Raw genomic sequence first — 56659 nt, 5'->3', positions numbered from 1 at the left:
TCACGAGCGGACCTGTCCAGGAACGGAGCATACGTGGATACGATCGACACCGGGCTGCTGATACTTCGCGTGCTGTTGGGATTGACGATGGCAGCACACGGCTACGGAAAGCTTTTCCGGGGTGGCCGCATCCCGGGCACGGCCGGATGGTTCGACAGTATGGGGATGCGACCCGGCAAGGTGCACGCCTGGCTTGCCGCGCTGACGGAAGTCGGTGCCGGTCTCTTACTCGCGGTCGGCCTGCTCACCCCGTTCGCCGCCGCCGGGTTCGTGTCGCTGATGTTCGTCGCTGCGTGGACGGTGCACCGGGGCAGCGGTTTCTTCGTGACCGCGAACGGGTGGGAATACAACCTGGTTCTCGCAGGTGGTGCTGTCGCTGTCGCGGTGATGGGTGCGGGCAGCGCCGGCCTCGATCACCTGATCTTCGGCGACAACCTGCTCGACGGATGGGCCGGTGGAATCATCGCCCTGGTCGGTGGACTCGCCGCCGCCGGAGTCCTCCTCGGCACCTGCTATCGGCCCGCGCCGAAGGCGGACGACGAATCGGTGTCGGTGTCCTGACGCGTCCGCTCGCTCGGACTTTCCCCCGTTTGCACGGGTTTCCGTTGGTCCACGATCAGAGGAAACCCGTGCGACGGGAGGAAAGCTTCCCGTCACCGCAGGTAGAGGCGCACCTTGTCGATTTCGTTGCGCAAGAGGTCGATTTCTCGGGCCGTGGGCGGTTCGGTGATGGTGAGGTCGGCCGAGACCCGCAGATCCCAGCCCGTGGCCGCGCGCACCTCGTCGACGGTGACACCGGCGTGGACGCTGGTGAGTTCGAGTTCGTCGTAAGGGCCGCTGCGGGAGAGGACCCCGAGACTGGTGAACACCTTGGTGACCCCGCGTCCCCGCGGCATGATGCCTGCGCCTGCCTCGCGGGCCCGCACCGGGCTCGGTGACGTGCAGAAGTCGAGTTCTGCAGGGAACGCGCTCGGATCGTGCCTACGCATGACGACGAATACTTCGCCGGCGTTCGGCATGATCTCCACGGCACCGCCCGCTCCGGGAAGCCGCACGGTGGGCTTGTTCCAGTCACCGATGAAGCTCGTGTTCAGGCTGCCGTAGCGGTCGATCTGGCCGGCGCCGAGGAACCCGACGTCGACGTTGCCGCCTTGCAGGACGTATCCGAACAGTGACGCCATGGAGACAACGGATTCGGCGCCGGACACGACGACGGAATCGGCAATGCCTTCGGCCATCGCCTCCGGGTGTGCCCCGCACACACCGGATTCGTAGATGAGTTCGATGTCCGGGTTCGAGGTGCGGCACGCGAGGTCCACCGCGAGGGTCGGCAGGCCGACTCCTGCGAAGACGCGGTCCTTGCCGGCGAGCGCCCGGGCGGCGACCGACACGATCAGTTCTGTCGTGGAAAACTTTTCGGCAGTAGTCACTTTCGGCTCCCGTAGTTGACCGCTTCGGAGTATCTCGGCGCGACCTCGAGATCGCTCCAATAGTCTTCGCCGAGCTTGGCGAGATACTCGTCGTGGTCGGTGATTTCGTACACCCAGTCCTTCAACCACGTGCGGAGGGCTTGTGGGTCCTTGCTGATCTCGGTCCAGCGCCGATAGAACCCGCAGTCGCGGTCGTAGTAGCCCTGCGCGTACGACGGGTGGGCGCCGCGCGGGCACACGACCACTGCGTCGACAGCGTGTGACGGGATGAGCGTGCGGCTGGGGTCGGAGCGCACTGTCTCGTCGTCGACGATCTCCTCGACCACGACGATCGCGTGCTTCGCGGCGTACACGGCTTCCTGCTGGACCCCGGCGATTCCCCAGACCTGGATGTTTCCTGCCCGGTCCGCGCGCTGCGCATGGATGATCGTGACATCCGGGTTGAGCGGCGGAACCACATAGGTACTGCCGTTGCCGTAGGGGTCCTCGACGAGCTTGATCTTCGGGTTCAGGGCGGGCAGGTCGCTCCCGGCGTATGAACGCAGCGGGAAGAACGGCAGGCCTGCTGCGCCTGCCTGGTAGCGGCACACCATGCCGTAGTGGCTGTACTCCTCGACGTCGAGTTTCACGGGATCGTGCTTCTCGATGCGTCGGCGGATCTCGTACAGTGACCCGGCGGATCCACTCGCGAAGAACGATGCGACGAGGGTCGTGACGCAGTCTGCGGCGATGAGTTGGTCGGAGATGATGTCCGGCGTCATCCGGCACAGCGTCAGGTCCTTGCGGCCCTGACGGATGATCTCGTGTGCTGCGGCGAACGGGATGAGATGCGAGAAGCCCTCGAGGGCAATGGTCATCCCGTCCTGGACGTACGTCGCGATGGCATCGCGCATGGTCATGGTTTTGTCTGCTGGCATATCCATCTCCTGCCGCGGTCTGGCGTCACACTGACTGTGACATGCGTAATAGATGTAGTCCAATACAAAGTGTCGATCTCTTTATTGCGTTGTAGGTAATAATGAACGCGTGGAAATCCATCAGATCCGGGCCTTTCTCGCGGTAGCGGAAGAGTTGCATTTCGGCAGGGCCGCGCAGCGGCTGCACCTGGCGCAACCCCCGTTGAGCCGGACGATCAAGCAGCTCGAGAAGCAACTCGGCGCGTCGCTGTTCGAGCGCAGCACGCGCAGCGTGCAGCTGACAGAAGCCGGACGAGCGCTCGTGGAGCCGGCCCGGGCCGTCCTCGACGCAGTGCGGCTCGCGGAGATGGCGGTGACATCGGCGGGCCGCGGACAGACCGGCCGCGTACGCATCGGATTCGCGGGGTCGTCGTCACATCACCTGGTGGGGCAGTGGGCGAAGCTCGTGCGGAGTACCCACCCCGGTATCGAGTTCGTGCTCGCGAGCTCGGCCTACGCGAGCGAAGTTCTGAATCGGTTGTCGGAGAACACGCTCGACATCGGTATCGTGCGGATGCTGTTCTTCCCGCCGGGGATCGCCTCGCGTGTGATCGCTCGTGAGGATCTCGTCATCGGACTGCCGAGGGAACATCGGCTCGCCGAGGAACCGGCAGTGCACCTGGCGGATCTGGCAACCGAGCCGTGGGTGATGCTTCCGTCGGAGCCGGGCTCGATGCTGCGCGACCTGCTGCTGAAGCTTGCGCACGAGGACGGGTTCACACCGAGAATCGTGCAGAGCGCCCCTGATTCGCTGGGCTTGGTGGCGTTGGTCTCGGCCGGAGTGGGGTGCACACTGACGGTGTCGTCGGTGGCCCGGCACGTCGTGAATTCGGAGGTCGTGTTCGTACCCCTCGCCGAGCAGGGCCCGATCGATGTGCGCCTGGTATGGCGGGAGGACGACACCAGTTCGGCACTCGCCGAGGTCCTCAGGCTGTCCGAAGAGGCGCTGCCGACTCGCGAATGAGCGGTGCCGACGGTCGCTGGGACCGTCGGCACCGCTCGGATCGGAGGTTCGAATCAGGTTCCCACACGCACCTGTTCGTGCTTCGCGGCCTGGACGGTCTCGGTGTGGATCGACGATTCGTCGTTGCCCGTGGGTTCGCCGTCGTGGCGGTCGAGCTCGAGCTCGTTCTCGTCGGACTGTTCCGCGTGGGACAGGGCCTTCGGGTCGTAGCCGGTGCGATTGAGCAGCAGCAGCGTGCATACGAGCGACACCGCTGCGTAGCATCCTGCTGCGATCGCGACACCGGTGACATTGCCCGACGAATTGAGGATCCACTGGGCGAGCACCGGAGTGCCGCCGCCGACGATGAGTGAACAGAGCTGGTAGGACGCGGAGAGTCCCGAGTAGCGGATGTTCGCAGGGAATGCCCGGGCGAGTACGCCTGCAATGGCGCCGTAGAACATCGAATGTGGAATCGTCGCAAGGCACATTCCGATGGCCGCGATAGCGAATGTCTCGGTGCGGATCGCGAAGAACATCGCGGGCATCAGGAAGAGCTCGGGCACGATCATCAGGCACATGGCCTTGCGCATATCGATCCTGGAAACCAGGACCGCGCCGAACGGCTGGACGATGAACTGGACGACGAGGGCAATGGCGATGATCGCGAGGAAGGTTCCTCGTTCGTATCCGAGTTCACTTGTCGCCCAGGACAATGCGAAGGTGTTCTTGAAATAGGTCACCTGAGCGAGGGGGAGAGCGCCTGCACCGAGCAGCACCAGAACCCAGTGCTTGCGCAGTACTTCGGCGATGGGGAGCTTGACGACCTTCTTGCTGGCGATGACTGCTTTCATCGCGTCCGACTCTTCGAGCTTGAGGCGGATGATCATACCGACGATGACCAGCAACGCAGAGACGAGGAACGGGATGCGCCAGCCGTAGAGCAGGAACTCGGGGGTGGGCATCGCGGCGAGGAAGAAGAACGCCATGGTCGCGAGGAGGTTCCCGGCGGGGGAGCCCTGCTGCGCGAACGCGGAGTAGAGAATGCCCTTGCCCTTGGGTGCGTTCTCGGAAGCGATGAGAACCGCACCGCCCCATTCACCGCCGACCGCGACACCCTGTAGGACTCTGAGTGCGACGAGCAGGATCGGTGCCCAGATCCCGATCTGGGCGTAGGTGGGGAGCAAGCCGATGCCCACGGTCGCGATGCCCATCATGATGAGGGTGATGACCAGGGTGTTCTTGCGGCCGATGCGGTCGCCCAGGTGCCCGAAGATGATGCCCCCGATGGGCCGGGCAAGGAAGCCGGCCCACAGCGTGACGAATGCGAGCAGGGTTCCGACGCCGGCGGGTAGATCGTCGGAGAAGAAAATTTCTCCGAAGACGAGCGCAGCCGCCGTTCCGTAGATGTAGAAGTCGTACCACTCGATGGTCGTGCCGATGAAGGAGGCAATTCCCGCTTTCCGGGCCTTCTTCGCGACTTCCTGTTCGGTGGGTGCCGAGGGTGTCATGCGACTCCGCTCTCTGGTCGATCCGGTCGCATGAAGCAGCCGGATGTGTCGTACGTCTCATTGAGATTGGCAGCCGGATCTGATCCCGTCCAATACTTGATTCCTGTCGAATTGTTTCGAAAAACGTATCAATAACTAGTCTATTGATGCTCATAGATACTATGTTTTGCGAAATATCGATCAGGAATCGCTGGTAGAACTACAAGCCGACCCAGTTTCGAGGGAGGACGCAATATGACAGCCGAGCAAACCGACAGCGCTACAAGTGCGTACGAGCTGCCGCTCGAGGGCATCACCGTGGTGAGTCTCGAACAGGCAGTTGCTGCACCCCTGGCGACCCGGCATCTGGCCGACCTCGGCGCACGAGTCGTCAAGGTCGAGCGTGTCGGCGATGGTGACTTCGCCCGCGACTACGACAGTGCGGTCCTCGGACTCGCGGCACACTTCGTGTGGCTCAACCGGGGCAAGGAATCGTTCGCGGTGGATCTCAAGGCCACCGAGGGCGTCGAAGCGGTGAAGTCGCTCATCGCGGGCGCCGATGTGTTCCTGCAGAACCTCGCTCCCGGCGCGGTCGATCGCCTCGGTCTGGCTGCCGACGATCTGCGCGCCGACCATCCAGAGCTGATCGTCGTCAATATGTCCGGCTACGGGACGGACGGACCCATGCGTGACCGGAAGGCCTATGACCTGCTGGTTCAGTCGGAATCGGGGCTGTGCTCGATCACCGGTACGCCGGAGACTGCGGTGAAGACGGGTATCCCCACGTCGGACATCGCCGCCGGAATGTATGCGCTGACCTCGATCCAGGCGGCGCTGCTGCGCAGATATCGGACAGGCGTGGGCGCAACCATCGACGTGTCGATGTTCGATGCGACCGCGGAGTGGCTCGGATACCCGATGTACCTGCAGATGTACCAGGATCGGCAGGTGCCGCGGATGGGGCTCGCGCACACGTCGATCACCCCGTACGACAAGTACCCGACCGCCGACGGTGAGATTCTCATCGGTGTGCAGAACGATCGGGGCTGGCGTGCGCTCACCGAGGTGCTGGGGATGCCGGAGTTCGCGAACGACCCGCGGTATGCGACCAACGTCGAACGAGTCGCTCGCCGGGCCGAGGTCGACAAACTGGTCGGTGACGCCACCGCTGCCTATGCGAGCGCAGACTTGGACGAGAAGCTCGCCGCGGCCGGAATCCCCGCGGCGAGATTGCGTGACCTGTCGGGGCTGATCGACCATCCGCAGTTGAGCGAGCGCGATCGATGGCGTGAAGTGAAGACCGAATCGGGAGCGATACGCGCCATCCTGCCGCCGATGAACTTCCGCGATGTCGAACTGCCCATGGGTGCGGTGCCTTCGCTGGGTGAGCACACCGACGCCGTTCTGGGCAGACTCGGCCTGACGGACGAACAGGTTGCCGGCCTGCGAGCGGCCGGGATCGTCGGGTAGGGAATATCCGGCCATATAGGTACGGCAAGCCGTTCGTATCGGCGATTCGGATCATCGGTGCAGCCCCTGCCGATTGACCTCGGTGCGTACATATTCAAAAATGGCCGTACAAATCATTGTTCGCAGAGGAGTGGGTCATGACCCGAGCGGCACTCGTCGCCCCCGTTCGTACCGCCGTCGGCCGCTTCGGAGGGGCCCTGAAAGATGTCTCGGCGGTGACCCTTGCGACCACCGTCATCAAGGAGACCGTCGCACGTTCGGGTATCGACCCCGAACTCATCGAAGAAGTGGCGATGGGTCAGTCGTACGCGAGTTCGGAGGCACCGTGCATCGGCCGGTGGGCTGCGCTCGACGCGGGTCTGCCGATCTCGGTGGCAGGCATTCAGACGGACCGCCGTTGTGGCACCGGCCTCCAGGCGCTCGTGACCGCGGCAATGATGGTGCAGACCGGTGCCGCGAATGTCGTGGTGGCCGGGGGCGTCGAGTCGATGAGCAACATCGAGCACTACACGACCGGTGCCCGCTGGGGCGCTCGCTCAGGTGGCCTGAACCTGTACGACCGCCTCGATCGGGGTCGCGAACGGTCGCAACCCGTATGGCGGTTCGGCAAGATCAGCGGAATGATCGAGACGGCCGAAAACGTCGCGGAACAGTGTGGAATCACACGCGAGGACTCCGACGCGCTTGCCGCAGAGAGTCATCGTCGGGCCCATGCTGCCTGGGAGGCCGGTCGTTTCGACGACGAGGTCGTCGGGGTCGAGGTCAAGGACCGGAAGGGCAACGTCACCGTTGTTGCGCGGGACGAGGGTATCCGTCCGGACAGCACCCCCGAATCCCTTGCGAAGCTGCGATCTGTGACGCCGGGCGGGGTGGTCACCGCGGGTAACGCCAGTCAGCAGAACGATGCGGCCGCAGCGCTTCTCGTGGTCGCGGAGGACAAGCTCGACGAGTACGGTCTCGAGCCGATCGGCTTCCTCGAAGGATGGACCGCAGCCGGATGCGACCCGGCGACCATGGGGCTGGGCCCGGTGGCGGCCACCCGAAAGCTGTTCGATCGCACCGGCCTCGGATTCGACGATGTCGATCTCGTCGAACTCAACGAAGCCTTCGCGTGCCAAGTGCTCGGTGTGCTGTCGCAATGGGGCTGGGACGATCGGGACAAGCTCAACGTCAACGGATCCGGGATCTCCCTGGGTCACCCCATCGGGGCGACGGGTGTCCGGATGGCGACGACGGCTCTGCACGAACTGAAGCGTCGCGGTGGTGGCCGCGCGCTGGTGACGATGTGCATCGGCGGTGGCCAGGGAATGGCCGCGTCGATCACCACGGCTTGAGGGGGAGCGGTATGAGCGGGCTCGCCGACAGGGAATGGATGCTCGCCGCGCGCTGCCGCGGATTCGACACCTCCGTGTTCTTTCCACAGAAGGAATCGGGCCGTGGCCCGGTGGCACGTGCGACGAACGATGCGAAGAAGATCTGCCGCACGTGCCCGGTGATCATCGAGTGTCGAGATCACGCGTTGGCGAACGACGAGCCGCACGGCATCTGGGGTGGGATGACCTACTCCGAGCGCCGCGCGGTCTCGAGGGCCAAGAAGCTGGGCAGGCCCGTACCCGCCTGATCGGGAATTCGCCGCTCCGATGCTCGACCGCCAGTAGTCCTGTGCCCGACAGGCAGAGTCGCCTCAGTTGTGGTCGGCTGCGAGTTCCTCGAGTAGAGCCAGATTGGCCGTCATCCCATCTCGCCATACACCGAGCCGGTAGGCGACGATCTCGCCTTCCCGGTCCGGATGCTGCTCGATGAAATCGGAGAACGGTGACTTGCCGGTACCGACCTTCGCCCACTGCCTGACGACGGCGCCGCCTTCGGCCGGGTCCACCTCGAAACCCCAGAAGGCGATCGGTTCCGCGGCGGTGCCCACTCTCCACACCCAACGGCGACCGTCCTCGACTTCGACGACCTCCGGTTCGGTGTGCCACTCGCCGATCTGTGAACTGTGGTTGTGTCCGCGGAACCGGGCGCCTACCGCGACGCCGTCGGCGCCGTCCAGCCACTCTGCGCGCTGTAGTTCGCCGTCAGTGCGTGTGGGTAACTCGATGTCGGTGACCAGCGCCCAGGCGTGGTCCGGGCTGCAGGGCAATGTTCCGGTGACTTCGATGGTCGGGCAATCGCGCAGACGCACAGATGCTCCTTCTGATCTCGATTCGATCTTCGGCGGTGACGCTGCCGATGCTATTCGAGACCGCGACGTCGCATTTCAGCCGACGTTCGTCACCGGGATCAATCCGCCGGTGATGGGCGACCCGGCGTCGGACAGCAGGAATTCGATCACCTTGGCAACCTCGGCGGGCTGCGACCACCGACTGGTGTCGGCGTCGGGCATCGCCGCGCGGTTAGCCGGGGTGTCGATGACGACGGGGAGCAGAGCATTGACTCGGATGTGGTCGTCGCGGTACTCGACGGCCATGGTCTCGACGAGCGCCGAGACGGCTGCCTTCGAGGCGATGTACGACGCGCCGCCCGAGAACGGATTGTGAGTCGCGGCGGCGGAGATGCAGACGATCGATCCACCGCCGCGACGGATCAGGTGGGGCAGCGCGGCCTGGCTGACGGAGTAGGCCGTGCGTACGTTGAGGTCGAATTGGGAATCGAGCACGCCGATCGGCGTCTCGTGGACTCGCGGACCGGAGGAGAACCCGCCGACCAGATTGACGACACCGAACAGTGGGGCGCCGGGGTCGTCGGCCGCGACCGCTAGGACCTCCTCGAGCTGCTGTTCGTCGGAGAGGTCGGCCTTGACGAGGTGCAGATTCGGATGAGTACCGACGCGTTCGAGTTCTTCGGGCGCCACCCACGGGACCACGACACGCCAGCCGGCGTCGAGAAGGTGTGCGGTCACAGCGGCTCCGAGTCCGCCGGTGCCGCCGCTGACGAGTGCGGTGCGAGTCATGGCCACCGTCCTTCCGGGTGTTGTCGAGGTCTCGCGTGTTGATCCGGTCCTGTCCGGTGCGGGACTGATAACGACCCTATCGCATAGGGAAATGACATTCTCGAAAATCTCATACAGTGGGAACAGGGTGTCCTTTGCTCTGTGATCGGCATGATGGGGCGCAGGTCCATCGTCGAAAGGTGCATCACGTGACCGACATCGAAGCGGAGTTCGTCGAAGCCCGTGGTCTACGGGCGTTTCTCGCCCGCCCCCTCGGCGGAAGCAGCGGCGGGATGCTGCTGCTCCCCATGATCACCGGTATCAACGAGCAGGTCCGCGAGTACGCCGAGGACATCGCAGGCACCGGCGTGACCGCCCTCGTGTGGGACCCGTGGCACGGCCACAGTGCCGAGGACACGCCGCGGGAAAAGCTGGTCGAATGGATGGGCGCACTTCAGGACAACGCCGTCCTCGCCGAGTTGAACACTCTGCTCGAGTACGCCTTCGGTGAACTCGGATTGTCGAAGATGGGGGTGATCGGCTGGTGTCTCGGTGGCCGGCTGGCGCTGATCCTCGGCGGTGGCGATCCCCGGCTGGCGAATGTGATTGCCTACCACCCATCGATCTTCGCGCCCTCGCCCCCGAATCACACCGTCGAGGCGGTCGAGTCCGCATCACGTATCACCGCACCGGTGATGATTCTTCACGCCGGCGCCGACACCGTCATGTCCCCCGAGACGTTCGGCGAACTGCAGAGCGCGCTGCAGAATCGAACCGCGGGCGCGAGCATCATCGCGGTTTTCCCCGGGGCCGAGCACGGATTCAGCAGCCGAGAACGCCACACGAACCCGATCAATGCCGACGCATATGCCGTGTCGTGGCCGCAGGTACTGCGGTTCATCGGCGACACGTTGCCGCGCGTCTAGCCGACGTCCAGCCGGGAAGTTCCACAGAAACTGCTGGAACCGGTTGCATGTACGCGACAGAAGACGACTATGGAGCGCAGGCACCGGACCGCACAGGGGCCGGGGGAAGCGAGACAAGTATGGAGTCGAAGGGCACCCGCACGTCGCACATCGCGAAGCCCGACCAGCACGTGACGAGGCTGGACCAGGTCGTCATCCGCATCGCCGGAGACTCAGGCGACGGCATGCAGCTTGCCGGAGACCGGTTCACTGCCGAAGCCGCAGCCTTCGGGAACGATCTCGCCACGCAACCGAACTTCCCGGCTGAGATCCGTGCACCGCAGGGCACTCTCCCCGGGGTGTCGAGTTTCCAGATCCAGATCGCCGACCACGACATCCTCACCGCGGGTGACCGGCCCGACGTGCTCGTAGCGATGAATCCGGCAGCGCTGAGATCGAACGTCGGCGACCTGCCCGACGGCGGCATCCTCATCGTCAACAGTGACGAGTTCAGCAAGCGGAACCTCTCGAAGGCGGGGTACGACAGCAACCCGCTCGAGTCGGACGACTTCGAGCACCTGCAGGTACACGCCGTCCCCATGAGCACCATGACGCTCGGTGCGGTCGAACCCTCCGGAGTGGGGAAGAAAGAGGCCAACAGAGCGAAGAACATGTTCGCGCTCGGCCTTCTGTCGTGGATGTACGGCCGCGCGATCACTGCGGTCGAGGACTTTCTCGAAGCCAAGTTCGCGTCGCAGCCGGACATCGTCCGCGCCAACATACTTGCGTTGCGCTCGGGTCGGAACTACGGGGAGACGACCGAAGCCTTCGCATCGACCTACGAAGTGGACCGCGCTGATCTGCCGCCGGGTACCTACCGCCAGATCACCGGCAATACTGCGCTCGCCTATGGACTGGTCGCTGCGGGCAAGGCGGCAGGTATGGAAGTTTTCCTCGGCAGCTACCCGATCACGCCCGCGTCGGACATCCTCCACGAGCTGAGCCGACTCAAACGTTTCGGCGTCCACACTTTCCAGGCGGAGGACGAGATCGCCGGTATCGGTGCGGCGGTAGGGGCATCGTACGGTGGCGCGTTGGGGGTCACCAGTACCTCCGGTCCTGGGATCGCATTGAAATCCGAGGCCATCGGACTCGCGGTGATGACCGAACTGCCGCTCGTCGTCGTCGACGTCCAGCGCGGCGGGCCGTCGACCGGTCTTCCGACCAAAACCGAGCAGGCCGACCTGCTGCAGGCGCTGTTCGGTCGCAACGGTGAGTCGCCGGTTGCGATCATTGCGCCGCAGTCGCCTGCCGACTGCTTCGACGCGGCGCTCGAGGCCGCGCGAATCGCCGTGTCGTATCGGACACCGGTGATGCTCCTGTCCGACGGCTCGATCGCCAACGGCTCGGAGCCGTGGCGTATTCCCCAGGTGAGTGCCCTCGCCCCGATCGAACCTCGATTCGCGACACCACCGGATGACGACGACCCGGGCTACCAACCGTATGCCCGCGATCCCGTGACACTCGCACGGGACTGGGCGATTCCCGGCACCGCATCGCGGGAACACCGTATCGGCGGACTGGAGAAGGCGAACGGCACCGGCGACATCTCGTATCACCACACCAATCACGAGTTGATGACCCGCATACGCGCGGCTCGCATCGCAGGTATCGACGTCCCCGACCTCGAGGTGGACGACCCCACGGGCGACGCCGAGATCCTCGTCCTCGGTTGGGGTTCGTCCTACGGTCCGATCGGTGAGGCGGTGTTCCGTGCCCGCCGTGGCGGCCGTGCGGTCGCCAGGGCTCACCTCCGGCACCTCAATCCCATGCCGAAGAACCTCTGCGACGTGCTCGAAGGCTATCGGCGCGTACTGGTTCCGGAGATGAACCTGGGACAGCTGTCGATGTTGCTGAAGGCGCGGTGTTCCGCACAGATCCAGCCCGTCACCAAGGTTTCCGGCATGGCCTTCCGCGCGGATGAACTACACGCAGCACTCCTCGCGGAGTTCGACGGCACACTGAGCGACAGTGAGGACGCCAAGACTCGCTCCGCGATCTCCGCGGCCGCGACGATTCAGCGAGGTGATCGATGATGGGAAGAACCACGAACGGTGCCGTGCGCAACGGTAGCGCACACGTGCCTGTCGGAACCGACCTCGGGATCAGTGCTCTTGCCGATGTGCCACGAACCGACAGTCCGCAGAAGGCGAAGGATTTCACCTCCGACCAGGAAGTCCGGTGGTGTCCGGGATGTGGTGACTACGTCATCCTCGCGACGGTCCGCGCCATGCTGCCGCAGTTGGGTCTGAAGCGGGAGAACATCGTTTTCGTGTCGGGTATCGGGTGCTCGTCGCGGTTCCCGTACTACCTCGACACCTACGGCGTCCATTCGATCCATGGCCGGGCCCCGACCTTCGCTACCGGTCTCGCCGTGACCCGACCGGACCTGTCGGTGTGGGTGGTGACCGGTGATGGCGATGCGCTGTCGATCGGTGGAAATCACCTGATCCACGCCCTGCGACGCAACGTGAACATGCGGATCCTGCTGTTCAACAACCGCATCTACGGGTTGACGAAAGGGCAGTATTCGCCCACCTCGGAATCCGGCAAGATCACCAAATCGACGCCGATGGGGTCGATCGACACCCCTTTCAACACGATGTCACTCGCCCTCGGTGCCGAGGCGACCTTCGTGGCGCGGGTGCTCGATTCCGACCGCGCAGGGCTCACCGAGATCTTGCTGGCGGCGGCCGAACATCGTGGGGCCGCCTTCGTCGAGATCCTTCAGGACTGCCCGATCTTCAACGACGGGTCGTTCGATGCACTCCGCAAGGGGGATGCCGAGGACCATCTCATCCACGTTCGTCACGGCGAACCGATCATCTTCGGGACCGACGACGAGCTCTGCGTCGTACGAAGAGGATTCAGGCTGCGCGTGGAACACATCACCGAGGTGGACCGAGACGAGATCGTGGTGCACGACGCGCACTGTGAGGATCCCGAGTACGCGTATGCGTTGTCGCGGCTGTCTGCGCAGGACCTCACCTACACGGTCACGGGAATCGTACGGTCGGTGTCGCGACCCACCTACGACGACGGGGCGCGCGCCCAGGTCGCGGCCGCCGTGGCCGACGAACCGGCAGATCTGCAGTCGTTGCTCGATGGCTCCAATACCTGGACGGTGTCATGACATCCGTTTCGTCGATCCTGCCCATCCCTTCGATGTCGGAAAGTAATCGATGACAATACAATTCGGTGTGTTCGTTCCGCAGTTCCGGCTCGGTGTCGACGAAGTGAAGGCCCGGGCGTCGGCAGCGGAGCAGGCCGGTTTCGACTCGTTCTGGCTCATGGATCATCTGTATTCACCGGGTGGCAGACCGACGGATTCGCTCGAAAGCTGGACATTGTTGACAGCGCTCGCCGGCGCCACCTCCACCATCCGGCTCGGGCACATGGTGGGCTGTGCGCCGTTCCGGCACCCGGCCCTGCTCTCGAAGATGGCCGCCACCGTAGACCACATCAGCGGCGGTCGGCTCGACCTCGGGCTCGGATGGGGTTCGGTGGAGGCAGAATTCGAGACCTTCGGTGTCGAGGTCGGCTCGCGGCGGCAACGCGCGGAAGCGCTCGACGAAACGCTCGAGATATTCCGTCTGATGTGTACGGGCGAGCAGTTCGACTACGACGGCAGGCATTTCCGGTTGCGCGGGGCGTACGGACTGCCGACACCCGTACAGGATCGAATTCCGGTGCACATCGGTGGCGCGGGGAAGACCTTGACGATGCCGCTTGTCGCACGTCACGCAGACTGGTGGAACTGTGTAGGTCATGCACGGAACCGGCTCGAGGAACTCGCACCGCTCAAGGGTGATGCCCGGATTTCGGTCCAGTACGCGGTGGGATTTGCGGACGAAGCCGAGGACATTCCAGGCGTGACGGCGTCGGTGTTGCGTAGACTACCGGAAAGTGGTTGGGGCGCACCGCTGATCGGTACAGCCGAGGATCTGATCGAACAGATCGCCGTCGAACACAAGCGCGGAGTGGAACTGTTCGTGCTCCGCTTCCACGACTTCTCACCACCGGAAACCCTCGAAAGGTTCGGGCGTGATGTCATCGCGCCACTTCAGGAGCGGGGCCTGTAGTAGATCAGGGGCCGGAGTAGACGCAGCGGCCACCGATCCACGTGGCACGCACCCTCCGCGCATCGGGATCGTCGAGGACTTCCGTGAGCGGCCCGTCGAGCAACACCAGATCGGCCTCGGCGCCGATCGTCACGTGACGCGCCGGTCCGCCCGGGTCGTCGAGGGGCGCAAGGTAGCGGTCGAGCGCCTCGGGCGGCGTGATCCGCTCTACTGCACCGACGACGTCACCGGTCGGGCAGCGCCGGGTGACGGTGGCGACCATGACCTCCCACGGATCCACCGGGCCGTACGGGGCGTCACTCGACAACGCGAGGGGCACTCCGCCGTCGATCAGGCTGCGGCAGCGGTAGAGATCGGGCAGGTCGGTGGGATCGACATCGCGGAGATATGCGTCGCCGCGGTCGGCGAGGAACCCAGGTTGCGTCACCACGTGGATGCCTCGTCGTCGCAGGTCGTCGATCGATTCGGCCGGGACGAGTGCGCCGTGCTCGATCCGGTCGCCGCGGTGCAGACCGGCCTCGTCGAGGGCTGCGAGGAGGATCACGAACGCTTCGCGACTGACACAGTGCACCGCGACGGCACGACCGGCCGCGTGAACGCGGCGAATGGAGCAGACGAGGTCGTCGATGTCGGGGAGAGCCGAGTCGGCGATGACGATCTTGTACGGACCGACAGTGCAGTGCGGTTCGCTGGGACGGAAGCCGCTGGGGGCGCCGAGCAGGTGCAGACGCTGGGGAATCGCGCCGGTGGCGTGCGCATCCATCAGGGCCTCGACCGTGCTCGGTGGGAGATCGGGTGTCGCGTCGGTGACACCGGTGATGCCGTATCGCGCGAGTTCCGCACCGATCGAGTCCAATTCGGGTGCAGTGGTCGCGGGGAGACGTTCGCGCAGCCACGTGTCGGCTCGCCATATCCGTCCGGTGGGGTGGCCGGCGTCGTTGCGTTCGACGCCGGGATGATCGGCCGTGTCGAGTCGCGCGAGTCGAGCGGCCACGGAATTCAGTATCCACAGGGCGCCACTGCGATGCTGGATGCGCACGGGCCGCGTGCTCTGCAGACGATCCAGGATCTCGGAATCGAGCATTCCGGCGACGGATTCGAAGTATCCGACGCCGCGGATCCACCCATCGCCCGGAGCAGAGGCGAGGGTGCGCGCGAGGTCGTCGGACGAGGTGACGTCGGGCGGTCCGCAGCGCACAGAGACGCGATCGGCGGCCAGGGCATGCAGGTGGATGTGATGATCGTGGAGGCCGGGGATCAGTGCGCACCCGTTGCCGTCGACGATCTCGCACCGCTCGGATGCCTCCAGTTCCTTTCCGACCTGCGCGACCGCACCTGCGCGCAGGAGCACGTCGAGTCCGGTACGACCGTCGATCTCGACGTTGCGCAGGATGAAATCGGTCATCGTATACCCAACTCGGACAGTACCTTCGACGTATCTCGGCCGGATTCGGCGATCTCACCCACCGGTTCACGACGTTCCGGTTCCGTCAGCGCGACCGTGCCGGACGGTGCATCGACCCACCAACGCCCGGCCCGCTCGTACACAGGTGGACGCGGGTCGCTGCCGAGCGTGGACGACACCAGCGCCGACATCGAGATGTCCCACAGCACTCCACTGCTGTCAGCGGGATGCGACAACGCGAGCGCTGCGGCGTGGAGGCCGGTGAGGGGGTCGGCCAGGGCGTCGCCGACGAACATGGGGCCGTGCGCGTCGTGAGCGATCAACCCCGCTGAGGCCGCGATGTCGTCGCCGAAACCTATGCGGAAACAATCGCGGCCGTGCGCGGTGATCGACGCCCACGTGCCGCCGTTCGCGACGAAACGGTGGGCGTCGAGGCCGAATCCCGCGAGTGCCCGCGGCCGGGACGCTTCGATGACGATGTCGGCTGCCGCCACCAGGTTCGTGAGTTCCCGGCGCTGGGTTGCGTCGTCGGGGTCGAGCACCACCGACTCGTGACCACCGTGCAGCAGGCGGTAGAACTCGGCGTTGCCGAAGCGCGCTCCGTCCGGCCGTGTCGGAGTCTCGACCTTGATCACGCGGGCACCGGCAAGGCCGAGAATGTGTGCACACAGCGGACCTGCCCACAGTGAGCTGAAATCGACGACCAGCAACCCGTCGACCGAACGCGGAACGAGGGGCCGCGGTGTTGTCGTGGGAACCGCAGAGACCGGTCCTGCAGCGATGCCGAGCGGTTCCGCCAGTTCGAGAAGGTCGTGGCCGGTGTGCTCTGCCAGCCACTCGGTGACCGCGGGCCAGGGATCCTCGCCCACGTCGGTACCGACCAGTGCGCCGAGGAGCAGCGGATCGTCGGGGCGTGCGCAGGAGATTGCGGCCCAACCGTCGGCGGTGGGCAGCAATCTGCACGAGCCGCCGACCGAGATCGCACCTGCCCGCCGGTGTCCGGTGAACGCGGCCCGCTCGGACAACAGCCGCGCTCCGTCGAGCTGTACCGCTCCGCCGGTCGCAGACCGGATCCGAGCCGACAGTTCGTGGGCGACGGTTGCGGCACGTCCGGGTGGGATCAGCGGGGGGCCGTCGGGCCTGCCGGTCAGGCAAGCGATTCCGCTTTCTGCCCAGTCGCGTACCGAGTCCGCGGACGGGGATTCGAACACGCCCGTGATGCTACATTGCCGGAATGAGCAGGCGGCGAGCACGAGGGCAGAACTGATGGGCGCGAACACGATTTCTGCCGTGGAGCTTGCAGACGGGATCGCCGATACGCCGATTCTCGGTGATGGTGGCGCGGTCGCTCACCCGCTCCTGGTGGTCGATCTGGACGACGTGCCCGACTCGGTGATCGAGCGTGCTGCTGAGCAGGCGAGGCGGAGCGAACACCTACTCGTCGGCAGATTCACGGGTGGTTCGATCGATGACACGGCATTGGCGCCCCTACTCGAGTCCCTCGATCTGACCTATTCGGTGGGGCCCGATCCGCGGTCGTCGACTGTCGTCGGCACGGATGATCTCGGCGCGAGCCTGTCGGCGTTCGACACCGCTGTCGCGCAGAATCCGCACGCTTCGCTGGTCGTGCGGCATGTGCTCCGAGCCGCCGACACCGTGGGGGTGGCTGCCGCGATCGACGTCGAGTCGCTCGGGTACTCGACGTTGCAGGGTGGCCCCGAGTTCCTGCGGTGGCTCGACGAGCGTGGACCGCGCCCACTTCCGCCGCCGGCCCCCGCAGATCCGGTCCTCGTCGCGCGCGTCGGCGACACACTGCGGATCACGCTCAACCGGCCCGAGCGTCGCAACGCCTACGGGACCCAGTTGCGTGACGCGCTCGTCGAGGCGTTGCGCCTCGCCGAGCTCGACGACAGCATCGAGCGTGTCGTGGTGGACGGTGCGGGCCCGTCGTTCTGCGCAGGGGGAGACCTCGACGAATTCGGACGCACTCCTGACACCGCCACCGCACATCTGATCCGCACTCGCGGTGGTGCGGGACGCTTGGTCGCGCGGCTTGCGGATCGGATCGAAGTGCGGGTGCACGGGCACTGCGTCGGTGCGGGGATCGAGATCCCGGCTTTCGCGAGCCGGGTGGTTGCGGCTCGGGGAACGGTGTTCCGCCTTCCCGAGGTGTCGATGGGTCTGATCCCGGGAGCCGGGGGGACGGCGAGCATTCCACGACGGATCGGCAGGTGGAGAGCAATGCATCTGTTCGTCACCGCGTGTGCTCTCGATGCCGGGCGCGCGCTCGCATGGGGATTGATCGACGAGGTCTCGGAGCTCGGATGATGTCGATGCAATGGATGAATGCTCAAGAAATCGTTGTCATCGATCGCTTATAGTGTAAAGATTGTCATAGATTTTATCTGGGGTACTCGGACCGGGAACCCGGGGGAGTTCTGACGGCGGAGGTTCATCGATGGGACGGGCAGGGCTACGGCCGCAGAAAACGGCGATGCTGGTGGCGCAGCGGATCGTTCAGGATATCAATCGGCGAGGGAACAAGGTCGGTGATCGACTGCCGCCGGAGCGCGTCATGCTCGATGAATACGACGTCGGCCGGGGCACCCTGCGCGAGTCCCTGCGGTTTCTCGAGTTGCAGGGTGTGATTGCACTGAAACCGGGGCCGGGAGGTGGGCCGATCGTCCAGCAACCGGACAGTGAAGGTCTTGCGACCTCGATCACGCTCCTGTTGCAGTTCGAGAACGCGCCGTTCCGAACCATCGTCGAGGCGCGGACGGCGCTGGAGCCGATGATGGCCAAGCTCGCCGCCGAGCGGATCAACGAGCAGCAGTTGGCCGATCTGAAGTACTCGGTCGAGCACATGCGCGAAAACCTCGACGACGGTGAGATCTTCCTCGAGATGAGCCGCGTGTTCCACGACACCGTGGCGAAGGGGTCGGGAAATGCCCTGTTCGGCTATCTCATTCACGCATTGCTCGACATGCTGGACGGATCGGCGATGGGGATGGAGTACTCGGAACGGCACCGCCGCGCCACACTCGACATCCACGAGAAGATCTACCATGCTGTCGCCGACCGCGACCCGGAGGCCGCGCTCATTGCGATGGAAGAGCACATTGCAGGCATCTGGCGTTACGAGGAGAAGCACTACCCGGATGCACTCGAAACGCCGATAGCGTGGGGTGCCGTCACCTGACGGGCCCACATCCCTGACCCGACCCGTAGCGGCGAGGCGACCACGGTTGCCTCGCCGCTGCTGTCGTTCCGTGAGTCGCGGTGTCCAGTGACCTGGGTCATGAACAAGTGTTGACAATGGAACTAATCATGCGCATGATAGTCGTGATTTGCATCACCGATGCGTGAGCGTGCTACGCACCCCAAGAGACGGAGCAGCGCATGACCCCTTTCCGCACCACTCGCTCGAGGACGCTCTGCGGCTCGACCGCCGCCCTGGCACTCGCCGCAACGCTTGTTGCGGGATGCGCCGAATCGGCCTCGGCCTCCGGTGGCGGAGGCGGCGACGGCGTCGAATACGGCGCCACCAAAGACGACTACATCGCGGCGTTCGAGGATGTCGATCCGATCCAGCTCTACACTCAATCCCCCGCCCCGAAGGACTCGGCGACCGGCGTACCGGTCGAGAAATACCTCGACCGGATCACCGAGTGGTCCGGCGGCAAGATCACCTTCGACGTCGCCTACTCGAATGCAGTCGCACCTCCCGCAGAGATCGACAATGCGCTGATGGACGGCCGGCTCGACCTCGGACACGTGATCCCGCAGTACGAACCGTCGGAGTATCCCGCGACGGCCGCCCTGATCGACTCGAGCTTCGTCTCGCTCCAGACGCCGGTGCTCGGACCGCTGCAATCGAATGCCTGGGCCAACGAAGTGGCATTCGAGACTCCGGAACTCGTCGCGGAGTACGAGGACAAAGGCATGAAGCTGCTGCTGCCAGCGTACAATTCCGGTTCCAACGGGCTGTTCTGTGCCACCGAGCGGCGAGATCTCGCGTCCACCAGGGGCGCTCAGGTCACCGCTTCCGGTCTTTCGATCAATGCCGAAGTCGCGTCGCTCGGCGCAACGCCGGTGTCGATCGCATACACCGAACTGTTCGAGGCGCTCGAACGCGGCATCGCCGACTGCTCAGTCACCTCCTTCACCGTCGGAATGCTCGGCGGCTTCCTCGGACAGACGCCGCAGGTGGTGATCGATCCGGAGGCAGGCGTCGCGGTCGGCTGGGGTGGTATAGCCATGAGTGCCGAAGCGTGGGAAGAGCTTCCGCTTGTCGCGCAGCAGCTGATCTGGGACAGCCTCATCGTGTACGTCGAGTCGAACATCGAAGACAAGATTCTGCCCAACACGGCAGACGGGATGAAAGCGGTCCTCGCCGCAAACGGTACCGTCGGCCCCTACGCCGAAGACGCCCGTGCCGCACTCGCAGCCGAGAACGAGCGGCTCCTCGGCGCGCAGCGGACCAACGCGGCATTCGAGGACGGCGACGCGTTCGTCGACCGCATCGAGTCGTCGGCCGACAAGTGGGCATCCACGCTGGCCGATCTGTACGACGATGTCCCCTACGACGAGTTCGCTACGTGGTACAGCCCGGAGGTGCTCGATCTCGAGGACTACAGCGCGAAGGTCTACGAGGAGATCTTCCTGCCACACCGCCCGTCCTGACCACAACCGGAGGAAATGAATGACGCACGCAACGGGCTGCCCCGTCAGCCACACCGACTACACTAAAGAGTCCGAAATCTACGGCCACTACGCAACTCTCGACGCAGAGCGTGAGGCCGCACGGTTCCACTTCAACGACACCACCGAACGTGGTTTCTGGATGCTCACGCGCTACGAGGATGTTCTCGCGGGTTTCCAGAATCACAGGAACTGGACGACTGCGGTTCGTACGGCGTTGTTCCCCGAGAGCAGGATTCCGTTGCTTCCCCAGGACCTCAACGGGGAAGAGCACCAGAAGTTTCGTCGCATCATCAATCCGTTCTTCGCGCCCGCTGCGGTTCGACGTATGGAGGAACTGGCGCATACCCGCTGTGTGGAACTGCTCGAGGAGCTCGCCCCCAAGGGGCACTGCAACTTCGTGGCAGAGTTTGCCATCCGGTACCCGACCGATCTCTTCCTGGTGCTGATGGGCCTGCCGGTCGAAGACGGCGACTTCTTCCTGCCGTGGACCGAAGAGATGTTCAACTGCATGCTCCAGGGCGATCTCGACGGTGCCGAGGTTCCGAGGCAGAAGATCCTGGACTACTTCACCGTGGCCATCGAGCAGCGACGCAAGAATCCGCGGGATCCCGCCGAGGACATGGTCACCCGCCTGGTCCAAGCCGAGCTCGATGGTGAACTCCTCTCGCACGACACAATTCTCACCACCTGTATGTCCATCATGCTTGCCGGCCTCGACACCACCCGGTCGGCACTCGGATACATCTTCACGCACCTTGCGACCCACGAAGACGATCGCCGGATACTGGTCGAGGAACCTGAGTCGACGCGCGACGCGGTCGAGGAGTTCATCCGGTTGTATCCGCTGGTGATCCAGGCAGGGCGCGAGGTGCAGGAGAGCTGCGAATTCGAGGGCATCGACATGGCAGCGAAGGACGTGATCTGGCTCGGAATCGGCTCGGCGAACAGAGATCCCCGAAAGTATGACGACCCGGACACCTTCGTCCTCGGTAGGCCGGGGATCAACCAGCACCTCGCATTCGGTGCGGGGCCGCACCGCTGCCTCGGAATGCACTTGGCACGTCTCGAACTCGCTGTCGTGCTCGAGGAGTGGCACAAGTTGATCCCGGAGTATCGAATCAAGGACGGTGCCGAGTTGGTCGAACGTGGGTCCCAATTGACCCTGAAGGAACTCGAACTGGAATGGGAGGTCTGACATGGCGGCGATATCCGGACCGGCGATGTCGATCACGCGTGAGAAGTGCATGGGACATGGGCGTTGCTACTCTGTCGCACCCGATCTGCTGAGTGATGACGAAGAGGGTTTCGTCGCGCAGGCAGGCGACGAGTTCTCCGTCCCGGAGGAGCTGGCCGGTCAGGCCGAGGCGTCGGTGGACGCGTGCCCGGAGCACGCGATCACCTTCACCCGCTGAGTATTTCGCCTAGTGTTCGCGCGGCCAGCCGCGGGCGAGATCGGTACCGACATGGACATCGATCGCCAGCGACTCGAATCGCGCGTCACCCACCTCGGTCCGGATCACGGCGGAGTACGTTCCCCAGCCGAGACCGGACCCGTGGGCGGCGCGTGCTGTGTACCCGAAGTAGCAGTCGAGTTGGACAAGACCCGTCGAGATGGAGCGGACTTCCGGCTGACACACGAAATGCCGCTTCTCGGAGGGATCGGTGCCGCCGGCCGTCCGGAAGAAGCCTCCGATCTCGTCGTGGCCACGGAACGTACCGAGACGCGTGACGAGCGCACCGTCGTCGGCGAAAAGCAATGCCAGCTTCTCCGGCGCCGGGGCGTCGAGCTGCGCAGCATAGCGGTGCATCAAACCGGCTGCGGCGCGTTCGGATTCGAGTGCTGCCACTCGGCCGGCGAGCTGCTCGATGGTGGCCTGCAGATGGGATTCGGTGGACACGGGTTCTCTCCTCCTGATCGATGGTGGCTCGACTATAGGGTGTGCCGGACGAATCCGTGAGCAATGAAATATGTTGGGTACGAAGAGAACGGATGCGACGGTTGACGGAATCGACGAACATCGGAAGGTTCGAGGGCCGGGTCGCGGTCGTAACCGGCGGAGCGAGCGGGATCGGTGAAGCCGTGGTGCAGGCGCTGCACTCGGAGGGTGCCTGCGTCATCGTGGCCGATGTGCAGGAAGCCGGCCGTGCCCTTGCGGCGGAGCTCGGTGAGCGTGCCCGGTTCGTGCGCACCGACGTCACCGTCGAGTCGGATGTCGCGGCAGCCGTGGATCTCGCCGTCGAGCACTTCGGCCGACTCGACGTGATGTTCAACAATGCGGGTGTGATGGGCGCACTGGGACCGATCGACCGGACGCCGATGGACGCGGCCGACGTCACGCTCGCGGTGAACCTTCGCGGAGTGCTGTGTGGATTCAAACATGCTGCGCGCGTGATGAAACCGCAGGGATCGGGTGTCATCATCTCGACATCGAGCCCCGCCGGAGTTCTCGGAGGCGTCGGACCACACGTGTACAGCGCGGCGAAAGCTGCCGTCGTGGGTCTGTCGAAGTCGGTGGCAGCTGAGTTGCGGCCGTTCGGAATACGGGTCAACACCGTGATTCCCGGAGCCGTGGTCTCGCCAATGACCGCTGCCGTCGTGGCAGACGGCGCCGACGACCTCGCAGGTGCCGACACGGCACTCGGCAGCAACGCCCTGATGGACCGCGCGCTCACACCGGAGGACGTCGCTGCCGGCGTGCTCTTCCTGGCGAGTGACGAGGCCGCTTACGTCACCGGAGTGACGTTCCCGGTCGATGCCGGGATGACGGGTATCGCGGGCCGTTCGCCGTACACCAGTGGCCGGTATGAGCAACCCGTGACGTTGCTGGAAGCCGGACGTACCGCGTAGCGGAGGCCCGGCCCTGATGGAGATGCCGTCGACGCAGGTCGATGCAGTCGACAGCGAGACGTAGCCGGCAGGAACCACAGCCGGCAGAGAAGGGAAGAAGTACATGCTGACAGGTAAGCGGACGCTGGTCACCGGAGCAGCCCAGGGCATGGGCCGCGACATCGCGCTGGAGTACGCCAGGCGCGGCGCCGAGTTCGTCGGTGTCGCCGACCTCAACGGTGACGGCGCGAAGGATGTCGCCGCCGAAATCGAAGCGATGGGTGTCGCAGCCGTTGCGATCACGGTGGACCTTGCGGACAGTTCCGCCATCTCCGGCATGATCGACACCGTCGTGTCCGCGGCCGGCGGTCTCGACACACTCGTGAACAACGCCGGTGTCATGGAGAATGCCTTCACCGAGAACACGGCCTTCGAAGAGCTACCCGAGGACGTCTGGGACAAGGTCTACGCGATCAACGTCAAATCGGTCTGGCTGGCAACGAAATGCGCGGCACCGCACCTACGCGCTTCGGGTCGCGGGCCGTCGGTGATCAATGCCGCATCCGTCGCCGGAATGGTCGGTTACGTCAGCACCGCGTACCCGTCGAGCAAGGCCGCGGTCATCCAGCTCACCCGCACCTCCGCCATCGCACTGTCTCCGGAGGTCCGCGTCAACGCCTTCGCACCGGGTTCCATCGAGACCCCGATGAGCCGTGCCTTCCTCGACGCTGCAGAATCCGACGAGGCCCGCGAAACCAGGAAACGGGGGATGGTCGGAGCCCACCTCATCCCCCGTTTCGGCACCGGCGACGAGATCGCAAAGGTCGCCGCATTCCTCGCATCCGACGACTCGTCGTTCCTCACCGGGATCGTCGTCCCCGTCGACGGCGGTACGACGGCCTGGCGTGGACTGCGCGGATGAACGCGACAGCTTCTGCCGCGGCGATCGTGGGGGCCGGTGAATCGCAGTTCGGCCGGTCCCTGGACCGTCCCATCGCGAAACTCGTCCTCGACGCGTGCCGCAATGCGCTCGACGATGCGGGGCTGACCGCCTCGGACATCGACGGGGTGGTCGCGGCAGGTGCGTACCCCGGGCCCGATGAAGTGTCGGTCGCGCTCGGCGTCGAACGCAGGTACACGGCAGCTCCCGGAATTCCCGCGGGGGCAGGACCCCTTGCCGCAGTCGAGACCGCGCGTGCAGCAGTGGAATCGGGGCGTTCGAACACCGTCCTCGTCTACTACGGTTACGCAGGGTCGAAGCCCGGAGGCCCCTACGGCTTCCACGCGCAGGACCCGGTGAAGGCGAGCCTGGAAATGCCCTTCGGCTGGTATGGGCAACCGGTGTATTTCGCTGCGTGGGCACAACGCTACTGCCACACATACGGGATCGAACAGGACGCGCTCGGATCGATTGCCGTCTCGAACCGCGTCTGGGCGACGATGACGCCGAACGCGCAGCGTCCGAAGCCGCTCAGTGAGGATGATTATCTGGCCTCACCCATGATCGCGTCGCCGCTGCGGGCCGCAGATTGTTGTCTGATCTCCGACGGTGCCGGTGCACTCGTCGTCACGACGAACGAACGAGCACGCGACCTCGAGGGGACACCCGTCGTCGTGGCGGGATCGTCGACGGTGGCGGTGGGCCCGTCGATGACCTCGTATTTCACCCAGGCGGCGGACATGTGCTCGTTCGGTTCTGCCGTGTCCGGACCACGGGCATTCGCGGATGCCGGACTCACCCCCGCAGATATCGATGTCGCCGAGATCTACGACTGCTTCTCCATCTCGCAAGCCATCCAGATGGAGGACCTCGGACTCTGCGGTCGTGGCGAAGGGGTGGATTTCCACCGTGCCGGGCACACGCGGCCTGGCGGCTCGCTCCCGGTCAACACCCACGGCGGCCACCTCGCGTACGCCTACATCCCCGGGATCGTCCACGTGATCGAGGCCGTACGCCAGGTGCGGGGCGTGCGCGGGCAGGCGCAGGTGCCCGATGTCGCGACCGCACTGGTCGCTGCGCTGGCAGGCGGCGAACACACGACGTTGATCTTGACGAAGGACCGGTGAGGAACGTGACCGAGAATGAACCTTCCACCGACACGTCCGGGATCGTCACAGCATCGGTACCGGATTTCGCACCACTGACCGATGTTCCCGAACTGGCACCGTTCTGGGACGGAGTGAGCCGCGGAGAACTCGTGTTTCCGCGGTGTCGCGCATGCCGGCGCTGGCATTGGTACCCCGGACCGGGCTGCCCGTGCGGTCACGACGACGAATTCGAGTGGTCGGGTGTCGCGGGCAGAGGAGTGATCTACTCGTTCACCACCGTGCACCGCGCGTTCCTGCCGTCGGGATCCACCGCGCCGTACACCGTGGCACTCGTGGAGTTCGAGGACGCGCCAGGTGTACGCCTCGTGACCGACCTCATCGGAGACGGCGCGGACACACCACGGATCGGTGACCGGGTGGTCCTGTCTCCGACGGTCTTCGATACCCACACCTTGCCGACCTTCGCGCTCGAGGGTGACCGGCCGGAACGAGAAAGGCACTCGCGATGAGACTCTCACTGCGCTATGACATGCGAGCACCGGCGATCGGCGCTCCGGCCGTCGACCTCTACCAGGCCGCGGTCGAGCAGGCCGGCTGGGCTGATTCGCTCGGGTTCGAGACCGTGTACATCGCTGAGCACCACGGCGCCGAAGACGGCTACTGTGCCTCCCCGATGATCCTGGGCGCCGCGATGCTCGGGCGCACCGAGCGGATCCACGTCCATTTCTCGGCGCTCGTGGCGGTGTTGCATCATCCGTTGCGGCTCGCCGAGGACCTCGCGACCCTCGACCTCGTCGGTGGCGGCGGTCGCGTCGAGATGACGATGGGGATCGGCTACCGGCCCGACGAATTCGAGATGTTCGACGTGCCGATGAAGCGACGTGTCCGCATTCTCGAAGAGGTCGTCGAGACCCTCGACAAAGCCTGGACCGGTGAACAATTCGAGTTCCGCGGGAAGACGGTACGGGTGCGTCCCACGCCCGTCGGCCCATCACGCCCCCCGATCTACATCGGCGGCTCGGCCGATGCGTCCGCGGCGCGTGCAGCGCGTCTCGGCGACAACTACATGCCAGCCGGGTCGGAGAAGGAGCGGCTGTACGAGTTGTACGACACCGAGCGGACGAAGCTGGGACTTCCGATTCCACCGCGTCCCGCGCCGGCCGGCCCGTTGTTCCTGCACGTGACCAACGATCCCGACGGCGATTGGGAACTGCTCGCACCGCACCTGATGTACACGACCAACATGAATGCGCAGTGGGCGAAGGAGCGCGGTGTCGGGACGACCGGGTACACACACGTCGAGACCGTGGAAGACCTGAAGAAGCAGCCGCAGTTCGTGGTGCTCACCCCCGAGCAGTGCGTGGAGTTCGCACGGGAACGGGGCGATGATTCGGAACTCATGTTTCAGCCGCTGATGGGTGGACTCCCACCCGAAATCGGTTGGCGGAGCCTCGAACTGTTTGCCTCCGAGGTCCTTCCCGAACTCGAGAAGTCAGGCCTCCGGGGCTCGGCCGAGTCGCGGCTGGGCCCGATCTCGGAACAATCGGCGGGAACGATCAGGAAATGAGGGAGTCGATCATGAGGTTTCGATCGGTTGCGTGTGCGGTCGCGGGTATCACCGCGAGCGCAACGGTATTGACGGCCTGTGCCGAATCGGGTGGTGCCGGCGGGCAGGGCGGTGGTGCCGGTGTCGAGTACGGGGCGAGTATCGAGGAGTATCAGGAGGCGTTCGAATCTGTCGACCCGATCGTGATCCACACCCAGTCTCCCGCGGCGAAGGGCGCATCGGGCGGTCAGCATATCGAGAAGTACGCCGAAGCCGTGTCCGAATGGTCGGGCGGCAAGATCACATTCGACATGGTCTATTCGAACGGTGTGGCCTCGCCGACCGAAGCGGACAACGCGGTGCAGGACGGCCGGCTCGACCTGGCCCAGGTCATGGGTGCGTATGAACCGCAGGAGTACCCGGTCACCTTCGCCCTCAACAACGCGAGTGTCCTGTCGGACAACAGCGTGGTCGTGGGGAGCCTGTCATCGAACGCGTGGCCGGTCGATGTGGCCTTCTCTACACCGGAGTTCATCTCCGAATACGAGGAACAGGACCTGAAACTTCTCATACCGTCGTTCAACTCGGGTTCGATCGCACTGATCTGCGCGCAGGCCCGAAATGATCTGGCCGAGTTGAAAGGTCAGTCGATTGCGTCCGGCTCGGCGACGCTCGGTACCCAGGTCTCCGCGCTCGGAGGCAACCCGGTGTCGATCGGATATACCGAGTACTACGAGAGTTTGCAGCGCGGGGTCGCGGCGTGCGCGGCCACCACCCTCACCGCGGGCATGATCGCGGGCATCATGGAGGTTGCGCCGCACATCACGATCGATCCCGAGGCGGGATTCGTGAACACCTCGGGTGCGCTGGCTATGAACGCCGATGTGTGGGAGGGCCTTCCGCTGGTCGCGCAGCAACTGATGTGGGATCGTCTCGACGTCTTCGTCGAGGGCAGTATGAACAAGATCTGGGAAGGTACGGTCGCCGCATCTGCGACCATCGCTCAATTCGGAGGGGCGGCCGAGCCGTTCGCTGATGATGCCCGTGACGCGTTGACCGCGAAGAACGAAGAGATAGTGGACGGGCTCGCGGAGACGGCCCCGGGCGGCGACGAGTTTGTTCGGCGAGTGCGGGATTCTGCTGCGGAGTGGAAGACGACAGTGACCGATCTGGGTTACGAGAACACCGTGGACTACACCGGATTTGCCGAGTGGTACAGCCCCGAGAAGCTCGACACGACGGCATTCGTCGACGAGCTCTTCGCCGAGGTGTTGCTCGAGCATCGCCCTTCCTGAACAGCACGCGATGAGCCGTGAACGACATGTTTGCAACAATTAGTTGACAACACGACGTTCACGGCTCACGCTGTATGTATGACAGAGAATGAATTCACTCCACCGAACCCCGGTCGGGAACGTGCCCACCGCGAGTACGCCGGTCTGTTCCGAATCGCCGAACGCCACGGGGTCACAGCGGAACAGCGTGCACGCCAGTCTCATCCGGAGATGCTCGACCCGCTGGGCGCGATCCGCATCGTCGCCGCGCTCGCCGGCGGCGTCCACCAGCCGGGTCCTGAAGAACCCGACGTGGACGCCGCCGACGTCACGGCTGCTCTCGGTCTGATCCCGAAGGCCAGAGCGGAGATGGACCAGCTGGAGGCGCTGGTCCTCCGAATTGCCCGTGAACGCGGGATGACCTGGCAGGACATCGCGTTCGGGCTCGGCCTTGGAAGTACCCAGGCTGCCCGTCAGCGTTACGAACGACTGCTGAAGCGCACTGACTCCTGACCGGGCGATCAGGGGGTGTAGGGATCCGCGCGCCTGATCGGGGGCGCGGTCTTCCAGTCGGGCATTCCTAGCTCCGGAGTCCCCACGACGGCCTTGCCACCCGACAAGTGGGTCCACTGGGCGTGGTTGAGCTGATGAATCGTGAAGCAGGCGTCGAGTGCGTTGGAGAAGCCCATCGCATCCTGGCTCTGGTTGACCGACTCCTTCACGAGCAACGCCGCCATCGTGGGCACCTGGGCGATGCGACGAGCGAACTCCAGGGTCCGCTCCGTCAGGTCGTCCGCCGGGAACACCTTGCTTACCATGCCGAGAGCGCGGGCGTCCTCCGCGTCGAGGCTGTCGCCGGTGAGGAGCAGTTCCTTGGCCTTGCGCGGGCCGAATTCCCAAGGATGACCGAAGTATTCGACCCCGCACATGCCGAGTCGTGTGGCAACGACGTCGGCGAATTGGGTGCCTTCCGCTGCGACGATGAGATCGCAGGCCCACGTGAGCATCAGCGCCGCGGAGAAGACGTTTCCGTGCACCTCGGCGATGGTGATCTTGCGGAGATCGCGCCAGCGACGGGTGTTCTCGTAGAAGTAGTGCCATTCCTGATGGAAGCGCGACTCGACGGCGTCCTTGGTGCCGCCTGTGCAAGTGTACGACCAGTGCTGGTCGGGGCCGGGGTTGCGTTCGGCCTGGTAGTCCGGGCTGCCGAGATCGTGCCCGGAGGAGAAGACCGGGCCGTTGCCGGCGAGGATCACCACGCGCACGTCGTCGTCGGCCTCGGCCCGCAGGAACGCGGCGGTGAGTTCGACGAGGAGCCCGCGGTTCTGGGCGTTGCGGTATTTGACGCGGTCGAGCACGATGCGGACGATGGTGCCGTCGTCGTGGGTCTCGTACTGCAGGTATTTGTATTCGGTGGTGGCCCGGGGGTCAGTGCTCACGGGGGAGAGTCCTTCCTGGAACAGGCTCAGACGGCCTGCGGTGATGTGGAGACGAGTGCGCGTGCCTGGTCGAGCAGGGCCTGGGACACGCTGTGGAAGTGCTTCCCGAGTGCCTCGTCGACCTTGCCTGCACATGCGCGGGCATGTGTGCCCTCGAGGATGATGGCGAGGCGGTAGCAGGCCAGTACCTGATACCAGTCGAATCCGGTCATGTCGCGGCCGCTCTTCTCGCCGTATCGTGCGATGAGCTCGTTGCGGGACGGCAGGCCGTCGAGCTGGCGGGCCAGCCCCTTCGTGCGAGGCTCGTTCGGGTCGGGCCAGGTGGCCAGCAGGTGTCCGAGATCGAGCAGCGGATCGCCGATCGCGGCGAGCTCCCAGTCGACGACCGCGGCGACGTCGGGACTGTCGTGCCGGAACATGACGTTGCCGAAGTGGAAGTCGCCGTGAATGACGCCCTTGTTCCACTCGGTGGGGCGGTGCGCGTCGAGCCATGCGCCGAGTTCGTCGATTCCGTCGAGATCGGGTCCGGGCCAGCCGTCGAGTTCGTGGTAGGAATCGAGTTGCTTGCGCCAGCGTCCGACCTGCCGGTCGATCCAGCCGTCGGCGCGATCGACCTGCGTCTGCCCAAGCGCTGTGGGATCGACGCGGCCGAGCGCGGCGGCGGCGTCGACCATGGCCAGCCCCATCGCGTGCTGTAGGTCCGCCGACGACGCGTGTGGCTCGGGCACCTCGGTGGTGGCGGTGAAGCCGCTGATCGCGTCCATGACGAAGAAGGCGAAACCCATGATCTCGGGGTCGTCGCATGCCGCAACGAGGCGCGGGTGGGGGACGTCGGTGCCTCCGAGTGCGGTGAGGACGCGCGCTTCCCGGCGCATGGTCTCGTCGCTGTTGCTGCGCTTGTGCAGCGGCGGCCTGCGGAACACGTACTCGCTGCCGTCCCTGACGAAGCGGACCAGGATGTTCTGGGTTCCGCCGGTCAGTGCGACAACATCGGTGATCGGTCCGGTGCCGACACCTTTGCTGTCGAGCCAGGACGTCAATGCCGGGATATCCACCATGTCCCGATCGCTCATCGGGGTTCACCTCGTGTCTTCGATCGTGTTCCCCGGGCGGTGCCTGTGGTACTTCGAACGTGCCATGGTCCGCCCGCGGAATCGGATGTACTTGTGGGTGACCGGGGCCACTCTCACGGCACTCTACACATTCGTGCAAACCATTGTCATGATTAGCTTCACATTCAGGCGCATGATTGTTAGAGTCCGAGGACGGCGCCCGGTTGCTGCGACAGCGGACCGGCTGGCAGCGAATCGTTCTCCTTCAGGTGGTGCAATGGGTATCGAAATGGTTCTCGACATGGCGACCTCGGTCGTTCCGGACCGCGTGGCGATCGGCCGCCGCGAGTCGGGACTGACCTACTCCCGGCTCGATGAAATCGCATCGGGTGGCGCGACGGTCCTGAAGGAACGCGGGGCAGCGCACCTGGTGTTCGTGGGAGTCAACGGGCCCATCCTGCCCGTCCTCACATTCGCGTCGGCGAAGGCGGGCATCCCGATCGCGCCCCTGAACTACCGGCTCGCGACCGAACAGCTTCGCGACCTCGTCGCACAGCTCGAAAGGCCGTTGATCGTCGCCGATCCGGCCTACAAGGACAAGCTCGAAGGCGCAGCGGGGCACCTGCTGACCACTGACGAGTTCTTCGACGCCGCACGGGCCGCCGGGCCATCCGATCACCTGCCGGCCGACGACGACGCCACCGCGGTCGTCCTGTTCACCTCCGGCACCACCTCCGCCCCCAAAGGTGTGTTGCTCCGCCACCACCACCTGACGTCGTATCTGTTCAACACCGTCGAATTCGGCTCTGCTGGTGAGGAACAGGCGACACTGATCAGTACACCGCCCTACCACATCGCCGGGATGGGCGCGGTGCTGAGCAACATCTACGCCGGGCGTCGCATGGTGTACCTGCCCGATTTCACCCCGCAGCACTGGCTCGATCTCGTCCGCGAGGAGGCGGTCACGAGCGCGATGGTGGTGCCCACGATGCTCGCCCGCGTCGTCGACCACCTCGGCGGGGAATCCGCGGGCGCTCCGAAGCTGGCGTCGCTCGCATACGGTGGAGCGCGGATGGCGCAGCCCGTTCTCGAACGCGCCCTCGTTGCTTTCCCGGACACCGGTTTCGTCAACGCCTACGGCCTCACCGAGACCAGTTCGACGATCGCGGTGCTCGGACCCGATGACCACCGCGAGGCACTCGCAGATCCCGCACTGCGCCATCGGCTGTCCTCCGTCGGGCGGATCGTGCCCGGCATGGAGGCGCAGATCCGTGCGGAAGACGACACCACAGTGCTCGCCGACGGCGACACCGGGCTGCTGTGGGTCCGCGGGGCGCAGGTCAGCGGCGAATACATGGGCAAGGGCTCGGTGCTCGACGCCGACGGCTGGTTCCCCACCCGCGACCGTGCCCGGATCGAGGACGAGTTCCTGTTCATCGGCGGTCGCGCAGACGACACGATCATCCGCGGTGGCGAGAACATCGCTCCTGCCGAGATCGAAGACGTCCTGGTTCGCCATGACGACGTCCGCGAGGTCGCCGTGATCGGCGTCCCGGACGACGAATGGGGCGAACGCATCTGCGCCGTCATCGTGCCCGTCGACGACACCCATGCCGAGCCGGAAGCGGTGCGCGCCTGGTGCCGCGAGCGACTGCGCGGATCCCGCACACCGGACGACGTCGTGTTCGTCGATGAACTGCCCAAGACCGCCACCGGCAAGCTCGTGCGTCGTGATCTGGTCACACAGGTCACTGCCGAATCCGCCTGAGAGCGAGGGTCCGTGTCTTCCATCCCCAGCCGCCAGTGGGTGCTCCGATCCCGGCCGACGGGCCGCCCGAGCGCATCCGATGTCGAACTCGTCGACGTCGCCGTAGGCTCGCCCGAGCCGGGTTTCGTCCGAGTGCAGAATCTCGTGATGTCGGTCGAGCCGTACATGCGCGGCAGGATCGGCGGTGAGGCCACCTATGCCGAGCCGTATCCGCTGGACGAGCCGATGCTCGCCCCCACGATCGGTCGCGTCACCGCGTCGGCCGACGAGTCGATCCCCGCCGGCACCCTCGTGAAGCACGAGTACGGTTGGCGCGAGCACGCATTGGTGCCGGCGAGTGAATGCACCGTGCTTTTGCACGACGACCTCGCGCCCGCCGACCATCTCGGCCCCATGGGCATCCCCGGAATGACGGCGTGGGTGGGGTGCGAGCGAATCGCCCGCATCGAGTCGGGCGACGTGGTGTTCGTGTCGTCGGCGGCCGGTGCAGTCGGGTCCACCGTGGTGCAGATCGCAAAACTGCGGGGTGCCACGGTGATCGGTAGCGCGGGTAGCCCGGAGAAGGTCGAGTTGGTCCGCAGGCTCGGCGCCGATGCCGCATTCGACTACCACGACGGTTCGGTCAAGGACCTGCTCCGCGCCGCGATGGCAGAGGTGGGAGCGACCGGACTCGACGTCTATTTCGACAACGTCGGAGGCGAGCACCTCGAGGCTGCTGTCCGGGTGATCAACGACCACGCGCGGATCGCGCTGTGCGGGATGATCAGCATCTACAACTCCGCGACCCCGCAGCCGGGCCCGAACAACCTCATCAAACTCGTCTGGCGCCGCGCCCGGATGGAGGGATTCCTGCTCCGCGACCACCTCGACGCGCGGGAAGAATTCGAGAACCGGATGGCCGAGTGGCTTCACATCGGCGCGGTCCGCCCCGTGCAGACGGAGTTCGGGGGCGGTATCGAGGGCGCGTGGGACGCGTTTCTCGGCATGCTCGACGGCACCGCGACCGGCAAAGCCGTCGTGCCGCTCACTGGCAATCACGTCGAGAAAGACTGCAAGACCAGCGAATCCGGCGGGACGATCTCGCCCGACAAGGAGGCAACACGATGACCGACCAGACACTGCCGTCGGCAGCTCACGTACTGCCACTGCAAGGCAAGGTCGCGCTCGTCACCGGTGGAAGCCGCGGCCTCGGCCGGGAAATGGTGCTCGCCTTCGCGAAAGCCGGCGCAGACACCGTCATCGTCAGCCGCAAGATCGACAGCTGCGAGAAGCTCGCCTCCGAGGTTGCCGAGACCACTGGCCGCAAGGCACTTCCGGTCGCATGCCATGTCGGCGACTGGGACGCACAGGAAGCCCTCGTCGAGCAGGTGTACGCGGAATTCGGCCGCGTCGACATCCTCGTCAACAACGCGGGCATGTCGCCACTCTACGATTCGCTCGGCAGCATCACGGAAGCGTTGTTCGACAAGGTCTTCGACGTCAATCTCAAGGGAGCATTCCGGCTGACGACGCTGATCGCCCCGCGCATGGTCGAGGCCGGCGGCGGTTCGGTGATCAATATCAGTTCCATCGCCTCGGAGAGGCCCACGCCGAGCGACCTCCCGTACGCGGCGGCGAAGGCCGGACTGAACATCATCACCAAGGGCTTCGCGCAGGAGTACGGGCCGACGGTGCGCGTCAACGCGATCATGGCAGGACCGTTCCTGACCGATATCAGCAAGTCGTGGGACATGGACGTCGTGGCGGAGAAGTTCAAGACACTTCCGCTTCAGCGCGCCGGTAACCCCGACGAGATCATCGGCGCCGCGCTCTACCTCGCGGGTCCCGGCTCCACGTACACCAGCGGCGCGATCATCCCGGTCGACGGCGGCCGCACCGCGATGCGCTGAGCCGTACACGCCGAATACTTTTCGAGAAAGGAACGTGCATGAGCTGGGGTTTCGAGACAGATCCCGAGTACCAGAAGGTCCTCGACTGGGCCGAGGACTTCGTGAAGAACGAGGTCGAGCCCATCGACAAGGTCATCACCCACGCGTGGGACCTGAAGGACCCGCTGCGTCAGAAACTGATCCCGCCGCTGCAGGACAAGGTGCGGGAGAAGGGCCTGTGGGCGACGCACCTCGGACCGGATCTCGGCGGCCAGGGATTCGGGCAGCTCAAACTTGCTCTGCTCAACGAGATCGTCGGGCGCACCCACTCGGGCCCCATCGTGTTCGGTGCGCAGGCACCGGACTCGGGCAACACCGAGATCCTCGCCCACTACGGGACACCCGAACTCAAAGAGCGGTATCTCGAGCCGCTGATCAACAACGAGATCGTCTCGTGCTACGCGATGACCGAACCTCAGGGCGGGTCGAATCCCGTCGAGTTCGAGACCACGGCCGTCCTCGACGGTGACGAATGGGTCATCAACGGCGAGAAGTGGTTCGGCAGCAACGCGCGCTTCGCGTCGTTCTACATCATCATGGCGGTCACCGACCCCGACGCCGAGCCGCACAAGCGCCTGTCGCAGTTCATCGTGCCGGCCGACACCCCTGGGCTCGAGATCGTCCGGAACACCGGGGTGTGGGGTCACGATTACGAGGTCGGCACCCACGCCTACACACGGTGGACCGATGTCCGGATCCCGAAGGACCACATCCTCGGTGGGGTCGGGCAGGGGTTCGAGGTCGCGCAGACCCGTCTCGGCGGCGGTCGCATCCACCACGCGATGCGCACGGTCGGACTGGTGCAGGCGTCGCTCGACATGATGCTCGAGCGCGCCGTGTCGCGTACGACGCGCGGCAAGCGTCTCGGCGATCAGCAGATGGTGCAGGAGATGATCGCCGATTCGTGGCTGCAGATCGAGCAGTTCCGCCTGCTGGTGCTGCGCACCGCATGGCGGATCGATCACTACAAGGACTACAAGAAGGTCATCAAGGACATCGCCGCGGTCAAGGCCGCGATGCCGAAGGTGTTGCTCGACGTCACCTCCCGCGCGGTCCAGCTGCACGGTTCGCTGGGTGTGTCGAAGGAACTTCCGTTGGGTAAGTGGCTGTTCGAGAGCTACCACATGGGTCTGGCCGACGGCGCCACCGAGATCCACAAGGTGGGTCTTGCCCGTCAGTTGCTGCGCGACGCCACGCCGCATGACGGTCTGTTCCCCAGCTACCACCTGCCCGGGCTCGAGGAACACGCGCGGCGCAAGTTCGCGGCGCAACTGGCGGGTCTCGAAGACTGAAGCAGTGGTTCGAGCAAGGGGACCGGGACCCGTGGTTCCGGCCCCCTGCTCGTGTGCTCTGTCAGTGGTCTGCCGAGATGACGAACGCGGTCGACCCTGCCAGTCCGTTGGACACGGTGACGACGGACCGCTTCGCGTCGGGAATCTGACGCTCTCCGGCCCGGCCGGTCACCTGATAGGCCGCTTCGGTGAGCTGTGTCATGCCGTGCAGCCGACCCTCGGCCAGGCACCCGCCGCCGGTGTTGAGCGGCAGCGTCCCGGTGGGGCGGGCATTCCCCTCGTCGATGAAGGACGCGGCTTCTCCTCGTCCACAGAATCCCAGACCTTCGAGCCAGGTGTACGTGAAAATCGAGAATCCGTCGTACAACTGGGCGATGTCGATGTCGTCGCGGTTGATCCCGGCAGCGGTCCAGAGTCGCTCACCCGTCGTTTCCGACCCGGCGATGATGTCTTCGTAAGTCATGGGTACACCGGTGACGCCGATGTGGTTGCTCGCGGCGTAGCCCGAGATCAACGCGGGAGGATTGCGTAGGTCGCGGGCGCGGTCGGCGCGGGTGAGGACCATGGCGACGGCGCCGTCGACGGGTAGGTCGCAGTCCAGCATGGTGATGGGATCGGCGATCATGCGTGACGACAGGTACTCGTCCGTCGTCAGGGTCTTGCCTCGGAAGAACGCATTCGGGTTCAGGTGTGCGCGTTCGCGATTGTCGACAATGAAGCGCGCGAACGATTCTCGTGTCGCACCGGCGAGGTCGAGGTAGCGGCGCGCGACGGTCGCAGCCCAGCCCGCAGGCATCGAGAAGCCGTACGGCGCGAAGAACTGGTCTTTGCCGCCGGCTCGCGCGGACGTGAAGTTCGAGTACCGTCCCTGCGGCATGTGCAGTGCGCGATAGAGGACGACGTGCGTGCAGGTGCCTGCGACGAGTGCGTTGATCGCGTCGATGGCGGCGTGGGTGACCATCGGCATGGTGTTGCCGAGCCATGAGAGGTTGTCGCGGATTCTCAGCGCTCCGGCGAGATGTCCCGGAGTGACGACATCGATGCCGTCCCGGTTACCCTTGTCGCCGCCGTACACCGGCATTGTCGGGGTGGTCGCGAGGCCGTCGACGTCGGCTCGGGTCAGACCGGCATCGGTGAGTGCTGCGTCCGTGGCCTCGACCGTCAGCGACAACAGGCTGCGCGGGTTGCGTCGAATGAGTTCGGTGTAGCCGATTCCGGCTATCGCGACCTGATCGCGGTAGTCCCACATGATCAGCTGCTCCTGTGTCGGGTCTCGGGCGAGAGACGGAATTGCGGCACGACATCGCCGGGTGCCAGTTCTTCGAAGGTCACTTCCAGGGGGAGCCCGATCGACAGATCGGCAGGGTCGGCGTCCACAAGATTGGTGGTGATCAGCAGGTTCTTCTGCTCCTCGAGTTCTGCGACGGCGACGATGTACGGCAAGTGTCCGGCGAAGCCGGGTGCCGGTGCGTCGTGCATGACGGTGTAGGAGTAGAGCTTCGCTCGGCCCGATACGTCTTTCCAGGACAGCTCGGCGGTGCCGCATACGGGGCAGAAGCCCAGCGGGAGGTGCTGGTAGCGGGCGCACGAATCGCAACGCTGCACCGTCAGGCGGTGTTCTCGCGCGGCGTCCCAGTAGGGGGCTGTGGTCTCGTCTGCCAGAGGTAACGGCTTGCGTGGGGTTTCGGCTGCAGCGTCAGTTGGGGGCATCGGTCCTCGCTCGACATTGACATCTATTGCGAATAATGGTGATCATCTATTGTGATTCTGTGACGCCGGTCTCGGCCTCGTCAAGTTTCACCCTCTGCGAGGAGGGATAGGCCGTCGCTAACGGGATTTTAGGCAAATCATTCGCATGAAAGCTTGACTCTCCCGCAATCTAGGCGAATGATATGACCCGAGAGTGATGTAGGTCACGACAGGCAGGCGAAAATCATGGCGCACCGCAGTGTTGAGTCCGACGTCAGGGTCGACGATGTCGACTCCGGACGAGTCGGCGACGCACTCGCCGCGCTTGTCCAGCTACTCACCACATGACCTTCGGGCGTCACTTCACGCCGCCCCACCCCCCTCATACCAGCGGAGTTGACATGAGCGCATCCCCGAGCGCTTCCAGCAAGCCGAGCAGTCGGTTACTGCTGCTCATCGAGATACCTGCAGTCATCGTGCTTTTCGTGATGATGATCCATGTGACGGCGAACGCGCTCATGCGAGCGTTCGCGTCGTCGCCCATCCCGAACACGCTCGAGATCACCCAGTACATCTACGTCCCGATCATCGCCCTGCTCGGCTTCATGGCGGCGCAGGTCAGGGGGGAGCACATCGTCGCGGACCTCGTGGCTCACTACTTCCCCACGCGGGTCAGACGAGCGGTGCTGTTCTTCGGGTACATGCTCGGTGTCGTGGTGTTCTTCGGATTCGCATGGTTCGGCCTCGAAGAAGCTCTCCACTCGCGAGACATCGGAAAGACCGCGGGCGTGTCGACCGTCGTGGCATGGCCCGTGTACTTCCTCGTTCCCATCGCCTTCGGCGTCCTGTGTGTGCAGTTCGCCTTCGCGGGCGTGCGTGCCCTCCGCGGCGGGGAGGATTCGGTCGACGCGACCGACGCCGAGGTAGCCCGCATCACCGACGAGATCGATGAAGAAAACGGTGTGTCCGCCACTGCCGCAACTGCGCCGAATTCGGAGAGCAAATGACTACCACTACCACCGCCGAAGTTCGGGACCCGAATCCCACCCCGCCGGTTGTCGGCCCCAGCAACAAGTTTTCGACCCGTTCATGGGTGTTGTTCGGTGCCTTGATGGTGCTGCTACTGGGGTCGACTGCCGCGATATTCATGCCGCTGACGCCGGTCGCGATCGGCTGCGCGTCGATCGTGATGATGATTACGCTGCTGTGCCTGCGGGTTCCGGTGGCATTGACCATGATCGTCCCGTCGTTCGCAGGGCTCTACGCGATGCGTGGCGAGCGGACGGTGACGAGTGCGCTCACGTCACTTCCCTACGACGAGGTGGCGAGCTGGACCCTCAGCGTCGTGCCGATGTTCGTGCTCATGGGTCTGTTGCTGTGGCGCTCCGGCATGACCGATTCGCTCTATACCGCTGCCCGACAGTGGTTGGGCTGGCTTCCGGGCGGCCTGGCGGTCGGCACGAACATCGCCGGCTCCGGACTGGCTGCGGTCAGTGGGTCCACGACCGGGACGACCTATGCTCTCGGCCGCATCGGAATCCCCGAGATGCTCAAGGCCGGATACGACCGACGACTTGCGGTCGGTGCGGTGTTGGTCGCCGGTCTGCCCGGCCAGCTGATCCCGCCGAGTATCCTGCTCGTCCTGTACGCGGGCATCGCCGAGGTTCCGGTCGGTAAGGCGCTGCTCGCCGGTATCGGCCCCGGAATCCTCGTCTCGATCATGTTCACGGTGGCGATCATCCTGATTGCCGTCTTCGCCAAGGACGTTGCGGGGACGAAGGAAAGCCGCATCGAGGCGTCGAGCGTCTCATGGAGTACCCGGTTCAAGAGCCTCGTGTCCATCTGGCCGATTCCGGTCCTGGTGGCGGTGATCATCGGTGGAATGTTCTCGGGCCTCTTCACCGCCACCGAGGCCGGCGCGGTCGCCGCACTCTGCTCGGTCGGCGTGGTCTTCATCTGGAGGCGCAAGACCGGCGGCGCGAGTCGCGCGCTCCTCGACGGTTCCATCGGTACCGTCTCGACGGTCGGTGCGGTCTTCCTCCTGCTGGTCGGTGTCGAGGCGCTCTCCCGGATGATGACGTTGACCGGCATCAGCAACGGGTTCGCCGATCTGATCACCGATATGAACCTCGGGCGGGTCGAGTTCCTCCTGCTGATGATGGTGGTCTACCTGATCCTCGGCGCCTTTATGGATCCGCTGCCGATGATGGTGCTCACCGTGCCGATCCTGATCCCGACGCTCGAGAGTCTCGACATCTCGATGCTGTGGTTCGGTGCCTTCGTCGTGTTCATGGGTGAGCTCGCGATCCTCTCGCCGCCGGTCGGCATCCTGGCGATGATCGTCCACTCGATCGTCAAGGATCCGAAGGTGAACCTGGGCAAGGATATTCCGCTCAAGGACGTATTCGTCGCCGCTGCGTGGTTCCTGCCGATGGCCATCGTGGTCGTCCTGATCCTGATCTTCTTCCCGGAGATCTCGACGTTCCTGCCCGACCGTTCCAGCGGCGGCTGAGGGCAGTCGTAACACTGGGTGTGTCGACGCCCTCGCATACGGTGGCCTCGAGGGGCGCCGTCGCGGGGGCGTCGTCATCGGGTTCTGAGCCGGGTCATCGGGTTCTGAGTCGGTTCGGAAAGCGCGACCCGAGAACGCTTGCCCTAATCTATGAACATCATTATAGTGAACTAAGTAACGTTCACCCGGGGCGTAGGCGCATACTCGTCTCCCCGAACCCATCACACGGCGAAGGAGTGGACATGAGTGCACAGAACACCGAGGGAACCGAAGCCTCGAACGGCAACCGTCTGCGTTGCAACAACTGCGGCTCAGAAGCAATTGTCACCAAGGCCGGTGGCTCGTCGCTGAACTGCTGCGGCGCACCCCTCGAGGTCACGTTCGGTCGATAGCCGACCGGACCACGTTGCCATCACCACATCCCAGGAGTTCACATGAACGAGGTCGGTAAGCGCTACACGTGCGCCACCTGCGAAACCCAGATCATCTGCGTCAAGAAGGGCGAGGGGCAATTCGCCTGCCACGGCGCTCCCATGGAGCTCGTCACGGCGAAGCCTCTGCCCTCGTCCGACTAGGACTACTCGATCCTGTCTGTTCGGCGGACACCGACGTCCAATGGACACCGACGAAACCCTGGCTGCGTACGGCGCGGCATCGTGTGAGAAGAAGGAGCGCGCAATGGCTGGTCCACTCGACGGACTCGTAGTGATCGATGCGAGCTGGGGCATGCCGGCTGCCGTTTCGACGATGATGCTGGCAGACTACGGTGCCCGCGTCATCAAGGTCGAGCGTCCGGGCGGGGGTCCCGACGCTGGAGCGAACATCCGCAAGTCGACCGACCGCGGCAAGTGGAGTGTCGAGGCGGATCCGCACACCGACGAGGGACGCGCGATCATCCGCGGTCTCGTGGCGAACGCCGATGTGTTCGTCGAGTCGTTCGGTGTGGGTAAAGCCGACGCACTGGGGCTCGGCTACGACGAGCTGCACGCGCAGTTCCCCGAACTCGTCTACGTGTCGGTGACCGGATACGGCAACGTCGGTCCCCACGCCGAGCGGCCCGGCTACGAGGCTCTGCTCAATGCCCGTCTCGGGCAGATGGCCGAGCAGGAGGGTCACCGCGACGGGCCCATCTTCATGGGTCACCCGACCGTCTCCTACGGCACCGCGTTCATCACCACGATCGGCATCCTGTCGGCGTTGCGCGCGCGGAAGATCAACGGCGCCGGCCAGAAACTTGACACCTCCCTGCTCGATGGCATGCTCGCGATCGCGTCGATGAACTGGTGGTGGAACGAGAAGGACATCTCCTACCTCGCTCGCAGCGGCACCCAGAAGGGCTTCGGCAACAAGCGTCTGATCACCGATCCCTTCCAGTGCGCCGACGGCAAGTGGCTCGTCGTCCATACCGGGGGCCCCGGTGCATACAAGCGGACGATGGACATCCTCGGGTTCGGTGACCGCACACAGACGATCGACGGTCCCGAAATGGCCGTACCGCTCGACGAGGTCGAACTCGACATCGCGCGCAACCAGGTTCCCCAGGCATTCAAGCAGCGCAACAGGGACGAATGGCTCGAAATGCTGCACGCGGACGACATCGCTGCGCTGCCACTCAACCATCCCGAAGACATCTTTGCCGACGACCAGGTTCAGTTCGCGGGCGTGCCGATCGAACTGCCCGACGAGGACTACGGCACGATCCAGCAGGTCGGCCCGGTGATCCGCTTCGAGAAATCGAAGCCTGCGACCCCGGTGCCCGCGCCGAAGGTCGGTGAGCACAACTCCCGCACGGACGAGATCGCTCGCTCCGATGTCTGGGCACCCCTGCCGGACAACTCCGAGAAGGTGACGCGCCCGCTGCAGGGTGTGAAGATCCTCGACTTCAGCTCCTACTTCGCCACCGGATTCGGTGCACGTCTGCTGTCCGACCTCGGTGCCGAGGTCATCAAGATCGAGCCGCTCATCGGCGATCAGATGCGCCCGCTCGGCGACCTGTTCGAAGGCGCCAACCGCGGCAAGCGCAACATTGCCTTGGATCTGCGGAAGCCCGAGGGACAGGAGATCGCGCACCGTCTCGTTGCAGAAGCCGACGTGGTGATGCACAACTACCGACCCGGTAAAGCAGAGAAGATCGGCCTCGGCTACGAGACGCTGAAGGCGATCAATCCCGACGTCATCTACGCGTACCTTCCCGGATTCGGTTCGGCCGGACCGAAGTCGAGCCTCAAGTCGTTCGCGCCGATGGTGTCCGGCATGGTCGGCCTCAACTTCGAAGGATCGGGCAGGGGCAATCTTCCGATCCGCCGTGTCATCGGCAACGAAGATCTGTACAACGGATTCCTCGGCGCAGTCACGGTATTGTTGGCCCTCAATCACCGCCTCAACACAGGGGAGACGCAATCCGTCGAGAGCCCGCAGCTGCACTCGAGCTTGTTCGTCGTCAGTGAGCACTCCGCGACACTCGACGGGAAAGCGATTCCCGCACACGAACTCGATGCAGACCAGACCGGATGGTCGCCGCTCTACCGGGTGTACCGCACGAATGACGGGTGGATCGCGATCGCAGTGTTCGGCAACGCGGCTTTCGTGCGCCTCGTCGAGGCGCTCGGCCGCCCGGAACTGGCCACGGACGCGCGTTTCACGACGCATACCGACCGCTCGGCGAATGCCGATGCGCTCGCGGAGACCCTGACCGATCTGTTCGCCGGCCTGGACAGCGAGAGCGCCTTCAAACTCCTCGACAACAACTCGGTGCCCGTCGAGATCCCCCTCGACTACCCGATCATGCCCGAACTGCTCTGGGAGGAATGGGCTCTCGACTCGAATCGGGTCGTCGAGCATCATCACCCCGAGTACGGCTGGTGCCGTGAGGTCGGCATGGTCATGCACCTGTCCGACACCCCCGGCGCGTTCAAGGGGGGTGCGCCGGCGCTCGGTGAGCACTCGCGCGAGATCCTCACCGAGCTCGGCTACACCTCCGACGAGGTGACCTCACTCATGGCGTCCGTGTGTGCACTGCCGTCCGATCAAGCACTGCCCACGGCAGCAGCGAAGGAAGACTGACCATGGACATCACGTATCCGCCGGAAGCGGAGCAGTACCGCGCATCGCTCCGTGAACTTCTCGAATCGAATCTGCCGGACGACTGGAAGGGGATCGGCGCCCTCCCCGGAGTCGAGCAGGAGGAGTTCCTGAAGTCGTGGCGCAAAGTCCTGTCCGACAACGATCTGCTCGCGGTGTCCCTGCCCCGTGAATACGGCGGCGGCGGACTGTCCGACATCGAGCAGGTCGTGCTCAACGAGGAATTGATGCGCCTCGGAGTTCCGGAAGGCACCGAGAACGACACGCTCGGTATCAAGCTGCTGTGCAACACACTGGCTGTGCTCGGCACCGAGGAGCAGAAGGAATACTTCATTCCGAAGACCCTCTCCGGCGAAATCAGCTGGTGCCAAGGGTATTCGGAGCCTGAGGCAGGATCCGATCTGGCGGGCATGCGAACGCGTGCCGTGCTCGACGGCGACGAATGGGTCATCAACGGCCAGAAGACGTGGACCTCCGCGGGCAGCAGCGCGAACTGGATCTTCGCGATCTGCCGTACAGATCCGACGGCCGTCAAGCACAAGGGCCTGTCGTTCTTGCTGGTCCCGATGGACCAACCCGGCGTCGAGGTACGACCGATCCTCAACGCCGCAGGTTATGTCGCGTTCAACGAGGTGTTCTTCACTGACGCACGCACAGACGCGGCAAATGTGCTCGGCGAGGTCAACGGAGGCTGGCACACGGCCAACACGCTCCTCGGATTCGAACGTGGAGTGCGCGCGACGACCGACGCGGTGCGTTTCGGACGCGAGGTCGACCGGCTCATCGAACTCGCCCGCGAGCGAGGACTCACCACCGATCCACACATCCGTCAGGAACTCACGTGGTGCTGGCAGCGGGTGCAGACGATGCGCTTCCGCGGTTACCGTGCGCTTACGAAGCTGCTCGAAGGCGGGCGCCCCGGTACTGACGGCTCGTTCTCCAAGATCTACTGGGCCGAGTTCTTCCAGCGCTACACCGAGGTCGGACTCGAAATCCTGGGACTCGAAGCGTTGACACCGGAAGGGCAGGGGAACAACGGCATTCTGGTCACCCCTGCGCCCGGAACCGAGAACTCCTCGCGCTGCTGGAACGACATCGCTCTCTACGCGCGCGCGGCGACGATCTACGGCGGTAGCTCGCAGATTCAGCGCAACATCATCGGCGAGCAACTGCTGGGTCTCCCCAAGGAGCCGAGGCTCGACAGCGGCCCGTTCCAGGACATCGGGCGACGCAAGACTGCCTGATCCGAGATCTCCGCCGATCTACGGCAGAACGGAACTATCGTGTACTTCGAATTCAACGAGGACCAAGAAGAATTCCGCGGGTCCTTGCGCAAACTCCTGTCGGAACGTGCACCGCTCACCAGGGTGCGCCAGGTGGCCGAAACCCGCGGATACGATTCGTCGACCTGGCAGTTGCTCGCCTCCGATATGGGGGTGCCGGGTATCCACGTCCCCGAAGAGCTGGGAGGGAGCGGCTTCAGTCTTCTCGAAACATGCGTGGTGGTACAAGAACTCGGACGCGCACTGACACCGGTACCCGTGATCACGACGATCGGTGCAATGGAGGCCATCCGGGGGCTGGGTTCCGCGGCGCAGCAGGAGGAGCTGGTTCCGGGGCTGGCGTCCGGCGAGACCATCGGCACGTTGGCGTTGTCGAGCAACCGCGACCTCGAGGTGGACGGTGCGGCCGTGCGCGCGTCGGCCGAAGGCGATACGCACACACTCACAGGGCGTGTGGACTATGTGGCATTCGGGCACACCGCTGATCTGCTGGTCGTGCCTGCAGTGACCCCGTCCGGCAACGAGATCGGGTTGTACGTGGTGGCCGCTACTGCGTCCGGTGTGACGATCGAATCGCGTGAGACTCTCGACCTGACGCGCCCCCTCGCGTCCGTGCAACTCGCCGGTGCCCCCGCTCGATTGCTGGGCTCCGATCACGCGGCAATCGTCCGTGTCGTCGACCTCGTTCGAATCCTGCTGGCCAACGAGGCCATCGGGTCTTCGAAGGCCATCCTCGACATGGCGGTCGACTACGCGAAGCAGCGCGTGCAGTTCAATCGGCCCATCGGATCGTTCCAGGCGATCAAACACAAGTGCGCCGACATGGCGATCGCGATCGACTCGGCGGAGGCCACGGTCATGTTCGCGTCGATGTCCGCGGCGGGCGAGTCGAAAGACTTCAGGCTCGCCGCGCTGATGGCGAAGGCGCAGGGTTCGGAGTGCCTCACACTGTGTGCATCCCAGAACATTCAGGTCCACGGTGGCATCGGATTCACGTGGGAAGCCGATCCGCATCTGTACTTCCGTCGAGCGAAATCGATCGAGCCGCTGTTCGGAAGCAAGGTGCACCACAACGACATGCTGGCCGATCTGGTCGGAATCTGAGGGGAGCGGGAGATGACCACAACGATACCGACCACAACGATGCGCCGCCTCGAAGGCGACGTTGCGCTGGTGACGGGGGGCGGTTCCGGAATCGGGGCGGCCTCGGCGATCCGGCTCGCGCAGGAAGGTGCCGCGATCGCGGTCGTCGACGTCAATGTCGACAATGCGGAGGTCACTGCCTCGCAGATTCGTGAGGCGGGCGGTACGGCCGTCGCGTTTGCCGCGGACGTCCGTGACGACAAGGCGATGGACGAGATCGTGGCGGCCGTCGTGTCACAGCTCGGGGAGATCAGCGTGGTCTTCACCGCGGCAGGCGTCAGCGGTGCGCGTCTGGACAGTCATGAAGTCACACGTGACGATTGGTACGGGGTTCTCGACATCAATCTGTCCGGCACGTTCTTCACCGTTCGCAGTGCGCTGCCCTCGCTGCTGCGCCGGGGCGGTGGCTCCGTTGTGACCTGCGGGTCGACGTCGTCGTTCATCGCGACGCAAGGCGGCCTCGCGCCGTATCGCGCGTCGAAGGGCGGGGTGAAGATGCTGACGCAGACGCTCGCTGTCGAGTACGCGCCGCAGGGTATCCGGGTGAACAGCGTCTGCCCCGGGGCTGTCCGTACCAACCTCAGTGCCAATACCGCGGCCATCGTGCCGACGACCGGCACGGTGAAGAATCCTTCGAAGCCGCTGAGCGTTCCTCTCGGACGGTACGGCGAGGCTGAGGAAATCGCTTCGGTAGTAGCGTTTCTCGCGTCACCGGATGCGTCGTACGTGACGGGTCAGGCCATTCTCGTCGACGGCGGGGTCACGGCAGAATGAGGCCTTGACATCTCCTTAATTCAGTCGCATGATTAACACCATAACCGTGAGGGTGATCACTCCGAGTGGAGTATCCGAGAAGGTCGGTATCACCGGATCTTGCGGTCGATCCTGACGAAGGAGTTCCGAAGTGGTCACATTCTCCCGGGCACGCCTGCTGCCTCGCGCCGGCGTCCTCGTGACGGCAGGAGCGTTGCTGCTCGCCGGGTGCGCTGAAACCTCATCCGGTGGCGGTGACACCAACGGAGGCGGTGAGGGTGTCGCGTTCGGTGCGACGATGGAGGAATACCAGGCGGCATTCGCAGACGTGGACCCCATTGTGTTGCACACACAGTCGCCCAGCACGCAGGGATCCACCGGCGGCGCGTTCATCGACGCCTACACCTCGGCCGTCGAGGAATGGTCAGACGGCAAGATCACATTCGACATTGCCTACTCCGACGCGATCGCCAAGTCCACCGAGATCGACAACGCCATCGTCGACGGCCGACTCGATATCGGACAGGTCCTCGCTGTGTACGAACCGCAGGAGTTCCCGGCGACATCTGCTCTGCTCGACGCCAGCGTGCTGTCCGACCAGAGCGTTGTCACCGGCGTTCTCCAGTCGAATGCGTGGCCGGCGGACGTCGCCCTGAACACCCCCGAGATCGTCTCCGAGTTCGAAGACAAGGGCATGAAGCTGATGCTTCCCGCCTATAACGCCGGTATGAACGCGCTGTTCTGCTCCGACAAGCGCGTCGCGCTTCCCGATTACCAGGGTCGCAGCATTTCTGTCGGCAGCACCGCAGGTAACCAGCAGGTCTCCGCTCTCGGTGCGACCCCGACGTCCGTTGCCTACACCGAGGCTTACGAGGCATTGCAGCGCGGTGTCATCGACTGCTCGATGCTCAGCCCCGCGGCTGCCCAGATCGGCGGCATCCTCGAAGTTGCACCGCAGACGGTGATCGACCCGGAAGCCGGCCTCGCAGTGCCGAGCGGCAACATGGCGATGAACCTCGATGTGTGGGATTCGCTTCCGCTCGTGGCGCAGCAGCTCATGTGGGATCGCCTCGACGCGTTCATGACCGGCAGCATCGAGGGCAAGATCTGGCCCGTCACCGTCGATTCCGTCAAGGACATCCAGCAGTACGGCGGATCCATCGAGCCGTTCGCCGACGACGCGCGTACCGCGGTGCAGGATGCGAACAACAAGATCGTCGACGCGATCGCGGGTAACAGCGGTCTGAGTGACGGCGCCGGATTCGTCACGTCGGTGCGTGAGAGCGCCGACAAGTGGAGCCAGACCATCACTGAGCTCGGCTACACCAACGAAACCGACTACAACGGCTTCGCCACCTGGTACACGCCAGGCAAGATCGACATCGCCCCGTACATCGAGCGGGTCTACGAGGAGATCTACCTGCCTCATCGCCCGTCCTGACATTCGCCGACCACGTTCCGGAGGAGTTGCCCCCCTGCGCCTCCTCCGGAACGTTTCTGCATCAAGGGATACACCATGACCGAACGTCATTCCGGCACAGCCGCAATCGCACTCGACGGTGCGATCGACATGCACTGCCATTTCGGTCCGGAGCCGCTCGTGGAGATGGCAGCCAAGACGCCGCACAGCGTCGACCCGGTCGAGGCAGCGCGAGAGGCCGCCGACCACGGTATGCGAGCGCTCGTGTTGAAAGCACATGAATTTCCGTCGACGGTCGCTGCACATCTCGCCAATGTGGCCGTCCCCGAAGTCCGGTCGATCGGAGGAATCTGCCTCGATCATCCTGTCGGAGGCCTGAACCCGCACGCCGTCGAATGCGCGTTGCGTGCGGGCGCGCAGGTCGTCTGGCTACCCACGCTGTCGTCGGAGCAGGATGCACCGGCGAAGGTGAAGGCCTTCTTCGGTGAGAAGGAAGAGGGGATCCGGGTGATCGACGCCGACGGGGCGATCGTTCCCGAGGTGCGCACGATCCTCGACCTGATCACCCAGTATGACGCTGTCCTCGCGACCGGACACGTATCGACCGCCGAACATTTCGCCGTCGCACGAGAATACGCGTCGAAGGGACGCGTTCTCGTCACCCACGCGATGCATGCGACGACCGGCCCGCGTCTCACCGAGCGGGAGGTGATCGAACTGGCCGACCTCGGCGCCAGTATCGAATTCGCAGCCCACACCTGCATGGGCGAGCCGTCGACGTTCGCGAGCGTCGTGTCGGCGCTGAAACGACTCGACCCCGCCCGGGTGGTGCTCGCGACCGACTACGGATGGACGACGAAGATTCCGCACCCCGCGGCCGGTTTGCATTCGTATGTCAATGCACTGTGGGACGAGGGCATCGACGAAGCGGACCTGAAGGTCATGACCTGTGACAACCCGGCACGCCTGCTGGGCATGGACTGACGGCAGGGCGTGAAACAAGTGGCAACTACGATTTCGAAGGACAGAGTAATGACCGACACTCAGGGACGGGTGGCCGGGAAGGTCGCCTTCATCACCGGCGCTGCCCGCGGGCAGGGGCGGTCGCACGCGTTGCGGCTCGCGCAGGAGGGTGCCGACATCTATGCCACCGACGCATGCGAGGACATCGCCTCGCTGACCTACGGTATGGCGTCGGAGGAAGACCTCGCCGAAACCGCGCGGCTCGTGGAGAAGACCGGACGCCGGATCATCACGCGCAAGGTCGACGTCAGGGACCAGGCCGGACTCGACGCCGCAGCGGCCGACTGCGTCGAGCAGTTCGGCCGGATCGACATCGTCAGTGCCAACGCGGGTGTCTGCGGCTGCCGCCCCACCGTCGAACTGACGGAGGACGAGTGGCAGGACATGATCGACATCAACCTCACCGGTGTGTGGAAGACGTCGAAGGCCGTGATTCCGCAGATGCTCCGGACCGGTGGCGGTTCGATCGTGCTGACCAGCTCGGTCGTCACATACAACGGCTCGCGCAACGTCGCTCACTACAACGCATCGAAGCACGGCGTGGTCGGTCTGATGCAGACTCTCGCAGCCGAGTACGGCGGCCAGGGAATCCGCGTGAACGCGGTCCATCCGGGCAACGTCGGGACCGACATGCTCTTCAGTGAATCGACGTTGCGGGTGTTCTGCCCGGACCTCGAGAACCCGACCATCGAGGATCTGCGCGCACGTGCACGCGGGCGCAACGTCATGGACATGGCGTGGGTGGAGCCCGAGGACATCACCAATGCCGTGCTGTGGCTGGCATCCGAAGAGGCCCGGTACGTCACCGGTGTCTCGATCCCTGTCGACTGCGGTCTCCGCATCAGCTGAGAGGTAACGGGAATGACTGAAGGACGCAACGTAGGACGCAAGGTTCTCATCACCGGTGGCGCAGGCGGTATCGGCGCCGCCGCCGCTCGACGACTCGTGCAGGAGGGCGCTGCGGTTGCAGTGCTCGATCTCGATGCGGCAGCGGCCGAAGCGCTCGCCGCCGAACTGCGTGGTGTGGGCGGTACAGGCGCGACGGCCGTCGCAGTGAGCGCGGACGTGTCCGACCCCGACTCAGTGGGACCGGCCATCGACGACGCTGCGACTCGGCTCGGCGGACTGGACGGGATCGTCACGTGCGCGGGCATCGCGAAATCTGCCCTGGTACACGAAATGTCGGTCGAGGACTGGCATGACGTGGTCGGTATCAACCTCACCGGCTCGTTCCTGTCGGTGCGGGCGGCGCTGCACCACATGCTGAAAGAACGGCGCTCGTCCGTCGTGACCATCGGATCGGTGGCCTCGCTGATCTCCGCGAACACCAATACATGCAGCTACGACGCGTCGAAATCCGGTGTGCTGGGCCTGACCCGGTCCATCGCGGTCGGATACGCCGATCGGGGCGTGCGCGCCAACACGCTGTGCCCCGGTGTCGTGGACACCCCGCTCGCGCAGCGGGCGCGGGAAGCGGGCGGTGTCACCAGCACGGCGCTGGCCCAGACACCCCTGGGACGCCGCGCAGAGGTCGACGAAATGGCGTCGATCATCGCGTTCCTCATCTCCGACGAGTCGTCCTACATGACGGGCTCGACCGTCACCGCGGACGGTGGACTCACCGCACAATAAGCAGGATCGTCTCGTCGGACAGAATCGTCTCGTCGGACATGTTCGGCGACGTATCACCCGAGAACCGAAAGGCACACTCATGGCTTCGACCGGACGCCTCGCCGGTAAGACAGCACTCATCACCGGTGCAGGATCCGGCCTCGGACGGGCGACCGCGCTCCGCTTCGGGGCAGAAGGCGCTGCCGTCTCCGTGGTCGATCGCGACCTCGCCGCGGCCGAGCAGGTCGCCGACGAAATCCGTGCGTCGGGCGGACGCGCACTGGCAGTGGCCGCAGATGTCACCTCCGATGCCGATTCCCAGCGCATGATCGCCGAGACGCTCGCAGAGTTCGACATCCTCGATGTCGTGTTCGCCAACGCCGGAATCAATGGTGCAGGCAACGCCGCGGACACGACGGAAGCCGAGTGGGACAAGGTGATCGGTGTGAACCTCAAAGGGGTGTGGCTGACATCGAAATACGCGCTGCCGCACATGATCGAGCGACGTACCGGGTCGATCATCAACCAGGCGAGCATGGGTGGCCTGATCGGCCTGCCCGGAATCTTCCCCTATACCGCAGCCAAGGGCGGTGTCATCGCCATGACCAAGCAGATGGCGGTGACCTACGGGCCGGACAACGTGCGAGTGAACGCAATCTGCCCGGGCACGATCCCCACACCGTTGGTGTACCGGTCTCGTGTCGACCGTGGTGCGGCCGACGCCGATGCCGACCAGACCGCGATCGACGCCGAGGTCGCGAATCGATTCCCGCTTCGCCGCCTCGGTACGCCGGACGATCTCGCTTCGGTGGCATTGTTCCTCGCGAGCGACGAAGCCGATTGGGTGACAGGCGGCATCTACACCGTCGACGGTGGTCGTAGCGCGTTCTGAGTGGTATGGACAGCGAAGGGCGGACCGGAATCCTGGTCCGCCCTTTCGTCATTCCATGCGCTGTCAGGCCATGAGTCCCGTGAATCGCCAATCGAGCACCGGCGCAGGCTCCGCGTCCGCGCGGTGCGCATAGACGAGCGAGCGCAGGTTCAGCACGCCCCCGCCCCCCGCGAGGGGTTGTGCGGACTCGACATGCAGATCGCTGGTGAGGGTATCGCCCTCATGGACGGGGCCGGTGTGATCGCACGACTTCCAGCCGAGCACCGTCACGAGATTCGGCAGCGCCCGTGACGCCTGGGACAGCGCCAGACCGATGGTGTGCCCGCCGTACACCAGCCGCCCCGCCGCACCGACGCGCTCGTCGTGATGGGTCGCGGCGATGTTGAGGCTCAGCCGAGCGAGCTCCGGTGCGCTCGAGACGACGTCGCCGCTCGACTTGAGGACGGAGCCGGCCAGCGAGGCATCGAAATGCGCGCCCGGCACCGAGGACCGGTACTCGTCGAGGTTCCATCCCTCGGGGGAGGTCCACTGCGGCTCGTCCTGCGGTCCGATCGCCGACAGGTCGTCGGCATGCACGATCCTGTTCTCGTCGGGGTTCTCGCTCAGCGGCAGCATGGCACATCGGTAGAAGTCGAGGACGGTATTGCCGTCCTGGTCGACGGTGTTCATCCGCAGAGCGGCGAGACCGGTGGGCTTGCGACCGGGCTTCGCCGAGTTCTCCTTCAGTCCCACTACCTCGGTTGTGGTGTACAGGGTGTCGCCGATGTAGGGGAACCGGCGGAAGCGCAGACCCCGGTAGAACAGGTTGGCCTTGACGTGGTGCGTGACCAGAGTCGACTGGCCGATCGCGATGTCGGTGACGAAACCTGCGTGCGCGACCGGGCCTTTCGCGACACGAGTGGCGAGGTGCTTGTCGAGGGGCAGGCGGAAGCGGTCACCGAGGATGCTCTGATGGGCGGCAGCGAGACCGTCGGTGAGGGTCACGGCGGGGGCGGTGTCGAAGACCTGGCCGACGGTGAGCTCGTCGAAGTAGGGCCCGCCGACGTAGGAGGGGGTGGTGGCCATGCTCAGGCTCCGATCTTGGTGAGGGTGCGGCGGGCAGCGACGGCGACAGCTTCGTCGAGCATCTGGCCGTCCAACTGCGCTGCTCCGGCGCCGCGTGCTTCGGCTTCTTCGAGTGCTGCGAGAACCTTGCGGGCGGCCTCGACCTGCTCGCCGGTGGGAGTGAATGCTGCCGTGGCGGAATCGATCTGCGCGGGGTGAATGACCCACTTGCCGTCGAATCCGAGGTCGGAAACCCACCGTGCGGAGTGCTGGAACGCCGCGTCGTCGGCGATACCGAGGAACGGGCCGTCGATGGCCTGCACGCCTGCTGATCGCGCCGCATGCAGGACGCGGTCTTGCACATACAGCCAGTGTTCGGGCGCTGCGGTGCGTGCGCGTCCGAGAGCGGCACCGAGGTCGGCGTAGCCGATGATCACGCCTGCGACGCGTGGGCCCACGACGATCTCGTCGATGTTCTGGACACCGGCGGGCGTTTCGATGAGCGCTTGGATCCCGACGGGGGAGTCCTTGCCCAGGATGCGGTCGGCATCGACGAGATCGTCGGCGCTCTCGACTTTGGGGAACACGATCGACGCGAGCGCGTCGCCGAGTTCGGCGCACGCGCGCAGGTCGTCCTCGAACCACTCGGTGCCGCGTCCGTTGATGCGCACAGACACTGTGCGTCCGGCGCCGTACGTACGGACCAGGGGGGCGATGAGGTCGCGCGAAGCGGACTTCCGGTCGGGAGTGACAGCGTCCTCGAGATCGAGAACGACCTCGTCGGCGACGGATGCAAGGGCCTTGCCGGCCTTACGTTCATCGGAGCCGGGGGCGACGAGCACCGCTCGCCGGCGAAGATGTTGCTCGGAAGTCACGGGGAACCTCATGGAATTCGACGGTAGGGAACGTGGTCAAATGTACGGCCATTGTGCCGTGATGCGCTACTTCTATAGGTATCGGTAGCGGCACCGATCACTGATATCACTGGTTCGAAGTGTTGATTCGGCAGGGTGCGCGATTGACAAGCCTCGGCAATGGTCCTCAAAATGGCCGTACAAAGTGTGCGTCCCCGCGGCCGGGACCACGACGAGCCTAAGGACTTCCGTGAGCCATCTGAACGACGAAGAAACATTCCTGGTCAAGACCGTCCGCGACTTCATCGACCGCGAGGTCAAGCCGTCGGTGCAGGAAGTCGAGCACGCGAACGAGTACCCCGAGAAGTGGATCGAGCAGATGAAGCAGATCGGCATCTACGGGCTCGCGGTGCCCGAGGAGTACGGCGGATCGCCGGTGTCTATGCCGTGCTACGTGCAGGTCACCGAGGAACTCGCGCGCGGGTGGATGTCGCTCTCGGGTGCGATGGGCGGACATACCGTGGTCGCGAAGCTGCTGGCGTTGTTCGGTACCGAGGAGCAGAAGCGTAGGTACTTGCCCAAGCTCGCGACCGGTGAGATCCGGGCGACGATGGCGCTCACGGAGCCCGGTGGTGGTTCGGATCTGCAGGCGATGACCACGACCGCCAAGCGTGACGGCGACGACCTGGTGATCAACGGGGCGAAGACGTGGATCACCAACGCGCGTCGTGCGGGTCTGATCGCACTGTTGTGCAAGACCGATCCGCAGGCCACTCCGCGTCACAAGGGCATCTCGGTGGTGCTCGTCGAGCACGGTCCCGGCCTGACGGTCTCGCGGGATCTGCCCAAGCTCGGATACAAGGGTGTCGAATCGTGTGAACTGAGCTTCGACAATTACCGGATCTCGGCGGACGCGATTCTCGGTGGTGAGCCCGGCAAGGGGTTCGGGCACATGATGAAGGGCCTCGAGACGGGCCGGTTGCAGGTCGCGTCGCGGGCGCTGGGTGTGGCTGCGGCGGCGCTGGAGGATTCGTTGGCGTACGCGCAGCAGCGGGAGAGTTTCGGGCAGCCGATCTGGAAGCATCAGTCGATCGGTAATTATCTCGCCGAGATGGCGACGAAGCTGACGGCGGCGCGTCAGTTGACGCGGTATGCGGCGGAGAAGTTCGACAGCGGTGAGCGTTGCGATATGGAAGCGGGGATGGCGAAGCTGTACTGCTCGGAGATCGCGATGGAGATCGCGCTCAATGCGGTGCGGATCCACGGTGGGTACGGGTATTCGACGGAGTACGACGTGGAGCGGTATTTCCGTGATGCGCCGTTGATGATCGTCGGTGAGGGGACCAATGAGATTCAGCGCAATGTGATCGCGTCGCAGCTCGTGGCGCGCGGCGGACTCTGAGCGCCGCCCACTAGGATCTTCTCCGTCATGGACAGCAGAACACGCGAGACGACGGAACCCGCATACGCGCAACTCGCGCGTCAGTTGCGCGACGCTGTCGACGCCGGTCGGTACAACGACGGTGTGCGTCTGCCGACGGAGGCAGAGCTTGCGGAGCAGCACGGAGTGAGCAGACAGACCGTGCGCAGGGCATTCCAGGACCTGGTTGCCGACGGAATCGTCTATCGCGTGCCCGGTCGGGGTACGTTCGCGAACGAGTCGGGGCGGCGTTACCGTCGGCAGCTCGGCTCGATCGAAGATTTGCTCGCGTTGTCGGCGGACACGGTCATGGAGATCGTCTCGCCGCTGAAGCGCGGCGTCGATATCGATGCAGCGAGTCGATTGCGCCTCGACACCGATCTGCTGTACTCGGTCGTCCTGCGACGAGTACACGATGGGATACCGTTCGTGCACACCACAATCCATCTACCGGATGAGATTGCGGCGGATGTACTGGACGAACCTGCGCTGCAGCTCGGTGCATCCAGCCGCAACACCGTGATCGGGTTGCTCGAGCCGTATCTCGCCAGCCCGATCGTCGAAGCCGCACAATCGATCACCGTCGCACCTGCATCCGAGCAGGTCGCCGAGGTTCTGAACTGTGCTGTCGGGCACCCGCTGCTGCGGGTCGACCGTCTGTACTCGAACGAGGCAGGAATACCCACCGAACTGTCGGTGAGTTACTTCCTGCCCGAGCACTACACCTATCGCGTCACTCTCCGGCGTTCCGGGCACTGACGCCACATACCAACTACAGGAGGCGAACATGCGGGTCTTCAACGGAATCGACGAGATCGAGAAGGCGGTCGGCGAGACCATCGGCCAGAGCGACTGGCTCGAGATCACTCAGGAACGGGTGAACCTCTTCGCTGATGCGACCGGCGACCACCAGTGGATCCACGTCGATCCCGAGCGGGCTGCGAGCGGTCCGTTCGGTGCGACGATCGCCCACGGTTACCTCACGCTGTCGCTGCTTCCGGTCCTCGGCACACAGATCTTCTCGCTCGACGGCCTGAAGATGAAGGTCAACTACGGCGCCAACAAAGTGCGGTTTCCCGCGCCGGTCCCGGTGGGTTCAAAGGTTCGCGCCTCTGCCGAGTTCAAGTCGCTCGAGCGCACCGCGAAGGGCGCCAATCTCGTCGTGGGCTACACTATCGAGATCGAAGGCGGTAGCAAGCCGGCACTCGTCGCCGAGACGATCGTCGTGCTTGTTCCCTGATCTGTCAGGGATTTTCGAGACTGGGATTCTCGATACGGAGGATGCGGTCGTCGTCATCTGTGGGTTCCCCGCGGCCGTCGCGGTTCGACGTGGTCAACCACAGTGAGCCATCGGGTGCGGTGACGACGGTTCGCATCCTCCCGTATTCACCCGTGAAGAACTCGGTTGTGCTGAAATCGGCGATACCTGAATCCGCGATACCGATGCGCCACAGGCGTTCTCCCCGCAGCGAGGCCACCCACAGGTTGTCGTCGTCGTAGGCGATCCCGGACGGTGACGCCTGAGCGACCGGCCATGTCACGACGGGGTCGATGTATTCATCCCTGCCACTGCTGCCCTCGACCTCGGGCCAGCCGTAATTGCCGCCGGCTACGATCTCGTTGAGCTCGTCCACATCGTTCTGCCCGAATTCGGACGCCCACAATCTGCCGTCGTCATCGAACGCCAGTCCCTGCACATTGCGGTGACCGAGCGAATACACCGGCGAGACCGGGTCGGGATTACCCGGCGCAGGCTCACCGTCCATGGTCATCCGCAGGATCTTCCCGCCGAGCGATGCCGGATCCTGTGCAAGAGGGGGATTGCCTGCTTCGCCGGTCGCGGCGTACAGCATGCCGTCGGGTCCGAACTGCAGCCGGCCGCCATCATGGACTCGTGCGGCAGGGATGCCGTCGCGTATCACCTGATGGCCGGTGAGAGTCGTTCCGTCGTACGTGACACGCAAAATCTGATTTCCGGAAGAGGTTGTGACGTAGAGGAATACGAACCGGTCGGTGTCGAATGTGGGTGACACCGCAATGCCGAGCAGGCCGGATTCCCCCTGCGCGACCGTACCGGCGATCCTCGCAATCTCTCGAACCTGCTTGTCTGCGCCGATCTCGAGGACGCGACCCGAGTCGCGTTCTGTGACGAGAGCTGCTCCGTCGGGAAGAAACGCGACACCCCACGGTGTGTCGAGACCGGATGCGACGGTGTCCGTGACCTGCGGTGTGGGGGCTGTGATCGCGGGAGTGGGTGTCGCGGGCACATCCTCCGAAGACGAACACGCGATGAGCGGAACCGTCAGGGCGAAGAGGGCGACGCGGCGCAACCATACGGATGTCACGTGGTGCATCCTCGTGCAGCGACCCGCCATCGGTCCATCA

57 protein-coding genes (1 of these 57 running past the window's edge) are annotated in these 56659 nt (G+C 64.7%); 41 read left to right on the top strand and 16 right to left on the bottom strand.

Going from position 1 to position 56659, the window contains the following annotated elements:
- The first annotated feature begins 33 nt into the window (after window positions 1-33).
- A complete protein-coding gene (locus HCA61_RS06660) occupies window positions 34-561 on the top strand; it encodes a DoxX family protein (RefSeq protein ID WP_169687360.1) in 528 nt (175 codons plus the stop codon).
- Window positions 562-653: 92 nt separating this feature from the next.
- On the opposite strand, the gene HCA61_RS06655 is transcribed toward HCA61_RS06660, so the two are convergent.
- Both HCA61_RS06655 and HCA61_RS06650 read right to left on the bottom strand, forming a co-directional pair.
- A complete protein-coding gene (locus HCA61_RS06655) occupies window positions 654-1430 on the bottom strand; it encodes a CoA-transferase (protein ID WP_169687359.1) in 777 nt (258 codons plus the stop codon).
- Window positions 1427-2347: a CoA transferase subunit A gene (locus HCA61_RS06650; protein ID WP_169687358.1), complete on the bottom strand. Its 921-nt coding sequence runs from the start codon at window positions 2345-2347 to the stop codon at window positions 1427-1429. The genes HCA61_RS06655 and HCA61_RS06650 overlap by 4 nt, the downstream gene beginning before the upstream one ends.
- A gap of 109 nt (window positions 2348-2456) precedes the next feature.
- Between HCA61_RS06650 and HCA61_RS06645 the strand changes: the two genes are divergently transcribed.
- Window positions 2457-3350, top strand: coding sequence for a LysR substrate-binding domain-containing protein (locus tag HCA61_RS06645; RefSeq protein WP_169687357.1), 894 nt, complete (start codon window positions 2457-2459; stop codon window positions 3348-3350).
- A 53-nt stretch (window positions 3351-3403) separates the two neighbouring features.
- Here the strand turns inward: HCA61_RS06645 and HCA61_RS06640 are convergent, their stop codons facing one another.
- A complete protein-coding gene (locus HCA61_RS06640; protein ID WP_169687356.1) occupies window positions 3404-4840 on the bottom strand; it encodes an MFS transporter in 1437 nt (478 codons plus the stop codon).
- Between the two features lie 234 nt (window positions 4841-5074).
- Here HCA61_RS06640 and HCA61_RS06635 point away from each other — a divergent pair, with 234 nt between their 5' ends.
- The 3 genes from HCA61_RS06635 (at window position 5075) to HCA61_RS06625 (ending at window position 7910) form a co-directional block, all read left to right on the top strand.
- Window positions 5075-6289 carry a CaiB/BaiF CoA-transferase family protein gene (locus HCA61_RS06635; RefSeq protein ID WP_169687355.1) on the top strand — a complete coding sequence of 405 codons (1215 nt, stop codon included), beginning with the start codon at window positions 5075-5077 and terminating at the stop codon, window positions 6287-6289.
- A gap of 137 nt (window positions 6290-6426) precedes the next feature.
- Window positions 6427-7623, top strand: coding sequence for an acetyl-CoA C-acetyltransferase (locus tag HCA61_RS06630; protein WP_169687354.1), 1197 nt, complete (start codon window positions 6427-6429; stop codon window positions 7621-7623).
- Between the two features lie 11 nt (window positions 7624-7634).
- A complete protein-coding gene (locus HCA61_RS06625; protein WP_169687353.1) occupies window positions 7635-7910 on the top strand; it encodes a WhiB family transcriptional regulator in 276 nt (91 codons plus the stop codon).
- A 63-nt stretch (window positions 7911-7973) separates the two neighbouring features.
- Here HCA61_RS06625 and HCA61_RS06620 read toward each other — a convergent pair whose 3' ends face one another.
- Both HCA61_RS06620 and HCA61_RS06615 read right to left on the bottom strand, forming a co-directional pair.
- Complete coding sequence (locus HCA61_RS06620) at window positions 7974-8471, bottom strand: SRPBCC family protein (protein WP_169687352.1); 498 nt, start codon at window positions 8469-8471, stop codon at window positions 7974-7976.
- 75 nt (window positions 8472-8546) lie between these two features.
- Window positions 8547-9239, bottom strand: a complete 693-nt coding sequence (locus tag HCA61_RS06615) for an SDR family NAD(P)-dependent oxidoreductase (protein WP_169687351.1) — start codon at window positions 9237-9239, stop codon at window positions 8547-8549.
- 188 nt (window positions 9240-9427) lie between these two features.
- Between HCA61_RS06615 and HCA61_RS06610 the strand changes: the two genes are divergently transcribed.
- The 4 genes from HCA61_RS06610 (at window position 9428) to HCA61_RS06595 (ending at window position 14265) form a co-directional block, all read left to right on the top strand.
- A complete protein-coding gene (locus HCA61_RS06610; protein ID WP_169687350.1) occupies window positions 9428-10144 on the top strand; it encodes a dienelactone hydrolase family protein in 717 nt (238 codons plus the stop codon).
- A 119-nt stretch (window positions 10145-10263) separates the two neighbouring features.
- Window positions 10264-12219, top strand: coding sequence for a 2-oxoacid:acceptor oxidoreductase subunit alpha (locus HCA61_RS06605; protein WP_169687478.1), 1956 nt, complete (start codon window positions 10264-10266; stop codon window positions 12217-12219).
- Complete coding sequence (locus HCA61_RS06600) at window positions 12219-13316, top strand: 2-oxoacid:ferredoxin oxidoreductase subunit beta (protein WP_169687477.1); 1098 nt, start codon at window positions 12219-12221, stop codon at window positions 13314-13316. The genes HCA61_RS06605 and HCA61_RS06600 overlap by 1 nt, the downstream gene beginning before the upstream one ends.
- A 49-nt stretch (window positions 13317-13365) precedes the next feature.
- Entirely contained in the window at window positions 13366-14265 is a 900-nt protein-coding gene (locus HCA61_RS06595; protein ID WP_169687349.1) for an LLM class flavin-dependent oxidoreductase, read from the top strand.
- A gap of 4 nt (window positions 14266-14269) precedes the next feature.
- On the opposite strand, the gene HCA61_RS06590 is transcribed toward HCA61_RS06595, so the two are convergent.
- Window positions 14270-15670: an amidohydrolase family protein gene (locus HCA61_RS06590; RefSeq protein ID WP_169687348.1), complete on the bottom strand. Its 1401-nt coding sequence runs from the start codon at window positions 15668-15670 to the stop codon at window positions 14270-14272.
- On the bottom strand, window positions 15667-16881 hold the full coding sequence (locus HCA61_RS06585) for a CoA transferase (protein WP_247273375.1): 1215 nt from the start codon (window positions 16879-16881) through the stop codon (window positions 15667-15669). Before HCA61_RS06585 ends, HCA61_RS06590 begins: the two co-directional genes overlap by 4 nt.
- Before the next feature lie 55 nt (window positions 16882-16936).
- Between HCA61_RS06585 and HCA61_RS06580 the strand changes: the two genes are divergently transcribed.
- From HCA61_RS06580 to HCA61_RS06560, 5 genes are all read left to right on the top strand, one after another.
- Window positions 16937-17998, top strand: coding sequence for an enoyl-CoA hydratase/isomerase family protein (locus HCA61_RS06580; protein ID WP_169687347.1), 1062 nt, complete (start codon window positions 16937-16939; stop codon window positions 17996-17998).
- Between the two features lie 130 nt (window positions 17999-18128).
- Window positions 18129-18869 carry an FCD domain-containing protein gene (locus HCA61_RS06575; RefSeq protein ID WP_169687346.1) on the top strand — a complete coding sequence of 247 codons (741 nt, stop codon included), beginning with the start codon at window positions 18129-18131 and terminating at the stop codon, window positions 18867-18869.
- Between the two features lie 200 nt (window positions 18870-19069).
- Window positions 19070-20353 carry a C4-dicarboxylate ABC transporter substrate-binding protein gene (locus HCA61_RS06570; RefSeq protein ID WP_169687345.1) on the top strand — a complete coding sequence of 428 codons (1284 nt, stop codon included), beginning with the start codon at window positions 19070-19072 and terminating at the stop codon, window positions 20351-20353.
- 19 nt (window positions 20354-20372) lie between these two features.
- Window positions 20373-21569 carry a cytochrome P450 gene (locus HCA61_RS06565; RefSeq protein WP_169687344.1) on the top strand — a complete coding sequence of 399 codons (1197 nt, stop codon included), beginning with the start codon at window positions 20373-20375 and terminating at the stop codon, window positions 21567-21569.
- A 1-nt stretch (window position 21570) separates the two neighbouring features.
- Window positions 21571-21786, top strand: coding sequence for a ferredoxin (locus tag HCA61_RS06560; protein WP_206039686.1), 216 nt, complete (start codon window positions 21571-21573; stop codon window positions 21784-21786).
- Window positions 21787-21795: 9 nt separating this feature from the next.
- Here HCA61_RS06560 and HCA61_RS06555 read toward each other — a convergent pair whose 3' ends face one another.
- Complete coding sequence (locus HCA61_RS06555) at window positions 21796-22272, bottom strand: nuclear transport factor 2 family protein (protein ID WP_169687343.1); 477 nt, start codon at window positions 22270-22272, stop codon at window positions 21796-21798.
- Between the two features lie 92 nt (window positions 22273-22364).
- Between HCA61_RS06555 and HCA61_RS06550 the strand changes: the two genes are divergently transcribed.
- From HCA61_RS06550 to HCA61_RS06520, 7 genes are all read left to right on the top strand, one after another.
- Window positions 22365-23222, top strand: coding sequence for an SDR family oxidoreductase (locus HCA61_RS06550; protein ID WP_169687342.1), 858 nt, complete (start codon window positions 22365-22367; stop codon window positions 23220-23222).
- A gap of 103 nt (window positions 23223-23325) precedes the next feature.
- Window positions 23326-24123: an SDR family oxidoreductase gene (locus HCA61_RS06545; protein WP_169687341.1), complete on the top strand. Its 798-nt coding sequence runs from the start codon at window positions 23326-23328 to the stop codon at window positions 24121-24123.
- A complete protein-coding gene (locus HCA61_RS06540) occupies window positions 24120-25268 on the top strand; it encodes a thiolase family protein (RefSeq protein ID WP_169687340.1) in 1149 nt (382 codons plus the stop codon). Before HCA61_RS06545 ends, HCA61_RS06540 begins: the two co-directional genes overlap by 4 nt.
- Window positions 25269-25273: 5 nt before the next feature.
- Window positions 25274-25759: an OB-fold domain-containing protein gene (locus HCA61_RS06535; RefSeq protein ID WP_169687339.1), complete on the top strand. Its 486-nt coding sequence runs from the start codon at window positions 25274-25276 to the stop codon at window positions 25757-25759.
- Window positions 25756-26817 (top strand): LLM class flavin-dependent oxidoreductase, encoded by a 1062-nt coding sequence (locus HCA61_RS06530; protein ID WP_169687338.1) that lies wholly within the window; start codon window positions 25756-25758, stop codon window positions 26815-26817. Before HCA61_RS06535 ends, HCA61_RS06530 begins: the two co-directional genes overlap by 4 nt.
- An 11-nt stretch (window positions 26818-26828) precedes the next feature.
- Entirely contained in the window at window positions 26829-28091 is a 1263-nt protein-coding gene (locus HCA61_RS06525) for a C4-dicarboxylate ABC transporter substrate-binding protein (protein ID WP_206039685.1), read from the top strand.
- Window positions 28092-28169: 78 nt separating this feature from the next.
- Window positions 28170-28583, top strand: coding sequence for a DNA-binding protein (locus HCA61_RS06520; RefSeq protein ID WP_169687336.1), 414 nt, complete (start codon window positions 28170-28172; stop codon window positions 28581-28583).
- 8 nt (window positions 28584-28591) lie between these two features.
- Here HCA61_RS06520 and HCA61_RS06515 read toward each other — a convergent pair whose 3' ends face one another.
- Together HCA61_RS06515 and HCA61_RS06510 are read right to left on the bottom strand one after the other, a co-directional pair.
- A complete protein-coding gene (locus HCA61_RS06515; protein ID WP_206039762.1) occupies window positions 28592-29533 on the bottom strand; it encodes an enoyl-CoA hydratase in 942 nt (313 codons plus the stop codon).
- 2 nt (window positions 29534-29535) lie between these two features.
- Complete coding sequence (locus HCA61_RS06510) at window positions 29536-30582, bottom strand: phosphotransferase family protein (RefSeq protein ID WP_169687334.1); 1047 nt, start codon at window positions 30580-30582, stop codon at window positions 29536-29538.
- 256 nt (window positions 30583-30838) lie between these two features.
- Between HCA61_RS06510 and HCA61_RS06505 the strand changes: the two genes are divergently transcribed.
- The 4 genes from HCA61_RS06505 to HCA61_RS06490 are packed head-to-tail and all read left to right on the top strand — an operon-like array spanning window position 30839 to window position 35549.
- Window positions 30839-32329 carry a fatty acid--CoA ligase family protein gene (locus HCA61_RS06505; protein ID WP_169687333.1) on the top strand — a complete coding sequence of 497 codons (1491 nt, stop codon included), beginning with the start codon at window positions 30839-30841 and terminating at the stop codon, window positions 32327-32329.
- A 12-nt stretch (window positions 32330-32341) separates the two neighbouring features.
- Window positions 32342-33436, top strand: coding sequence for a zinc-binding dehydrogenase (locus HCA61_RS26765; protein WP_169687332.1), 1095 nt, complete (start codon window positions 32342-32344; stop codon window positions 33434-33436).
- A complete protein-coding gene (locus HCA61_RS06495) occupies window positions 33433-34218 on the top strand; it encodes an SDR family oxidoreductase (protein WP_169687331.1) in 786 nt (261 codons plus the stop codon). The genes HCA61_RS26765 and HCA61_RS06495 overlap by 4 nt, the downstream gene beginning before the upstream one ends.
- Before the next feature lie 38 nt (window positions 34219-34256).
- Window positions 34257-35549: an acyl-CoA dehydrogenase family protein gene (locus HCA61_RS06490; RefSeq protein ID WP_169687330.1), complete on the top strand. Its 1293-nt coding sequence runs from the start codon at window positions 34257-34259 to the stop codon at window positions 35547-35549.
- Window positions 35550-35610: 61 nt separating this feature from the next.
- Here HCA61_RS06490 and HCA61_RS06485 read toward each other — a convergent pair whose 3' ends face one another.
- Together HCA61_RS06485 and HCA61_RS06480 are read right to left on the bottom strand one after the other, a co-directional pair.
- The gene (locus tag HCA61_RS06485) at window positions 35611-36798 is read right to left on the bottom strand and encodes a hypothetical protein (RefSeq protein ID WP_240958971.1); all 1188 of its coding nucleotides are present in this window, start codon (window positions 36796-36798) and stop codon (window positions 35611-35613) included.
- A 2-nt stretch (window positions 36799-36800) separates the two neighbouring features.
- Window positions 36801-37259 carry a Zn-ribbon domain-containing OB-fold protein gene (locus tag HCA61_RS06480; RefSeq protein ID WP_169687329.1) on the bottom strand — a complete coding sequence of 153 codons (459 nt, stop codon included), beginning with the start codon at window positions 37257-37259 and terminating at the stop codon, window positions 36801-36803.
- Between the two features lie 380 nt (window positions 37260-37639).
- Here HCA61_RS06480 and HCA61_RS06475 point away from each other — a divergent pair, with 380 nt between their 5' ends.
- From HCA61_RS06475 to HCA61_RS06415, 13 genes are all read left to right on the top strand, one after another.
- On the top strand, window positions 37640-38245 hold the full coding sequence (locus HCA61_RS06475; RefSeq protein ID WP_169687328.1) for a TRAP transporter small permease: 606 nt from the start codon (window positions 37640-37642) through the stop codon (window positions 38243-38245).
- On the top strand, window positions 38242-39750 hold the full coding sequence (locus HCA61_RS06470) for a TRAP transporter large permease (RefSeq protein WP_169687327.1): 1509 nt from the start codon (window positions 38242-38244) through the stop codon (window positions 39748-39750). Before HCA61_RS06475 ends, HCA61_RS06470 begins: the two co-directional genes overlap by 4 nt.
- A 242-nt stretch (window positions 39751-39992) precedes the next feature.
- Window positions 39993-40142: a desulforedoxin gene (locus HCA61_RS06465; protein ID WP_169687326.1), complete on the top strand. Its 150-nt coding sequence runs from the start codon at window positions 39993-39995 to the stop codon at window positions 40140-40142.
- A 42-nt stretch (window positions 40143-40184) separates the two neighbouring features.
- Entirely contained in the window at window positions 40185-40325 is a 141-nt protein-coding gene (locus HCA61_RS06460) for a hypothetical protein (protein ID WP_169687325.1), read from the top strand.
- 40 nt (window positions 40326-40365) lie between these two features.
- Complete coding sequence (locus HCA61_RS06455; RefSeq protein WP_169687324.1) at window positions 40366-42813, top strand: CoA transferase; 2448 nt, start codon at window positions 40366-40368, stop codon at window positions 42811-42813.
- Between the two features lie 2 nt (window positions 42814-42815).
- Window positions 42816-44075 (top strand): acyl-CoA dehydrogenase family protein, encoded by a 1260-nt coding sequence (locus HCA61_RS06450; protein WP_169687323.1) that lies wholly within the window; start codon window positions 42816-42818, stop codon window positions 44073-44075.
- Window positions 44076-44114: 39 nt separating this feature from the next.
- Window positions 44115-45218 (top strand): acyl-CoA dehydrogenase family protein, encoded by a 1104-nt coding sequence (locus HCA61_RS06445; RefSeq protein ID WP_169687322.1) that lies wholly within the window; start codon window positions 44115-44117, stop codon window positions 45216-45218.
- Window positions 45219-45230: 12 nt separating this feature from the next.
- The gene (locus HCA61_RS06440; protein WP_169687321.1) at window positions 45231-46031 is read left to right on the top strand and encodes an SDR family NAD(P)-dependent oxidoreductase; all 801 of its coding nucleotides are present in this window, start codon (window positions 45231-45233) and stop codon (window positions 46029-46031) included.
- A 130-nt stretch (window positions 46032-46161) separates the two neighbouring features.
- A complete protein-coding gene (locus HCA61_RS06435) occupies window positions 46162-47451 on the top strand; it encodes a C4-dicarboxylate ABC transporter substrate-binding protein (protein WP_169687320.1) in 1290 nt (429 codons plus the stop codon).
- Between the two features lie 75 nt (window positions 47452-47526).
- Window positions 47527-48414, top strand: a complete 888-nt coding sequence (locus tag HCA61_RS06430; RefSeq protein WP_169687319.1) for a DUF6282 family protein — start codon at window positions 47527-47529, stop codon at window positions 48412-48414.
- 48 nt (window positions 48415-48462) lie between these two features.
- Window positions 48463-49302, top strand: a complete 840-nt coding sequence (locus HCA61_RS06425; RefSeq protein ID WP_169687318.1) for a mycofactocin-coupled SDR family oxidoreductase — start codon at window positions 48463-48465, stop codon at window positions 49300-49302.
- 12 nt (window positions 49303-49314) lie between these two features.
- Window positions 49315-50085: an SDR family oxidoreductase gene (locus tag HCA61_RS06420; protein WP_169687317.1), complete on the top strand. Its 771-nt coding sequence runs from the start codon at window positions 49315-49317 to the stop codon at window positions 50083-50085.
- Between the two features lie 79 nt (window positions 50086-50164).
- Window positions 50165-50956, top strand: coding sequence for an SDR family NAD(P)-dependent oxidoreductase (locus HCA61_RS06415; protein ID WP_169687316.1), 792 nt, complete (start codon window positions 50165-50167; stop codon window positions 50954-50956).
- A 63-nt stretch (window positions 50957-51019) separates the two neighbouring features.
- Here the strand turns inward: HCA61_RS06415 and HCA61_RS06410 are convergent, their stop codons facing one another.
- Window positions 51020-52021, bottom strand: coding sequence for a MaoC family dehydratase (locus tag HCA61_RS06410; protein WP_169687315.1), 1002 nt, complete (start codon window positions 52019-52021; stop codon window positions 51020-51022).
- A 2-nt stretch (window positions 52022-52023) separates the two neighbouring features.
- Entirely contained in the window at window positions 52024-52887 is an 864-nt protein-coding gene (locus HCA61_RS06405; RefSeq protein WP_169687314.1) for a CoA ester lyase, read from the bottom strand.
- A gap of 217 nt (window positions 52888-53104) precedes the next feature.
- Between HCA61_RS06405 and HCA61_RS06400 the strand changes: the two genes are divergently transcribed.
- Genes HCA61_RS06400 through HCA61_RS06390 form a run of 3 tightly spaced genes read left to right on the top strand, consistent with a single transcriptional unit; the run spans window position 53105 to window position 55514 of the window.
- Window positions 53105-54256 (top strand): acyl-CoA dehydrogenase family protein, encoded by a 1152-nt coding sequence (locus HCA61_RS06400; protein ID WP_169687313.1) that lies wholly within the window; start codon window positions 53105-53107, stop codon window positions 54254-54256.
- Window positions 54257-54283: 27 nt separating this feature from the next.
- Window positions 54284-55033: a GntR family transcriptional regulator gene (locus HCA61_RS06395; RefSeq protein ID WP_169687312.1), complete on the top strand. Its 750-nt coding sequence runs from the start codon at window positions 54284-54286 to the stop codon at window positions 55031-55033.
- 28 nt (window positions 55034-55061) lie between these two features.
- Complete coding sequence (locus HCA61_RS06390) at window positions 55062-55514, top strand: MaoC family dehydratase (RefSeq protein WP_169687311.1); 453 nt, start codon at window positions 55062-55064, stop codon at window positions 55512-55514.
- Between the two features lie 4 nt (window positions 55515-55518).
- Here the strand turns inward: HCA61_RS06390 and HCA61_RS06385 are convergent, their stop codons facing one another.
- Entirely contained in the window at window positions 55519-56619 is a 1101-nt protein-coding gene (locus HCA61_RS06385) for a PQQ-dependent sugar dehydrogenase (protein ID WP_346777498.1), read from the bottom strand.
- A protein-coding gene (locus HCA61_RS06380; RefSeq protein ID WP_169687309.1) for an alanine racemase crosses the window boundary here: on the bottom strand, window positions 56616-56659 show its end. Its footprint extends 1039 nt past the window's final position; the window shows 44 of its 1083 coding nt (coding positions 1040-1083); its start codon lies beyond the right edge, outside the window; the stop codon is at window positions 56616-56618. Before HCA61_RS06380 ends, HCA61_RS06385 begins: the two co-directional genes overlap by 4 nt.

It is taken from the genome of Rhodococcus sp. HNM0563, assembly GCF_012726195.1.
Classification (GTDB): Bacteria; Actinomycetota; Actinomycetes; order Mycobacteriales; family Mycobacteriaceae; genus Rhodococcus.
Note: the sequence above shows the minus strand (reverse complement) of the source record. Positions and strands in the feature narration are given on the sequence as shown.

Excerpts from the sequence above, each read along its gene's own strand:
- HCA61_RS06455 (WP_169687324.1), top strand. The coding sequence starts at position 40,366 with ATGGACACCGACGAAACCCTGGCTGCGTACGGCGCGGCATCGTGTGAG.
- HCA61_RS06405 (WP_169687314.1), bottom strand. The coding sequence starts at position 52,887 with ATGAGGTTCCCCGTGACTTCCGAGCAACATCTTCGCCGGCGAGCGGTG.
- HCA61_RS06540 (WP_169687340.1), top strand. The coding sequence starts at position 24,120 with ATGAACGCGACAGCTTCTGCCGCGGCGATCGTGGGGGCCGGTGAATCG.
- HCA61_RS06525 (WP_206039685.1), top strand. The coding sequence starts at position 26,829 with ATGAGGTTTCGATCGGTTGCGTGTGCGGTCGCGGGTATCACCGCGAGC.
- HCA61_RS06560 (WP_206039686.1), top strand. The coding sequence starts at position 21,571 with ATGGCGGCGATATCCGGACCGGCGATGTCGATCACGCGTGAGAAGTGC.
- HCA61_RS06640 (WP_169687356.1), bottom strand. The coding sequence starts at position 4,840 with ATGACACCCTCGGCACCCACCGAACAGGAAGTCGCGAAGAAGGCCCGG.
- HCA61_RS06395 (WP_169687312.1), top strand. The coding sequence starts at position 54,284 with ATGGACAGCAGAACACGCGAGACGACGGAACCCGCATACGCGCAACTC.
- HCA61_RS06495 (WP_169687331.1), top strand. The coding sequence starts at position 33,433 with ATGACCGACCAGACACTGCCGTCGGCAGCTCACGTACTGCCACTGCAA.
- HCA61_RS06425 (WP_169687318.1), top strand. The coding sequence starts at position 48,463 with ATGACCGACACTCAGGGACGGGTGGCCGGGAAGGTCGCCTTCATCACC.
- HCA61_RS06580 (WP_169687347.1), top strand. The coding sequence starts at position 16,937 with ATGGGCGCGAACACGATTTCTGCCGTGGAGCTTGCAGACGGGATCGCC.
- HCA61_RS06615 (WP_169687351.1), bottom strand. The coding sequence starts at position 9,239 with ATGACTCGCACCGCACTCGTCAGCGGCGGCACCGGCGGACTCGGAGCC.
- HCA61_RS06595 (WP_169687349.1), top strand. The coding sequence starts at position 13,366 with ATGACAATACAATTCGGTGTGTTCGTTCCGCAGTTCCGGCTCGGTGTC.
- HCA61_RS06415 (WP_169687316.1), top strand. The coding sequence starts at position 50,165 with ATGGCTTCGACCGGACGCCTCGCCGGTAAGACAGCACTCATCACCGGT.
- HCA61_RS06505 (WP_169687333.1), top strand. The coding sequence starts at position 30,839 with ATGGGTATCGAAATGGTTCTCGACATGGCGACCTCGGTCGTTCCGGAC.
- HCA61_RS06430 (WP_169687319.1), top strand. The coding sequence starts at position 47,527 with ATGACCGAACGTCATTCCGGCACAGCCGCAATCGCACTCGACGGTGCG.
- HCA61_RS06410 (WP_169687315.1), bottom strand. The coding sequence starts at position 52,021 with ATGGCCACCACCCCCTCCTACGTCGGCGGGCCCTACTTCGACGAGCTC.
- HCA61_RS06590 (WP_169687348.1), bottom strand. The coding sequence starts at position 15,670 with ATGACCGATTTCATCCTGCGCAACGTCGAGATCGACGGTCGTACCGGA.
- HCA61_RS06530 (WP_169687338.1), top strand. The coding sequence starts at position 25,756 with ATGAGACTCTCACTGCGCTATGACATGCGAGCACCGGCGATCGGCGCT.
- HCA61_RS06420 (WP_169687317.1), top strand. The coding sequence starts at position 49,315 with ATGACTGAAGGACGCAACGTAGGACGCAAGGTTCTCATCACCGGTGGC.
- HCA61_RS06470 (WP_169687327.1), top strand. The coding sequence starts at position 38,242 with ATGACTACCACTACCACCGCCGAAGTTCGGGACCCGAATCCCACCCCG.
- HCA61_RS06565 (WP_169687344.1), top strand. The coding sequence starts at position 20,373 with ATGACGCACGCAACGGGCTGCCCCGTCAGCCACACCGACTACACTAAA.
- HCA61_RS06490 (WP_169687330.1), top strand. The coding sequence starts at position 34,257 with ATGAGCTGGGGTTTCGAGACAGATCCCGAGTACCAGAAGGTCCTCGAC.
- HCA61_RS06485 (WP_240958971.1), bottom strand. The coding sequence starts at position 36,798 with ATGTGGGACTACCGCGATCAGGTCGCGATAGCCGGAATCGGCTACACC.
- HCA61_RS06460 (WP_169687325.1), top strand. The coding sequence starts at position 40,185 with ATGAACGAGGTCGGTAAGCGCTACACGTGCGCCACCTGCGAAACCCAG.
- HCA61_RS06625 (WP_169687353.1), top strand. The coding sequence starts at position 7,635 with ATGAGCGGGCTCGCCGACAGGGAATGGATGCTCGCCGCGCGCTGCCGC.
- HCA61_RS06480 (WP_169687329.1), bottom strand. The coding sequence starts at position 37,259 with ATGCCCCCAACTGACGCTGCAGCCGAAACCCCACGCAAGCCGTTACCT.
- HCA61_RS06605 (WP_169687478.1), top strand. The coding sequence starts at position 10,264 with ATGGAGTCGAAGGGCACCCGCACGTCGCACATCGCGAAGCCCGACCAG.
- HCA61_RS06600 (WP_169687477.1), top strand. The coding sequence starts at position 12,219 with ATGGGAAGAACCACGAACGGTGCCGTGCGCAACGGTAGCGCACACGTG.
- HCA61_RS06440 (WP_169687321.1), top strand. The coding sequence starts at position 45,231 with ATGACCACAACGATACCGACCACAACGATGCGCCGCCTCGAAGGCGAC.
- HCA61_RS06550 (WP_169687342.1), top strand. The coding sequence starts at position 22,365 with ATGCGACGGTTGACGGAATCGACGAACATCGGAAGGTTCGAGGGCCGG.
- HCA61_RS06390 (WP_169687311.1), top strand. The coding sequence starts at position 55,062 with ATGCGGGTCTTCAACGGAATCGACGAGATCGAGAAGGCGGTCGGCGAG.
- HCA61_RS06575 (WP_169687346.1), top strand. The coding sequence starts at position 18,129 with ATGGGACGGGCAGGGCTACGGCCGCAGAAAACGGCGATGCTGGTGGCG.
- HCA61_RS06570 (WP_169687345.1), top strand. The coding sequence starts at position 19,070 with ATGACCCCTTTCCGCACCACTCGCTCGAGGACGCTCTGCGGCTCGACC.
- HCA61_RS06475 (WP_169687328.1), top strand. The coding sequence starts at position 37,640 with ATGAGCGCATCCCCGAGCGCTTCCAGCAAGCCGAGCAGTCGGTTACTG.
- HCA61_RS06510 (WP_169687334.1), bottom strand. The coding sequence starts at position 30,582 with ATGAGCGATCGGGACATGGTGGATATCCCGGCATTGACGTCCTGGCTC.
- HCA61_RS06630 (WP_169687354.1), top strand. The coding sequence starts at position 6,427 with ATGACCCGAGCGGCACTCGTCGCCCCCGTTCGTACCGCCGTCGGCCGC.
- HCA61_RS06465 (WP_169687326.1), top strand. The coding sequence starts at position 39,993 with ATGAGTGCACAGAACACCGAGGGAACCGAAGCCTCGAACGGCAACCGT.
- HCA61_RS06650 (WP_169687358.1), bottom strand. The coding sequence starts at position 2,347 with ATGCCAGCAGACAAAACCATGACCATGCGCGATGCCATCGCGACGTAC.
- HCA61_RS06635 (WP_169687355.1), top strand. The coding sequence starts at position 5,075 with ATGACAGCCGAGCAAACCGACAGCGCTACAAGTGCGTACGAGCTGCCG.
- HCA61_RS06450 (WP_169687323.1), top strand. The coding sequence starts at position 42,816 with ATGGACATCACGTATCCGCCGGAAGCGGAGCAGTACCGCGCATCGCTC.
- HCA61_RS06520 (WP_169687336.1), top strand. The coding sequence starts at position 28,170 with ATGACAGAGAATGAATTCACTCCACCGAACCCCGGTCGGGAACGTGCC.
- HCA61_RS06545 (WP_169687341.1), top strand. The coding sequence starts at position 23,326 with ATGCTGACAGGTAAGCGGACGCTGGTCACCGGAGCAGCCCAGGGCATG.